This window comes from Pseudomonas sp. B21-054, assembly GCF_026016345.1.
GTDB lineage: Bacteria > Pseudomonadota > Gammaproteobacteria > Pseudomonadales > Pseudomonadaceae > Aquipseudomonas.
Genome location: NZ_CP087204.1, coordinates 3,207,766 through 3,264,745, shown reverse-complemented (window position 1 = coordinate 3,264,745; position 56,980 = coordinate 3,207,766). Strand labels below are relative to the sequence as shown.

The 56,980-nt window shown below is 61.0% G+C and carries 53 protein-coding genes (2 of these 53 running past the window's edge); 23 read left to right on the top strand and 30 right to left on the bottom strand.

Annotated elements, in window-relative coordinates; translation table 11 throughout:
- Positions 1-466 carry the end of a LysR family transcriptional regulator gene (locus LOY70_RS14680; RefSeq protein ID WP_265037753.1) on the top strand. It extends 500 nt beyond the left edge of the window, so the window shows 466 of its 966 coding nt (coding positions 501-966); its start codon lies off the left edge, out of view; the stop codon is at positions 464-466.
- A gap of 45 nt (positions 467-511) precedes the next feature.
- Here the strand turns inward: LOY70_RS14680 and LOY70_RS14675 are convergent, their stop codons facing one another.
- From LOY70_RS14675 to LOY70_RS14665, 3 genes are all read right to left on the bottom strand, one after another.
- On the bottom strand, positions 512-919 hold the full coding sequence (locus LOY70_RS14675; RefSeq protein WP_265037752.1) for a hypothetical protein: 408 nt from the start codon (positions 917-919) through the stop codon (positions 512-514).
- Between the two features lie 82 nt (positions 920-1,001).
- Positions 1,002-1,628, bottom strand: coding sequence for a hypothetical protein (locus LOY70_RS14670; RefSeq protein WP_265037750.1), 627 nt, complete (start codon positions 1,626-1,628; stop codon positions 1,002-1,004).
- A 94-nt stretch (positions 1,629-1,722) separates the two neighbouring features.
- A complete protein-coding gene (locus tag LOY70_RS14665) occupies positions 1,723-2,379 on the bottom strand; it encodes a hypothetical protein (protein WP_265037748.1) in 657 nt (218 codons plus the stop codon).
- A gap of 191 nt (positions 2,380-2,570) precedes the next feature.
- Here LOY70_RS14665 and cynR point away from each other — a divergent pair, with 191 nt between their 5' ends.
- A complete protein-coding gene (cynR, locus tag LOY70_RS14660; protein ID WP_265037746.1) occupies positions 2,571-3,518 on the top strand; it encodes a transcriptional regulator CynR in 948 nt (315 codons plus the stop codon).
- Here the strand turns inward: cynR and LOY70_RS14655 are convergent.
- The 3 genes from LOY70_RS14655 to cynS all read right to left on the bottom strand — a co-directional run bounded on the left by LOY70_RS14655 (position 3,463) and on the right by cynS (position 4,982).
- A complete protein-coding gene (locus tag LOY70_RS14655) occupies positions 3,463-4,125 on the bottom strand; it encodes a carbonic anhydrase (protein ID WP_265037744.1) in 663 nt (220 codons plus the stop codon). The two genes, cynR and LOY70_RS14655, sit on opposite strands and share 56 nt — an antisense overlap.
- A 40-nt stretch (positions 4,126-4,165) precedes the next feature.
- Positions 4,166-4,414, bottom strand: a complete 249-nt coding sequence (locus LOY70_RS14650) for a DUF2790 domain-containing protein (RefSeq protein WP_265037742.1) — start codon at positions 4,412-4,414, stop codon at positions 4,166-4,168.
- A gap of 103 nt (positions 4,415-4,517) precedes the next feature.
- Positions 4,518-4,982, bottom strand: a complete 465-nt coding sequence (gene cynS / locus LOY70_RS14645; protein WP_265037740.1) for a cyanase — start codon at positions 4,980-4,982, stop codon at positions 4,518-4,520.
- A gap of 304 nt (positions 4,983-5,286) precedes the next feature.
- Between cynS and LOY70_RS14640 the strand changes: the two genes are divergently transcribed.
- Positions 5,287-6,519, top strand: a complete 1,233-nt coding sequence (locus LOY70_RS14640; RefSeq protein ID WP_265037739.1) for an HNH endonuclease — start codon at positions 5,287-5,289, stop codon at positions 6,517-6,519.
- 369 nt (positions 6,520-6,888) lie between these two features.
- On the opposite strand, the gene LOY70_RS14635 is transcribed toward LOY70_RS14640, so the two are convergent.
- Positions 6,889-7,086 (bottom strand): hypothetical protein, encoded by a 198-nt coding sequence (locus LOY70_RS14635; protein ID WP_265037737.1) that lies wholly within the window; start codon positions 7,084-7,086, stop codon positions 6,889-6,891.
- 107 nt (positions 7,087-7,193) lie between these two features.
- Here LOY70_RS14635 and LOY70_RS14630 point away from each other — a divergent pair, with 107 nt between their 5' ends.
- Positions 7,194-7,823, top strand: coding sequence for a LysE family translocator (locus LOY70_RS14630; RefSeq protein WP_265037735.1), 630 nt, complete (start codon positions 7,194-7,196; stop codon positions 7,821-7,823).
- A gap of 66 nt (positions 7,824-7,889) precedes the next feature.
- Here the strand turns inward: LOY70_RS14630 and LOY70_RS14625 are convergent, their stop codons facing one another.
- Complete coding sequence (locus tag LOY70_RS14625) at positions 7,890-9,119, bottom strand: OprD family porin (RefSeq protein WP_265038065.1); 1,230 nt, start codon at positions 9,117-9,119, stop codon at positions 7,890-7,892.
- A 266-nt stretch (positions 9,120-9,385) separates the two neighbouring features.
- Between LOY70_RS14625 and LOY70_RS14620 the strand changes: the two genes are divergently transcribed.
- The 8 genes from LOY70_RS14620 to LOY70_RS14585 all read left to right on the top strand — a co-directional run bounded on the left by LOY70_RS14620 (position 9,386) and on the right by LOY70_RS14585 (position 18,021).
- The gene (locus LOY70_RS14620; RefSeq protein ID WP_265037734.1) at positions 9,386-10,333 is read left to right on the top strand and encodes a LysR family transcriptional regulator; all 948 of its coding nucleotides are present in this window, start codon (positions 9,386-9,388) and stop codon (positions 10,331-10,333) included.
- A 90-nt stretch (positions 10,334-10,423) separates the two neighbouring features.
- Positions 10,424-11,227 carry a putative hydro-lyase gene (locus LOY70_RS14615; RefSeq protein WP_265037733.1) on the top strand — a complete coding sequence of 268 codons (804 nt, stop codon included), beginning with the start codon at positions 10,424-10,426 and terminating at the stop codon, positions 11,225-11,227.
- Between the two features lie 39 nt (positions 11,228-11,266).
- The gene (locus LOY70_RS14610) at positions 11,267-11,815 is read left to right on the top strand and encodes a hypothetical protein (RefSeq protein ID WP_265037732.1); all 549 of its coding nucleotides are present in this window, start codon (positions 11,267-11,269) and stop codon (positions 11,813-11,815) included.
- An 84-nt stretch (positions 11,816-11,899) separates the two neighbouring features.
- Complete coding sequence (locus LOY70_RS14605) at positions 11,900-12,820, top strand: LysR family transcriptional regulator (RefSeq protein ID WP_265037731.1); 921 nt, start codon at positions 11,900-11,902, stop codon at positions 12,818-12,820.
- Positions 12,821-13,363: 543 nt separating this feature from the next.
- The gene (locus tag LOY70_RS14600) at positions 13,364-14,743 is read left to right on the top strand and encodes a UDP-glucose dehydrogenase family protein (RefSeq protein WP_265037730.1); all 1,380 of its coding nucleotides are present in this window, start codon (positions 13,364-13,366) and stop codon (positions 14,741-14,743) included.
- A gap of 174 nt (positions 14,744-14,917) precedes the next feature.
- On the top strand, positions 14,918-15,625 hold the full coding sequence (locus LOY70_RS14595) for an HPP family protein (RefSeq protein WP_265037729.1): 708 nt from the start codon (positions 14,918-14,920) through the stop codon (positions 15,623-15,625).
- A 134-nt stretch (positions 15,626-15,759) separates the two neighbouring features.
- The gene (locus LOY70_RS14590; protein ID WP_265037728.1) at positions 15,760-16,866 is read left to right on the top strand and encodes an enoyl-CoA hydratase/isomerase family protein; all 1,107 of its coding nucleotides are present in this window, start codon (positions 15,760-15,762) and stop codon (positions 16,864-16,866) included.
- Between the two features lie 3 nt (positions 16,867-16,869).
- Complete coding sequence (locus LOY70_RS14585) at positions 16,870-18,021, top strand: acyl-CoA dehydrogenase family protein (RefSeq protein ID WP_265037727.1); 1,152 nt, start codon at positions 16,870-16,872, stop codon at positions 18,019-18,021.
- Positions 18,022-18,413: 392 nt separating this feature from the next.
- Here LOY70_RS14585 and LOY70_RS14580 read toward each other — a convergent pair whose 3' ends face one another.
- The 11 genes from LOY70_RS14580 to pssA form a co-directional block, all read right to left on the bottom strand.
- Positions 18,414-19,187, bottom strand: coding sequence for an enoyl-CoA hydratase (locus tag LOY70_RS14580; protein ID WP_024617255.1), 774 nt, complete (start codon positions 19,185-19,187; stop codon positions 18,414-18,416).
- A gap of 13 nt (positions 19,188-19,200) precedes the next feature.
- On the bottom strand, positions 19,201-20,328 hold the full coding sequence (locus LOY70_RS14575) for an acyl-CoA dehydrogenase (RefSeq protein WP_265037726.1): 1,128 nt from the start codon (positions 20,326-20,328) through the stop codon (positions 19,201-19,203).
- 9 nt (positions 20,329-20,337) lie between these two features.
- Positions 20,338-21,525 carry an acetyl-CoA C-acyltransferase gene (locus LOY70_RS14570; RefSeq protein WP_265037725.1) on the bottom strand — a complete coding sequence of 396 codons (1,188 nt, stop codon included), beginning with the start codon at positions 21,523-21,525 and terminating at the stop codon, positions 20,338-20,340.
- 11 nt (positions 21,526-21,536) lie between these two features.
- Positions 21,537-22,298, bottom strand: coding sequence for an SDR family NAD(P)-dependent oxidoreductase (locus LOY70_RS14565; RefSeq protein ID WP_265037724.1), 762 nt, complete (start codon positions 22,296-22,298; stop codon positions 21,537-21,539).
- A 16-nt stretch (positions 22,299-22,314) separates the two neighbouring features.
- On the bottom strand, positions 22,315-23,979 hold the full coding sequence (locus tag LOY70_RS14560) for an AMP-binding protein (protein ID WP_265037723.1): 1,665 nt from the start codon (positions 23,977-23,979) through the stop codon (positions 22,315-22,317).
- 244 nt (positions 23,980-24,223) lie between these two features.
- A complete protein-coding gene (locus LOY70_RS14555) occupies positions 24,224-25,681 on the bottom strand; it encodes an ArnT family glycosyltransferase (protein ID WP_265038063.1) in 1,458 nt (485 codons plus the stop codon).
- 67 nt (positions 25,682-25,748) lie between these two features.
- Positions 25,749-26,042 carry a lipid-A-disaccharide synthase N-terminal domain-containing protein gene (locus LOY70_RS14550; protein ID WP_025213620.1) on the bottom strand — a complete coding sequence of 98 codons (294 nt, stop codon included), beginning with the start codon at positions 26,040-26,042 and terminating at the stop codon, positions 25,749-25,751.
- Position 26,043: 1 nt separating this feature from the next.
- On the bottom strand, positions 26,044-26,787 hold the full coding sequence (locus tag LOY70_RS14545; protein ID WP_265037722.1) for a glycosyltransferase family 2 protein: 744 nt from the start codon (positions 26,785-26,787) through the stop codon (positions 26,044-26,046).
- Positions 26,788-26,813: 26 nt separating this feature from the next.
- Positions 26,814-27,785, bottom strand: a complete 972-nt coding sequence (locus LOY70_RS14540) for an NAD-dependent epimerase (protein ID WP_265037721.1) — start codon at positions 27,783-27,785, stop codon at positions 26,814-26,816.
- A gap of 150 nt (positions 27,786-27,935) precedes the next feature.
- Entirely contained in the window at positions 27,936-28,952 is a 1,017-nt protein-coding gene (locus LOY70_RS14535) for an AraC family transcriptional regulator (protein WP_265037720.1), read from the bottom strand.
- 11 nt (positions 28,953-28,963) lie between these two features.
- Entirely contained in the window at positions 28,964-30,307 is a 1,344-nt protein-coding gene (pssA, locus tag LOY70_RS14530) for a CDP-diacylglycerol--serine O-phosphatidyltransferase (RefSeq protein ID WP_265037719.1), read from the bottom strand.
- A 121-nt stretch (positions 30,308-30,428) separates the two neighbouring features.
- Between pssA and LOY70_RS14525 the strand changes: the two genes are divergently transcribed.
- From LOY70_RS14525 to LOY70_RS14515, 3 genes are all read left to right on the top strand, one after another.
- Positions 30,429-31,013: a TetR/AcrR family transcriptional regulator gene (locus LOY70_RS14525; protein ID WP_265037718.1), complete on the top strand. Its 585-nt coding sequence runs from the start codon at positions 30,429-30,431 to the stop codon at positions 31,011-31,013.
- A gap of 40 nt (positions 31,014-31,053) precedes the next feature.
- Positions 31,054-31,533 (top strand): DUF1348 family protein, encoded by a 480-nt coding sequence (locus tag LOY70_RS14520; protein WP_123344151.1) that lies wholly within the window; start codon positions 31,054-31,056, stop codon positions 31,531-31,533.
- A 240-nt stretch (positions 31,534-31,773) separates the two neighbouring features.
- Positions 31,774-32,175 (top strand): hypothetical protein, encoded by a 402-nt coding sequence (locus LOY70_RS14515; RefSeq protein WP_265037717.1) that lies wholly within the window; start codon positions 31,774-31,776, stop codon positions 32,173-32,175.
- Positions 32,176-32,256: 81 nt separating this feature from the next.
- Here the strand turns inward: LOY70_RS14515 and LOY70_RS14510 are convergent, their stop codons facing one another.
- The 4 genes from LOY70_RS14510 to LOY70_RS14495 form a co-directional block, all read right to left on the bottom strand.
- Positions 32,257-34,680: a TonB-dependent receptor gene (locus tag LOY70_RS14510; protein WP_265037716.1), complete on the bottom strand. Its 2,424-nt coding sequence runs from the start codon at positions 34,678-34,680 to the stop codon at positions 32,257-32,259.
- Between the two features lie 67 nt (positions 34,681-34,747).
- The gene (locus LOY70_RS14505) at positions 34,748-35,692 is read right to left on the bottom strand and encodes a FecR domain-containing protein (protein WP_265038061.1); all 945 of its coding nucleotides are present in this window, start codon (positions 35,690-35,692) and stop codon (positions 34,748-34,750) included.
- Positions 35,692-36,201 carry a sigma-70 family RNA polymerase sigma factor gene (locus tag LOY70_RS14500; RefSeq protein WP_265037715.1) on the bottom strand — a complete coding sequence of 170 codons (510 nt, stop codon included), beginning with the start codon at positions 36,199-36,201 and terminating at the stop codon, positions 35,692-35,694. The genes LOY70_RS14505 and LOY70_RS14500 overlap by 1 nt, the downstream gene beginning before the upstream one ends.
- 162 nt (positions 36,202-36,363) lie before the next feature.
- A complete protein-coding gene (locus tag LOY70_RS14495; protein WP_265037714.1) occupies positions 36,364-36,885 on the bottom strand; it encodes an SgcJ/EcaC family oxidoreductase in 522 nt (173 codons plus the stop codon).
- 173 nt (positions 36,886-37,058) lie between these two features.
- Between LOY70_RS14495 and LOY70_RS14490 the strand changes: the two genes are divergently transcribed.
- Genes LOY70_RS14490 through LOY70_RS14470 form a run of 5 tightly spaced genes read left to right on the top strand, consistent with a single transcriptional unit; the run spans position 37,059 to position 42,607 of the window.
- A complete protein-coding gene (locus LOY70_RS14490) occupies positions 37,059-38,243 on the top strand; it encodes a sensor histidine kinase (RefSeq protein WP_265037713.1) in 1,185 nt (394 codons plus the stop codon).
- Positions 38,240-38,908, top strand: coding sequence for a response regulator (locus tag LOY70_RS14485; RefSeq protein WP_265037712.1), 669 nt, complete (start codon positions 38,240-38,242; stop codon positions 38,906-38,908). Before LOY70_RS14490 ends, LOY70_RS14485 begins: the two co-directional genes overlap by 4 nt.
- Positions 38,905-41,217, top strand: a complete 2,313-nt coding sequence (locus LOY70_RS14480) for an ATP-binding protein (protein WP_265037711.1) — start codon at positions 38,905-38,907, stop codon at positions 41,215-41,217. Before LOY70_RS14485 ends, LOY70_RS14480 begins: the two co-directional genes overlap by 4 nt.
- Positions 41,214-41,681, top strand: coding sequence for a response regulator (locus LOY70_RS14475; RefSeq protein ID WP_025213597.1), 468 nt, complete (start codon positions 41,214-41,216; stop codon positions 41,679-41,681). Before LOY70_RS14480 ends, LOY70_RS14475 begins: the two co-directional genes overlap by 4 nt.
- Positions 41,682-41,710: 29 nt before the next feature.
- On the top strand, positions 41,711-42,607 hold the full coding sequence (locus LOY70_RS14470; protein ID WP_265037710.1) for a helix-turn-helix domain-containing protein: 897 nt from the start codon (positions 41,711-41,713) through the stop codon (positions 42,605-42,607).
- A gap of 168 nt (positions 42,608-42,775) precedes the next feature.
- Here LOY70_RS14470 and LOY70_RS14465 read toward each other — a convergent pair whose 3' ends face one another.
- The 5 genes from LOY70_RS14465 to LOY70_RS14445 form a co-directional block, all read right to left on the bottom strand.
- Positions 42,776-43,540, bottom strand: a complete 765-nt coding sequence (locus LOY70_RS14465; RefSeq protein WP_265037709.1) for an SDR family NAD(P)-dependent oxidoreductase — start codon at positions 43,538-43,540, stop codon at positions 42,776-42,778.
- 184 nt (positions 43,541-43,724) lie between these two features.
- Entirely contained in the window at positions 43,725-44,165 is a 441-nt protein-coding gene (locus LOY70_RS14460; RefSeq protein ID WP_003202071.1) for a CBS domain-containing protein, read from the bottom strand.
- A gap of 119 nt (positions 44,166-44,284) precedes the next feature.
- On the bottom strand, positions 44,285-44,671 hold the full coding sequence (gene nirD, locus LOY70_RS14455; protein WP_265037708.1) for a nitrite reductase small subunit NirD: 387 nt from the start codon (positions 44,669-44,671) through the stop codon (positions 44,285-44,287).
- Complete coding sequence (gene nirB, locus LOY70_RS14450) at positions 44,671-47,232, bottom strand: nitrite reductase large subunit NirB (protein WP_265037707.1); 2,562 nt, start codon at positions 47,230-47,232, stop codon at positions 44,671-44,673. Before nirB ends, nirD begins: the two co-directional genes overlap by 1 nt.
- Positions 47,233-47,768: 536 nt before the next feature.
- A complete protein-coding gene (locus tag LOY70_RS14445) occupies positions 47,769-48,392 on the bottom strand; it encodes a TetR/AcrR family transcriptional regulator (RefSeq protein ID WP_265037706.1) in 624 nt (207 codons plus the stop codon).
- 82 nt (positions 48,393-48,474) lie between these two features.
- On the opposite strand from LOY70_RS14445, the gene LOY70_RS14440 reads away from it, so the two are divergent.
- Positions 48,475-49,107 carry an NAD(P)H-dependent oxidoreductase gene (locus tag LOY70_RS14440; RefSeq protein ID WP_265037705.1) on the top strand — a complete coding sequence of 211 codons (633 nt, stop codon included), beginning with the start codon at positions 48,475-48,477 and terminating at the stop codon, positions 49,105-49,107.
- Between the two features lie 2 nt (positions 49,108-49,109).
- On the opposite strand, the gene LOY70_RS14435 is transcribed toward LOY70_RS14440, so the two are convergent.
- Positions 49,110-50,672: a L,D-transpeptidase family protein gene (locus LOY70_RS14435; protein WP_265037704.1), complete on the bottom strand. Its 1,563-nt coding sequence runs from the start codon at positions 50,670-50,672 to the stop codon at positions 49,110-49,112.
- Between the two features lie 162 nt (positions 50,673-50,834).
- On the opposite strand from LOY70_RS14435, the gene LOY70_RS14430 reads away from it, so the two are divergent.
- Complete coding sequence (locus tag LOY70_RS14430) at positions 50,835-51,515, top strand: murein L,D-transpeptidase catalytic domain family protein (RefSeq protein WP_413776649.1); 681 nt, start codon at positions 50,835-50,837, stop codon at positions 51,513-51,515.
- A 68-nt stretch (positions 51,516-51,583) separates the two neighbouring features.
- Positions 51,584-52,546: a class I SAM-dependent methyltransferase gene (locus LOY70_RS14425; protein WP_265037703.1), complete on the top strand. Its 963-nt coding sequence runs from the start codon at positions 51,584-51,586 to the stop codon at positions 52,544-52,546.
- Here the strand turns inward: LOY70_RS14425 and LOY70_RS14420 are convergent.
- Positions 52,540-56,980, bottom strand: the 3' portion of a protein-coding gene (locus LOY70_RS14420) for a leucine-rich repeat domain-containing protein (protein WP_265037702.1). 656 nt of this gene lie beyond the right edge of the window; 4,441 of the gene's 5,097 nt are visible here — the last part of the coding sequence; its start codon lies off the right edge, out of view; its stop codon occupies positions 52,540-52,542. The genes LOY70_RS14425 and LOY70_RS14420 overlap by 7 nt on opposite strands.

Below are 56,980 nucleotides of genomic sequence, written 5' to 3'. Positions count from 1 at the left end.
TCGTTTAATTGCCGGCATCGTGCCGGTTTATCAGCAGCGCGAAGAGTTCGACTACTATGCCTTGTACGAAGAGCGCTCACTGGTTTATTGCGCGCTGGGACACCCGTTATTTGCGGTGCCCGACGTACAGATCAATAGCCAGGTACTCAAGGAACATGAGTGCGTCAACCACCGCTACGCAATCCACCGTGACAAATTGAATTTTGCCCGTTACGACGGTTTTTCCGCCTCGGCGACCCAAGTGGAGGCCGTCGCATTATTGGTCAAGACTGGCCGTTTCGTGGGCTTTCTCCCGCAACATTACGCAGCTGGCCTGGTCGAGCAAGGGCAATTGCGAGCGATACGTCCGGACCTGTTCAATATCATTACGCCTTTCAGCCTGATCCTGCGGCATAACACCGTCCGCAGTCCCCTGGTCAAGGCGTTTGCCCAGGCACTGGGTGTAGATCTGAAGGCGCCGCGGTGATGTTTGTCGTGTTCGATGTATAACGGGTTTACGCCGCCGTAATCATTACGGGGCCTCAAAATTCTCATAAGCCAGGGCGATCGAATCGTTCTTCGGGTAGCTGACATACACCATCTCCCCGTAGTTGCTGGCGACCAACACGTAGGGCCACTTACCGTTTGCCTTTCGCAGTTGCTCATACAAGGGTAGGAAGAAGTCTTTAGTCTGACCCTGAGGGTCGTAGGGAACTTCGCCCTGGAAGATTGGATAGCGTCCCTGATTACAAAGCTGCACGCGCTCCAGCTTGATGCCGTTTTTCTCCAATACGGTGCGGGCCGGGTGCTGCCAGGTGGCGAGATCGACATCCTGGCAGTCGGTAGTTTTTTGGGTGTAGAGCTCGGTGTCCTGGAGGGCAGGGTACGCCATGGCCTGGCTGGCCAGGAGCGATAAAGCCAGGGACAGAAGACGCAACATGGTGGTGATCCGAATAAGGGGGAGGTGGATTGTAAGAGGTTTCGTCGAATCAGAAAAAGACAACTGGCTGTTGCCGGGGTTATCAATCACCCCCCCAGTCCAAGGCCTGCACCCGCTCGCCGATTAAACCCTTCAACCATGTCGCGTGGAATTCCATCTCCTCGACCGGCATTTCAAAGCCCAGAAAACACCGTAAGGGTTCATCTGTCGGTCCCCTGAAACCCACCCGATAATGCCCGTAGCGGCCGTAAAAGGAGGTCACGAAGGGGGTTATCCAAAGGATATCGCTGAATGGCACCTGCACTTCGACAGGTTCCTTGTTACGACGCGTCTGGGTAAAGGTGAGTTGCTGCCGGGACTCGTCGAAGTTGAAGGTCATCACCGGTACCTCGCCAACCGGCAAGCCGATTATGACGCCACTCAACAAAATAACGACGAACAACACCGCCAGATAAGGTGTTTCAGTAACGCTTTGCAGGTAGTTCGCCATGAACCCCCCGGTTGTCTCACTCAGGACCCCCGGCAGCGCCCCGATTGCCCAGACCGCCAAAATAAAAAGGGACGTAAAGAGAAAAACCAAGGCCAGGTTTTCCGCTGGTGGCGGTTCTTTATCGTAGTGCCAGTACGGTGGATGCGCGGGTGTCGCGCTGCCACTGGCGGGTGGAGCGGCTACGCCTGGTTGCACTTGAGTTTCCTGTTCAGGGCTCATGCGCCATGCTCTGAGAAAGACGTTGCAGAGAGTATCCGGCTTCGAATACGCGAATACAGGTTCATGCTTGAATCAACGTCTTCATACATCGCCATCACGTATCCAGCCAGCAAATATCGCTCATCCGCTCGCCGATCAACCCCTTCAACCAAGCAATGTGAAACTCCATTTCCGCGACCGGGAAATCCCGGCCCAAGTGGCACTTCAAAAACTTACCCTTGGGTCCGACAAAGCCGATCTGAAAATGTCCGGAACGACCGTAACTGGACAGGACGTAAGCCGATATCCAAAGGATATCGCTGAAAGGTACCTGCCTTTCGATGGCTTTTCCCAGTCGGCGTGTCTGGGTAAAAGTAAGTTGCTGCCTGGCTTCGTCGAAACTGAAGGCGGTCACTGCAGAACTGGAAATGCCAAAGCTCAGCATGCCCGCCGCCATCAATGCCGTACCGATCAGAGGAACGAAAAAGGTAGGTTCTGTGAAGGTTTGTGCGTAAGTAAGCGGTAACCCCTTGACTGCCTCTACCAGGGTAATCAGCAGTAGTGCAATCCCATAAAAAGGCAGGGTGAACAGCAGCACGACGAGAAAGCCAAAGCTACCGGCGAGAAAAGCGAAGGTGCCCCGCGGGTAAACACCCGAACTGTGCAGCTCATCGACGTGATGCCAGAACGGCGGATGCGCGAGCGTGGCGCTGGCCATTGCGGTAGGGGGGGACTCGATCAGGCGTACCGGATGTTTTTGTTTGCGCTTCATGCGTCAGGGTCTGGCGGAGGTGTGCGGAAGTTTTCCGCGATCGTGTGCGCGACTATATAGGATCACGCGGGATTGCGGGCGAGTACCAAGTGGTATTGCTGGGGTATGAAGTCATCTTGTGCGGTTGCTCGATAGCATCCAATACCGATATACATTGCATCGCATAAGCAGGGCCTATAGAGAGAGACTCCATGCTGCTACGACACTTGCGCTATTTGTTGGCCGTTGCCGACCACAGCGGTTTCACCCGCGCCGCCGAGGCGCTGCACGTTTCGCAACCGACCTTGTCGCAACAGATCCGGCAGTTGGAAGAGATGCTCGGCATTGTGTTGTTCGACCGGACCTCGCGCACGGTAAAACCTACCGATGCGGGTCAGGCCTACATTGAGTGTGCTCGTCGCGTGTTGGTGGAGCTGGAGGCTGGCAAGCGGGCGATACACGATGTAAAGGACTTGTCCCGCGGCACCCTGCGCCTGGCGATGACTCCGACGTTCATGGCGTACCTGGTCGGACCGTTGATGCGTGACTACAGGGCGCTTTATCCCAACATTCATCTGGAGATATTTGAACTCTCCATGGGTGATATCGAAACCGGCCTGGCGGAAGATTCATTGGATATCGCCATTGCATTTGACGATGTAAGAAATGCCGACATCGAAACGATCCCGGCTTTCATTGAAACCCTTGGATTGGTCGTGGGGCGCAATCATCCGTTATACGAATGCAAGGAACCGTTGACCGCCGAGCAGCTCGCTCAACTAGACTTCGCGTTGCTGACTCCCGACTTCGCCACCCGTATTTGTATTGGTGAGTACTTCAAAAAGGCAAAAATCACACCCAAGGTGGTGGTCGAGGTTAATTCGGTCAACACCTTACTGGAAGTCATAGGGCACACGGCAATCGCCACTATTCTTCCGGAAGCCATCGCTACCCAGGACCGGGCACTGCGCAAGGTCGCCCTGGTAGACAAGGGGCCTCGCCGCGGAGCCACCTTGTTGCGTCGTAAAAACAACTATCACAGTGCGGCGTCAGTTGCCTTCATGGACTTGATGCTGGGAGTGAGTTCTCCTGAACAGGGGGTGATCATGCAACGGCCTCTGCCGGGCGGGCATGAACGGCGACGGTGTTCGGATGCTTGACCAGTGACTTGAAGGTCTTGTTGTCGGCGTCCAAGGCGTCGATCGAACCGGTGCCGATGTCGTAGATCCAACCATGCAGATTCACCCGGCCTTTTTCCTGAGCCAGGCGCACGCTCGGGTGGGTCTGAAGGTTAGCCAGCTGGGCGATGACATTTTCACGCACCATGGAACTGACTTTGGCGGTTTCACTGGCGTGAGAGCGCGATTCGTTGATGACTTTCGCCGACTCGGAATGTTGCAACCAACCGGCGACCGCGGGTAGGTGATCCATGCACGTACACTTGGCGACCGCAGTCATGGCGCCACAGTCCGAATGACCGCAAATCACGATATCGGTCACGCCCAAGACGGCGACGGCATATTCGACAGTGGCCGAGACGCCGCCGGGATGCGGGCTGTAGGAGGGCACGATGTTGCCGGCATTACGAATCACGAACAGTTCGCCAGGCTCTTGCTGAGTCAACAGTTCCGGTACAACTCGGCTGTCGGAACAGGTGATGAACAACGTGCCTGGATTTTGCGTCGTTGCCAGGTGTTTGAACAGGTCAGTCCGTTGTGGGAACGTTTCTTTTTGAAACCTCAGTAAACCTTCAATGAGCGCTTTCATAGTGCATACCTTAATTGCTTATCAGTTGATCGAGTATTGATCAGTTGGTGCAACCGCTACCGATTACGCTGTATTCGAGAACATGCGTGCTCCCGTGAGAATCGCGATACGTCATTTGTATTGGAGTCGGACCGCAGACATCCGCCGCCGGGCTGATGTTAACGACCTTGGCGATATCCAAGTGCATGCCGTAGGTATAAGGAACGGCCTCGGGTACAACTACCGTTTCCTGGGCATACGCTGACAGCGAAGCGGTCAAAGACAGGGCGAGGAACAGAATTTTTTTCATGACGATGCTTCCATTTGAATTAGGTGATTAAGAGAAACGGTTTTAAATTTTTTGAATCAGGCCCGGTAGAACAGTGGGCCGAATGACCTGTGCAATTGCATCCCTAGAAAGGACGCAGCGGCAGGAATTTACCGTCGAGGGTAATCACTGCACGGTGGCCACCTTCAGGGTCTTCAACTTTCTTCATGTCCAGCTTGAAGTTGATCGCGCTGATGATGCCGTCGCCGAACTGTTCGTGAACCAGTGCCTTCAGGGTGGTGCCGTAGATCTGGATCATTTCGTAGAAGCGGTAGATGGTCGGATCAGTCGGGACGCCCGAGAGGCTGCCGCGCAGCGGGATAATTTGCAGGCGAGCTACCGAATCAGCATCCAGGTCGAGTTTTTCGCCGATTACCTTGGCCGCCGCTTCAGGCAGTGGATGCTGACCAAGCAGGGCTGCGGTGACGTAGGCCAGGCCCAGGCCGGTGCCTTGAGCCATGTCTTCGAAAGACAGGTTTTTGCGGGCTTTGGCATCGAGGATCTTGGCGGTCAGTTCTAGGCTGGTGTCGTTGTAAGCGTGGGACTGCATGATGTGTTCTCCTATCGGGTTTGCCGGGTTGGTATTGCTTGGGTGTTAAGCAATCTTCTGCCGATTGATCGATAGCGTCCAAGACCGATATGCAATCCGTTGTATAAGCCCTGCCTATAGATGTATGTGGAGGAGGGGCCATGAATGGCGATTACTCGGAAGCGCTGCTGCTGTGTGCGACAAGCCGCCGGGGAGAAGGAGATGTTCAGAATTTGATGGCGATATGGGCCGCATTGTAATAGCTTCGCCCGGCTGATTTTTGAGCATTGATGGCATCAGTTGACGGCATATGGAGCAGTAGCCAATGGATTACCACATCTTTAACATCGGCTCCCCTTACATCAATGAGTGGTGGAGCGAGCTGCGGCAGCGGGGAGTTATCACCGCTGGTTATTTCGGTGATCCCGGAGATCGAGGTGACGTCATCCTGCATGACATGGCAGAAGGGGATTGGCTTATCGCCTACTGCAACAAGCGCGGTTACGTCGGCGCAGGAATTGTTTCAGACATCGGCAGTTACGTCTTGTACGACGAGGATGTGCCTGGGTCTCTGTCGGATCATCGTCATGAGCGGGGCGTTTCATGGCTCTATACCGTAGAGAACATCGCAAACGCTGTAACGCTCGATGAAGTTAGCCAATCGGCCCCAAGACAAACAAAGGAACGCGAGCGGAACGTTGGCGTTGCTGAGAAAATCATTGAGCTACTGAAGCGCCGTAGCACCGCAACCAAGCCAGCAAAATATTGGCGCGTACTGTCCGCGGTTCAGGCTGTTGGCCGACCGTGCTCCATCCGGGAAATTCAGACCTGGTTGTCGCAGCATCATCCGGATGAGTTCAACGGTGATGCCCGTGAGAATGCGACGTTGTTGACCGTCAATGACGTCAACCGGCGCCATTATGATCGATACCGTAAAAGCTTCAGAACCGATGGCGGCCATGCGATGGACGCGCTCTTTCGAGAAGGCTCCAGGCGCAACGTAACCTATCAGCTGTATCGACCCATTGTGCATGGGATCTGGGATATCGAGCGCGAGGTGGGCGGACGTTTCAGGGTGGTGCAAATCGAATCAACTGACTTCGAGCAGGCGCTTGCTGAAGCGCACAAGCAGTTGACAGACGAAGCGCTCAATCCCATAGAATCTGAGGAGGATGGGCGACGTCGCCAGCAAGGGGCGATAGTGATCCGTGAGGGGCAGGGCGTATTTAAAGCAGCGCTCCTTTCTGCCTATGACCGACGCTGTGCAATGACCGGCTGCGCCGTCGTCGAGATACTTGAGGCAGCCCATATCAAACCTTATCTGGGCGCCCACACCAACCGCACCGATAACGGCCTGCTGTTGCGTGCAGACATCCATACGCTGTTCGACAAAGGCCTCATATGGATCGATGAGCAACTGCATATTCAGACGTCAGAGCGATTGCAAAGTAGCGAGTACGCCTTCCTCAAAGGAAAGCCACTACGTGTTCCCACTGATGCATCAGAGCGGCCTCACCCTGATCATTTGGCTGCTCACCGCAAAGTATCTGGACGCTGAAATCGTAACTGAATCGCGCCCCTTGTCAGAGATCACTAACCTGGACGTCTTGCATTTATCCAGGACATTCAGGCTTCACGTCCGTATTGAAGTGACGGGTATCAGTCAAACCGAACAAGCCTGAAGAGTAGCTGTGGACCTGCTGGCCGACGGATATAGCACCCGAGGGTAGGCAGTGCAAAGACGAGATAAATCCATTCACCGGGCTCCAAACCGACCGGGGGTTAGTGGTAGTGGACAACAAGCATGGAGACAGTCGATAAACATCTTGTTTAACATAATATACATTACACGTAACAATATATTGCGACGCATGCCTGGTCACCCACCAGATTTGGAGCCAGGAACTGGCGCATGCAGCTCCAGCCTTCAACATCCCCAGCGCTTTTGCACCGAGCCAGTTTCACTCAAGGCTGCTTTCGGTATATCCCCGTCAACATGTCCAGGAAATCCCGACGCTGTGTTGTAGTCGATGACCGCGAAGTCTTTCGCCAGCCGTATGTGATACGGGCCATTTTTCTCGGATGCTTGCGGCGCACGTACGATGATCAGGTTTTCGGTTTCCATCGGCACGATGTGTAGAGATGACTGTTGCTATCAGATTGATTCGGACTGTACCTGACGCCCGCTCAACAGTTCGCTTACCGTCGTGGCTCATCTCTTGGAGTGCCTCCATGCCGGATACAGCCAATCTCTATCTATTCGTGGTTGCCGTCGTACTGTTGTTGATCGTTCCTGGCCCCAACATGGCTTTTGTAACCAGCCATGCGTTAGCCCACGGCTGGCGTGGAGGGCTTGCGGCGGCCCTCGGCATTTCTTTCTCGGATTTGTTGATGACGATCATGGTCAGTGCAGGCATTGGTGCGCTGGTGATGAGTTGGACACCGGCATTCGAGGTGCTTCGTCTGGCCGGCGCCTGTTATCTCCTGTGGCTCGCCTGGCAAGCGCTGAGAACACCGACAGTGACTCAGAACGCTCAGCCCCAGGTCACTTCCTTTTGGAGAATCTTCGTCCGAGGCACCCTCAACAGTCTCCTGAATCCCAAGGCACTGTTGTTCTTTATGGTATTCCTGCCGCAGTTCGTCACCGTGACGGCCGGGGACGTCGGCCTGCAGCTCATCTCCCTGGGAACGCTGCTGGCATTGATTGCGCTCCTTTTTCATACCCTGCTTGGCATATTTGCCGGACAGCTAAGGGCAAAACTGTTCAGCGGCAGGATTTCAAGGCGTCTAGGGACGTATGGTTTCGCCGGGGTCATGACTGCATTGGCAGCACGCTTGTTGTTTCTTGAGCGTCCGCTTTAACCACAAGTCCCTCCGTGCGATGGATCTGCAATAACGCCACTCACCGAGTGGCGTTATTGAAAAACCTCACCAAAGCGCAACCGTATAACTGACGATCAACCGATTCTCATCCAGATCATTCCCAAAGTTCGACCGCACCGACGCATTGCGCCATTTGACACCCACCCCCTTCAACTTTCCGTCCTGCACCACATAGGCAATGTCAGTGTTGCGCTCCCACTCCTTGCCCGCTCCCGGCGCGGCGCGTTGCACGTTATCGCCAGAAATGTAGCGGGTCATGAAGGTCAACCCCGGCACGCCCAATGCCGCAAAGTTGTAGTCATAGCGCGCTTGCCAGGAACGTTCGTCGATGTTGGCGAAGTCGCCAATCTGCACGAAGTTGACCAGGTATGGATCGCTGCGACTGATATAGGGAAACGGATCGTCGCCACTCATGCGTTGATAACCCAGGCCTAGCGCATGCCCACCGAGGCTGTAGGTAAACAGCGCGCCGAAGGCCTGGTTGTCGATATTGCGGAAGTTACCGTCTTCGGTACTGCGCGAATAGCGTACGTCGCTCTTGAGCGCTTGCCCTGCCCCCAGGGTCAGGGTGTGGACGAAGCCAAGGTAGTTTTGCTGGTAGATGTTTTCCAACGTGCCATATCGGTATTGCGCCGTGAGGTTCTGCAGGAACTGGTAGTCCGCGCCGGCGAACTGGAACTTGTCGCTGGTTCCGCCGATGCGGTTGGCCGTCATGTCCTGATAGTCGGTGGAGTCGACAAAGTTGATCTGGGTGAGTTGCCCGGCGGTCAGCTTCAAACGATCGATTTCCTGCACACTCAGCAACCCACCCTTGAAGGTTCCTGGAAGCAGGCGCGTGTCGTTGGAGCTCACCGCCGGGTCTTTGATTTGCAGCGTTCCCCACTTCAGGACGCTATTGGAGATGCGTGCCTTGGCGGTCAGGCCCAGTTCGCCATAGCGGTCTTGAGAGCCTCCGGACAAATCCGCGGGCAACAGATTGGTACCCGCCGTGCCGCCACCGGAGTCCAGCTTGAAACCGGCCATGCCCAAGGCATCCAGGCCAAAGCCCACGGTCCCGGCGGTGTATCCCGACTCTATTCGCAACAGAAAACCCTGTGCCCATTCTTCGGCCTTGTCCCGTGCTCCTTCCTGACGGAAGTCACGGTTGAAATAGAAATTGCGGGCTTCCAGGCTGCCTTTGCTGTCGGCGATGAAATCAGCCTGGGCGCTTGGCACGCCGATGAGGCTCAAGCCGAGCAAGGTACCGACCGGCGTGTAGAGCCATTGGAATGGCATGAGATGTCGCATGGCGTGCTCCTTTTATGGGCGCGAGCGACCCCACCAGGGGCGTGGCGCACGCCTTGTTATTTTTGTGTGAAGGCATTGTCGTTGGGGATACGAACGCAGTGGCCTGCGTCGTGGAGCGGATTCTTTGCGGCGAATCCGGGCAGCGTCAAACGGGAAAAAAGCGCGATCGGACATAAGAAAATTTGATGCGTCCTGTGGTCCGATCTGGAGTAACAATTGCAAACATAAGAACCACACGCGCCAAGAGAGCCGCCATGAATCTCAAATTCCTCGAAACCTTCGTCTGGGTCGCCCGGCTGCAAAGCTTCAGCCTCACCGCCGAAAAAATGTTCAGCACCCAGGCCGCGATCTCCAGCCGGATCGCTTCGTTGGAAGAGGAATTGGGCCTGCGCTTGTTTGTGCGGGATTCACGCGGGGTTTCGCTGACGCCTGAAGGCCTCAAGGTGCTCGACTACGCCGAACAGATGCTCGAAGTCCAGCGTGCGTTGAAGCAGTCACTGGACACCACCAGCCCGCAGCAAGGCCTGGTGCGTATCGGTGTGATGGACACGGTGATTCACACCTGGCTCAGTCCATTGATGTCGATGTTGATGCAGGCTTTCCCCAGCGTGGAAATCGAAATAACCGCCGACGCTGCACGCAATCTCTGCGAGCAACTGCAAAAAGGTTACCTGGATATCGTGTTCCAAACTGATCTGATCCGCCACGAAAGCGTGCGTAACCTCGAGCTCGGGCACTATCCCATGCACTGGATCGCCGCCAGCCACTCGATCTATGCCCGACCCTATGCGTCGCTGGTCGAGATGGCCAGCGAGCGTATCATCACGTTCGTCAAACACTCGCGACCTCATCAGGACGTGCTCAACCTGTTGTACGCCCATGGCGTCGGCGCGCCGCGGGTCAGTTGCGTCAACTCGGTCTCGGCCATGACCCGGCTGATACGCGACGGCTTCGGTATTGGCGCCCTGCCCGCCGCGCTGGTGGCCAAGCCCCTGGCCAGCGGCGAGTTGATCCAGCTCGACCCCGGCACTGCCCTGCCCCAGCTGCATGTCGTCGCTTCGTGGCGCGCCGGCGTGGGCCTGGAGCTGATCGAGCGCATCGTCCAGATGAGTCGCCAGGTGGTGGGCCAATATGCCCTCGACGTCGGGCCGCAACGCATGGTGGCGGTCCCCGGCCTGAACAGCCAGCCGCCGTTGGAATAACTTTTAGTTGTGGGGGGTACCAATATTCCTTGTTGGACGGCATTGCCACGCTTCTCTAAAAAAGGCCTACGAACCTTTGGAGATGTCGTGATGAGTCAACCTGTCCTGTCCTTCGAGCACCTGCAGCAGTGCGCCCCGCTCGCCCTGCGCCAACACATTGCTGCCGGCCAGTATCAGGGGCATACCAGTGGTCTGGGCCAAGGTCGGGTGCAAGCCAATATCGTGATTCTGCCCAGCGACTGGGCCAACGAATTCCTGCGCTATTGCACCCTCAACCGCCAGGCGTGCCCGTTGCTGGACGTGACCGAGCCTGGGGATCCGTTTTTCCGTAACTTGGGCTCCCCTATCGATATCCGTCATGAGGTGCCTCAATACCGGGTCTATCGTCACGGTGAGTTGAGCGAGGAGCCGCAGGACATCGAACACTTGTGGCAAGACGACCTGGTGGCTTTCGCCCTTGGCTGCTCGTTCTCCTTTGAACAACCCCTTCTGGAAGCCGGCATTCGGCTCAGGCACATTGACCTGGGGCGCAACGTTGCGATGTTCCGAACCAACATCGACACACGCCCCACCGCTCGGCTGTCTGGCAAAATGGTGGTGACCATGCGGCCAATGAAAGCTGCCGCCGCAATCCAGGCGATCCAGATCACCGGCCGCATGCCCAACGTCCATGGCGCCCCGGTCCATATCGGCGATCCGTCGCTGATTGGCATCCAGTCCCTGGACAAGCCGGATTACGGCGACGCCGTGCCCGTCGAAGCGGACGAAATCCCGGTGTTCTGGGCCTGCGGAGTGACGCCTCAATCGGTGGTCCAGGCCTCGCGCCCACCGCTGTGCATCACCCACGCCCCGGGTTGCATGCTGGTGACGGATTTATGGAACAGTGATTTGTAAGCCTCGGACGAGGCGCGCTCAACTTGATAGGGATACCCGATGAATACACCCCAGCGGTCGATTCAGCAGTACATAAACGCCAAGGACGGCAATCGCCCTCACCTGCTGGACCAGGCCTTGGCGCCGGAGGCCATTCTGGACATGATCGTGCGCACGGGTTCTATCTCGTTCCCCGGCCACGTTGAAGGCCGCGCCGCCATTGGCGATGTGCTGGTCAGACGTTTTGGCCAGACCTTCGAAAACGTCTACACGTTTTGCCTGGGAGCCCCACCGGCAACGGACGCCAACGTGTTCCAGTGCAAATGGCTGGTGGCGATGTCGGACAAGAACGGCGGTGAGGCTCGTGTCGGGTGTGGCATGTATGACTGGCACTTCGATCCGACGTCGAGACTGGCCAAGCGACTGACCATTACCATCGAACACATGAAAACCCTGCCAGCAACCGATCTGCCGGCGATCATGACGTGGGTATCAAGGTTGGATTATCCATGGTGCCATCCTGAAGCCGCGGTTGATAACGCGCCGGATTCAGGCGCGCTTCAGGACGTGATCCAATTCGTGATCAATCCAGTCAGCGCCCAACCCTGATCCCTGATCCCTGATCCCTGATCCCTGATCCCTGATCATTGTGCCCGGCTTGAGCCGCCATGACCCTTTCGAGGAACCACCCAAATGAACATCAAGTTTCTCGAAACCTTCGTCTGGGTCGCCCGCCTGAAGAGTTTTCGGCTCACCGCGGAAAAGCTATTCACCACTCAAGCCTCCATTTCCAGCCGAATCGCGGCTCTGGAAGACGAAATGGGCGTGCGGCTGTTCGTACGTGACTCCAAAGGTGTGTCGCTGACCTCCGAAGGCCAGCGAGTGCTGGAATACGCCGAGCGCATCATGGACACCGTGCAAAGTATGAAGGCGGTGATCAAGGATCCTCGCCAGGTGCGCGGCCGGATCCGCATTGGCGCTATGGATACGGTGATCCACACCTGGCTCAGTCCTTTGGTTACCCGCCTGATGGCGTGTTATCCGGCGTTGGAAATCGAGCTGTCGGCCGACACCGCGAGCAACCTGTGTTCACAACTGGAGAAAGGTTACCAGGACATCATTTTCCAGACCGACATCCTGCGCCTCGACAGCGTGCGCAACGCCCTTCTGACCCGCTACCCGATGCACTGGGTGGTGCGCACCGGTTCCGTGTATGACCGGCATTATGCTTCGCTGGAGGACCTGTCCCAGGAGCGCATCGTGACCTTCTCGCGCAACTCGCGGCCCCATCAGGACATCCTCAACCTGCTGCACTCGGCCAACATCGTCTCGCCGCGCATCAACTGTGTGAACTCGGCATCGGCCATCACCCGCCTGGTTCGCGACGGCTTTGGCATTGGCGCCATGCCCGCGGCGTTGGTGCTGGGCGAGCTGGCCCAGGGCACGCTGACCCTGGTAGACGGCGTGCCGCTGCCATCGGTGATGGACATCGTTGCCAGTTGGCGGACTGGCGCGGGAATGGAACGCGTGGAAGACATCGTCAGCCTGACCCGGGAGGTGGTCGACGAGTTCGTCGCAGAATTGCCCGCTGCGTACCGGTTGGATGCGAGTTGAATATCAAATGGCCGGAGGCACGTATAGATTTCGGTAATCCGGTCTACTCGGGCATCGATGGGAACAAGTGAGATTTTTCGTCGACTGGCAGCACCGTCGTACGCAGGTTGGTTCTGCCTGGCCACCGCGCCGATGGCCTGGGGGGCCGCCGATGCCAAAGCCAGGGTGGCACCCACTCCCTGGAAAAAAGAACGTCTTTTCATGGGTTCGCTATCTCTTGGGAAAGCACTTCAGAGCCACGCCGTCCGAGTGCGTGGAGTTGCCCTGATTGTGTTCAACCAGACCAAAGAAGAAGGAATGAGCAGCTTCCGATAGGTGCGTGAGACATTTCTCTAAAGAAGTGACCGAAGCAAAAGCCTTCACATCCCGTGCAATCCGAGGCTGTTGGCCGCCGAGTGGAGGACCCGCTTTCTCCAATTGAAAGCCGCTGCGGCCACGGACTGTAAGTGAACTGCAACATCCCCGACTTATTCTCGATCCAGCGCACTGCGGCGAACCGCTGGTTGTGCCTGTCTGCCCACTCGCGAATCCAGGGAGCCCGTCATGAAAATCAGTGTATTCGGAAGTGGTTACGTCGGCTTGGTGCAAGCCGCCGTGTTGGCCGAGGTGGGCCATGACGTGGTGTGCATGGACATTGACGAGCAGAAGGTCGAAAGCCTGCGCCAGGGCCAAGTGAGTATTTACGAGCCCGGCCTGGCAGCCCTGGTGCGTGAAGGACTGGAAGCCGGACGATTGCACTTCACCAGTGACCCACAGCTTGCCGTGCAACATGGCCAAGTGCTGTTTATCGCGGTGGGCACGCCTTCCAGGGAGGATGGGGCGGCCGATCTGTGCCAGGTCCTGGCGGTCGGTGAAGCAGTCGCCCGCTATCGCGAGCAACCGGTCCTCGTGGTGGAGAAATCCACCGTACCGGTCGGCACTGGCGACGTCCTTCGGGCGCACATCGACAAATGCCTGCTCAAGACCGGTCGCCTGTTGCAGTTCGATATCGTTTCCAACCCGGAATTTCTCAAGGAAGGCTCGGCGGTCGCCGATTGCCGTCGCCCGGATCGCATTGTGATCGGCTGCGAGCGCGATGAGGTCCGTGAAACCATGCGCGATCTGTACGCACCGTTCAATCGTAACCACGACCGGGTGCTATTCATGGACCTGCGCAGCGCCGAACTGACCAAATACGCCGCCAACGGCATGCTGGCGACGAAGATCAGCTTCATCAACCAGATCGCCGAATTGGCCGAACACTTGGGGGCCGACATCGAATCCGTGCGCCTGGGCATCGGCGCCGACTCGCGCATTGGCTATCACTTCATTTACCCGGGGTGCGGCTACGGCGGCTCGTGTTTTCCCAAGGACATGCGCGCCCTGATCCACACCGCCGAGCAGGCCCACTGTTCCAGCGACCTGCTGCAAGCGGTGGAAACCATCAACCAACGACAGAAGCACAAGCTGTTCGAACGCATCAACGCCTTCTACAAGGGCGATCTGCGGGGCAAAACCTTTGCGCTCTGGGGCCTGGCCTTCAAACCCAACACCGATGACATGCGCGATGCACCGAGCCGCACGCTGCTGGAGTCATTGTGGGCCGCCGGCGCCAGCGTGCGTGCCTTTGACCCGGAGGCGATGCAGCAGACCCAACTGCTCTATCCCAATGAGTCGAAGCTCATGCTGATGGGCACGCCGGAATCGGCCTTGCCGGGCGCCGATGCGCTGGTCATTTGCACCGAATGGCAACCGTTCAAGGCGCCGGACTTTGGCCTGATCCAGCAACGGCTCAAGGCGCCGGTGATTTTCGATGGACGCAACCTGTATGACCCGGAACGCATGGCCGACAAAGGGTTTAGCTATTTCCCGATGGGACGCGGGCAATCGCGCGACCTGCCCATCGCCGCGCAAACCTGGTTCAAAGCGTCCAAAAGCGCGTGAAACCACCTTACCTCAAAATAAATGCACTCAAGCAGCATTAATATGAATTTGTAAGCAGGGGTCGCGATCGTCACACTGTGCCTCGTTCCTCCCCCAATTGTTGGAACACTTAAAGGGCTTTCAGGGATCTTCCCGTAAGCCCCTTTTTTTGTTCGTTTTTTGGATCTTCGCTTAATGCTTGCTCGCTGGTTCCCCGCTGCTATCAATACCCGTCCTGCCGAATGGAGTCGCGCCGCCATCGGCATGGCCCTGGGAACGATGTTCAGTGTCTGGCTCTGCAGCCAGGTGTATGGCCTTGAGGTGGCGCAACATCTGATTGGCCCTCTCGGCGCTTCCGCGGTGCTGTTGTTTGCCGTGTCTTCGGGCGCCCTCGCCCAACCCTGGTCGATTGTTGGCGGCTATCTGTGTGCATCGGTCGTGGCGCTGCTGGTGGCCCATGTGCTGGGCCGCACGCTGGGCAGTGCGTGCCTGGCCGCCGGCATGGCGCTGGTGTTGATGTGCTGGCTGCGTTGCGTGCACCCTCCGGCGGGCGCCGTAGCGGCAACGCTGGTGCTGGCGGATTCCTCCATTATTGCCCTGGACTGGCAGGCCGTCGGTGCCGCCATGCTGGCCGGTTCCGCGCTGCTTGTCAGCGCACTGGCCTATAACAACCTGACGCGGGTGCGTTATCCGAAACGGGCGGCTGAACCGGTGGCCGTCATCCCTGCTGACCATCCCCCTGTCGACCGCCAGGCAATCACCCCCGAGGATTTGAAACTGGCTTTGGCGGAGATGGAGGCTTTCTTCGACGTAACCCCTGAAGATCTCGAGCGATTGATCCATATCAGCGAGCGCAATGCCAAGCGCCGGAGCATCACGGAGGTGCTGTCGGGTCGCGGTTGATTCTGTGGCTGCTATAAATATGCAGACAGGACCTGCACGTATCCCGGTTGTGCAATGCAAATTTGCGCTGTTACGATCCCGGCCCTATACGCGCAATGCAATTTATAAAGAACAGTAAAAGCAGGGAGTTAGCGATGACTGCTCAGGTTTCATCCCAAGCCGCAGGGAGCGTCGAAACCATGGACCGTGAGGTCTTGGTCGACGTCCGCAACCATATCGGCCACTTGACCCTGAACCGCCCCGCCGGCCTCAATGCCCTGACCTTGGGCATGGTGCGCAGCTTGCAACAACAACTCGATACCTGGGCCCTCGACCCACGGATCCACGCGGTGGTATTGCGCGGCGCCGGCGACAAGGCGTTTTGCGCGGGCGGCGATATCCGCTCGCTGTACGACAGCCACAAGCAGGGCGATACGCTGCATGAAGACTTTTTCGTCGAGGAGTACGCCCTCGACCTGACGATCCATCACTACCGCAAACCGGTTCTCGCCCTGCTGGACGGCTTCGTCCTGGGCGGTGGCATGGGACTGGCGCAAGGCGCCGACCTGCGGGTGGTGACCGAACGCAGCCGCCTGGGCATGCCGGAGGTCGGCATCGGTTACTTCCCGGACGTGGGTGGCAGTTACTTCCTGCCACGTATTCCTGGCGAACTGGGTATCTACCTGGGCGTCAGCGGCGTGCAAATCCGAGCGGCCGACGCGTTGTATTGCGGGTTGGCCGACTGGTACCTGGACAGCCACAAACTCGAACAGCTCGACGCGCGCCTCGATCGGTTGGAGTGGCACGACACACCGCTCAAGGACCTGCAAAGCCTGCTGGCGAAACTCGGCATGCAGCAACTGCCCGCCCCGCCCCTGGCCGACCTGCGTCCGGTCATCGATCACTTTTTTGCCCTCCCCGACGTGCCGAGCATGGTCGAGCAGTTGCGGCAGGTCACGGTCGCCGACAGTCATGAGTGGGCCGTAAAAACCGCCGACCTGCTGGAAACCCGTTCGCCCCTGGCGATGGCCGTGACCCTGGAAATGCTGCGGCGCGGGCGGCACCTGAGCCTGGAAGACTGTTTTGCCCTGGAGCTGCACCTGGACCGGCAATGGTTCGAACGCGGCGACCTGATCGAAGGCGTGCGCGCGTTGCTGATCGACAAAGACAAGAACCCGCGCTGGAACCCGCCTACCCTGGAGGCACTGGATACCCGCCACGTGGCGAGTTTCTTCGACGGCTTCGACTACCACGGGAACTGAGCCATGCACGATCTCGAACTGACCGAAGAACAAGTGATGATCCGCGACATGGCCCGGGATTTCGCCCGGGGCGAAATCGCGCCCCATGCCCAGGCCTGGGAAAAGGCCGGCTGGATCGACGATGGCCTGGTGTCGAAGATGGGCGAATTGGGCCTGTTGGGCATGGTGGTCCCCGAAGAATGGGGCGGCACCTACGTCGACTACGTGGCCTACGCCCTGGCGGTGGAAGAAATCTCCGCGGGCGACGGCGCCACGGGGGCGCTGATGAGCATCCACAACTCGGTGGGTTGCGGGCCCGTCCTCAACTACGGCACCGACGAGCAGAAACAGACGTGGCTGGCCGATCTCGCCAGCGGCCAGGCCATTGGTTGCTTCTGCCTGACCGAACCCCAGGCTGGCTCCGAGGCCCATAACCTGCGCACCCGCGCCGAACTGCGCGACGGCCATTGGGTCATCAACGGCGCCAAACAGTTCGTCAGTAACGGCAAGCGCGCGAAACTGGCGATTGTCTTTGCCGTGACGGACCCTGAGCTGGGCAAGAAAGGCATCTCGGCGTTCCTGGTGCCCACCGATACGCCGGGGTTCATCGTCGATCGCACCGAACACAAAATGGGCATTCGTGCCTCGGACACCTGCGCCGTCACCTTGAGCAACTGCACCATCCCCGAGGCCAACCTGTTGGGGGCTCGAGGCAAAGGCCTGGCCATCGCCCTGTCCAACCTCGAAGGCGGTCGCATCGGTATCGCGGCGCAGGCCTTGGGTATCGCTCGTGCAGCGTTCGAGGCCGCACTGGCTTACTCGCGGGATCGGGTGCAGTTCGACAAGCCGATCATCGAGCACCAGAGCATCGCCAACCTGTTGGCCGACATGCACACCCGCCTGAACGCCACCCGCCTGCTGATCCTGCATGCCGCCCGGTTACGCAGCGCCGGCAAACCGTGCCTGTCGGAGGCGTCCCAGGCCAAGCTGTTCGCCTCGGAAATGGCCGAGAAGGTCTGTTCCTCGGCGATACAGATTCATGGTGGGTACGGCTATCTCGAGGATTATCCGGTAGAGCGCTACTACCGCGATGCGCGGATTACCCAGATCTATGAAGGGTCGAGCGAGATCCAGCGAATGGTCATTGCCCGGGAGTTGAAACACTACCTGGTGTGATGGCTGGAAAAAGCATCGCGAGCAAGCTCGCTCCCACAGGGTCCAGTGGTATACGCAAATACTGCGTACACCCGAGATCCAGTGTGGGAGCGGGCTTGCTCGCGAAAGCGGTGGGTCAGTCACTTCTATGCTGGATATACCGGCATCTTCGCGGGCAAGCCCGCTCCCACAGGGTTTGGTGGTGTACGCAAATGCTGCGGACACCTGAGATCCAGTGTGGGAGCGAGCTTGCTCGCGAAAGCGGTGGGTCAGTCACTTCTATGCTGGATATACCGGCATCTTCGCGGGCAAGCCCGCTCCCACAGGGGGCGGTGGCGTGTGCAAATGCTGCGTACACCTCCGGCCCCTGTGGGAGCGAGCTTGCTCGCGATGGCGTCAATGAAGACGCCGCATTACTTGTCCTGGAACTCCGCCGCGCGCTTGGCCACGAAGGCCGCCATGCCTTCCTTCTGATCCTGCGTTGCAAACGCCGCGTGGAAGACCCGACGTTCGAACCGCACGCCTTCGGACAGGCTGACTTCAAAGGCGCGATTGACGCTTTCCTTGACCATCATGCTGATGGGCACTGACTTGGAGGCGATCAACGCAGCGGTTTTCAGTGCATCGTCCAGCAGTTCATCGGCCGGTACGATCCGCGCCACGATACCGCAGCGTTCGGCCTCCACCGCGTCGATGAAGCGCCCAGTCAGGCACATTTCCATGGCCTTGGCCTTGCCCACCGCCCGGGTCAGGCGCTGGGTGCCGCCCATGCCCGGCAGCACGCCGAGGTTGATTTCCGGCTGGCCGAACTTGGCATTGTCGCCCGCCAGGATGAAGTCGCACATCAACGCCAGCTCGCAGCCACCGCCCAAGGCAAAACCGTTTACCGCCGCGATGATCGGCTTGCGACGGTTGGCCACGCGGTCGCTGTCGCTGAACAGATCATCCAGGTAGATCTGCGGGTAGGTCAGCTCAGCCATTTCCTTGATGTCAGCACCGGCGGCAAAGGCCTTTTTCGAGCCCGTCAGCACGATGCAGCCGATCTTCGGATCCGCCTCCAGGCTGTCCAGCGCCTGGTTCAGCTCGCTGACGATCTGCGCATTCAAGGCGTTCAAGGCCTGGGGGCGGTTGAGGGTGATCAGGCCGACGCGGTCCTTGATCTCCAATAAAATCGTTTCGTAGCTCATGCAGGACTCCTGTTCAAAGATTGCGCGAAATGACCATGCGCTGAATGTCGCTGGTGCCTTCGTAGATCTGGCACACCCGCACATCGCGGTAGATGCGCTCCAGCGGGAAGTCGTTCAGGTAACCGTAACCGCCCAGGGTTTGCAACGCCATGGAACAGACTTTTTCGGCCATTTCCGAGGCGAACAGCTTGGCCATGGACGCTTCCACCAACGCCGGTTGACCGTCGTCCCGCAGGGCGGCGGCGTAATGCACCATTTGCCGGGCCACCGCGATCTGGGTGGCCATGTCCGCCAGACGGAACGCCACGGCCTGGTGCTCGATGATCGGCTTGCCGAAACTCTGCCGTTCCCGGGCATAGTCGCGGGCGGCCTCGAACGCCGCGCGGGCCATGCCCACCGACTGCGCCGCGATGCCCACGCGCCCGCCTTCCAGGTTCGCCAGGGCGATCCTGTAGCCCTCGCCCTCCTCCCCCAGGCGATTGCCCACCGGCACCTTCACATCCTCGAAGAGAATCTGACAGGTGTCGGATGCATGCTGACCGAGCTTGTCTTCGACCCGCGCCACGGTATAACCCGGCGAATCGGTCGGCACGATGAACGCACTGATGCCGCGTTTGCCGGCGCTCGGATCGGTTACCGCGAACACGATCACCACGCCAGCGTTCTGCCCCGATGTGATGAACTGTTTGCAGCCATTGAGCACGTAGTGATCGCCATTCAGCTTGGCGCGGGTCTTCAGGCCACTGGCATCGGAACCAGCCTGGGGCTCGGTCAAGGCAAAGGCGCCGAGCATCGCGCCGCTGGCCAGCGGCTTGAGGAAACGCTCTTTCTGCTCGTCGTTGCCGTACTTGAGGATCGGCACGCAGCCCACCGAATTGTGCACGCTCATGATCGTCGAGCACGCACCGTCGCCAGCGGCGATTTCTTCCAGGGTCATGGCATAGGCCAGGTAACCAGTGTCGCAGCCGCCCCACTGTTCCGGCACGAGCATGCCGAAGAACCCCAGCTCGGCCATCTCGCCGATGGCTTCTTTGGGGAAGCGGTGCTCACGGTCCCACTCGGCGGCGAACGGTTTCAAGCGTTCCTGGGCGAAGTCTCGGGCCATGTCGCGGATTTGCGTCTGTTCTTCAGTTGGAAGCATGGTGGTTCCTTAATACAGGCATTCGACGGCCATGGCCGTGGCTTCGCCGCCGCCGATGCAAATTGCCGCAACGCCGCGCTTGAGGCCTTTCTGGCGCAAGGCCGAGAGCAGCGTCACCAGGATCCGCGCGCCGGATGCCCCGATTGGGTGGCCCAGGGCGCAAGCGCCACCGTGAACGTTGACCTTTTCATGGGGAATGTCCAATTGCTGCATGGCGACCAATCCCACCACGGCAAAGGCTTCGTTGACTTCGAACAGATCGACTTCATCCAGCGACCACCCGGTTTTGTGCAGCAGTTTTTTCACCGCGCCAATCGGCGCCGTCGGAAACAGGCTTGGGGTGTCGGCAAACGCCGCGTGCCCATGAATCACCGCCAAGGGCTTCAAGCCCCGCTGCTGCGCCTGGCTCTGGCGCATCAGCACCAGGGCTGCCGCACCATCGGAGATGGAACTGGCGTTGGCCGCTGTCACGGTGCCGCCCTCACGGAACGCCGGCTTGAGCGAAGGGATCTTGTCGATTCGCGCCTTGGGCGGTTGCTCGTCGTGGCGAATAGTCACCTGTTCCTTGCCGACCATGACCTGCAGCGGCACGATCTCGGCCTCGAAACTGCCATCCTTGATCGCCTGTTGGGCGCGGGTGGTGGAGGCAATGGCAAAGGCATCCTGGGCTTCACGGCTCAAACCGTTGGCTTCGGCGCAATCCTCGGCGAAGGTGCCCATCAGGCGGCCCTTGTCGTAGGCGTCTTCGAGGCCGTCGAGGAACATGTGGTCCAGCACCTTGCCGTGGCCCATGCGGTAGCCACTACGGGCGCGATCGAGCAGATACGGGGCGTTGGACATGCTTTCCATGCCGCCGGCCACCACTACATCGGCACTGCCGGCCATGAGCATGTCATGGGCGAGGATCGCCGCTTCCATGCCCGAACCGCACATCTTGTTGAGCGTGGTGCAACGGGTCGACTTGTCGAGCCCGGCCCCCAGCGCCGCCTGCCGGGCCGGGGCCTGGCCCAGGCCGGCCGCGAGCACGCAACCGAACAGCACTTCCTCAACCGCAGCGGGTGCAATGCCGGCTCGCTCCACGGCGGCCTTGATGGCGGCAGCTCCCAGTTGAGGGGCGCTGAGGCTTTTCAGTTCACCTTGAAAGCCGCCCATGGGGGTGCGGACGGCACTGACGATGACAATCGGATCGTTGGACATGACTATTCCTCCTACTTGGCCGCCATGCGCAAGGCACCGTCGAGACGGATCACCTCGCCGTTGAGCATGCTGTTTTCAATGATATGCCTGACCAGCGCCGCGTACTCGGCGGGTTTCCCAAGGCGCGGCGGAAACGGCACCCCGGCGGCCAGGGAGTCGCGTACCTCGGGCGTCATGCCGGCCATCATCGGGGTCTCGAAAATGCCCGGGGCGATGGTCATCACCCGGATGCCGAAGCGCGCCAGTTCCCGGGCGGCCGGCAGGGTCAGGGCGGCAATGGCGCCCTTGGACGCCGCATAGGCCGCCTGGCCGATCTGGCCGTCGAAGGCCGCCACGGACGCGGTGTTGATAATCACACCACGTTCGCCGTCGGCATTGGCCTCGGTTTCGGCGATGGCTGCCGCTGCCAGACGCAACAGGTTGAAGCTGCCGATCAGGTTGACGTTGATCACCTGGCTGAAACTGGCCAAGGCATGCGGGCCGTTCTTGCCGAGGATTTTCTCGCCGCGCACGATGCCCGCGCAGTTCACCAGGCCATTGAGGCCACCGAAGGCCGTGACCGTGGCCTTGACCGCCGCTTCAGCCGCGGCCTCGCTGCTGATGTCGGCCACCACACTCTGGCAGCCAAGCTTCTGCGCCTGGGCCGCCACGGCTTCGGCATTGAGGTCCACCAGCATCACCTTGGCACCGGCCTTGACCAGCATCTCGCCAGTGGCCGCACCGAGGCCGGACGCGCCGCCGCTGACGAGGAAAATCTTGTTGTCGATCTGCATCATGGTTTCCTTGGGTTCAAGCTGAAACGTTCTGCGCCGCGGACTCTTGAGCTTTGGCGATTTCCTGGTTGCGCAAGATAAAGCGCTGCAATTTGCCGCTTGGGGTCTTCGGCAAGTCGCTGACAAATTCGATTTCACGGGGGTACGCATGGGCCGCCAGGCGTTTACGCACGTGCTGGCGCAGCTCTTCGGCCAGTTCCGGCGCGGCGCGGTATTGGCCGCTGAGCACTACGAAGGCCTTCACCAGTTCGGTGCGCTCCGGATCGGGTTTGCCGATCACCGCCGCCTCGATCACGGCCGGGTGTTCGATCAGGGCGCTTTCGACGTCGAACGGGCCGACACGGTAGCCGGAGGTGGTGATCACGTCGTCGCTGCGCCCCACGAAGCTGATACTGCCGTCCGGGTTCAGCTCCACGGTGTCGCCGCTCAAGTAATAGTCGCCGACGAAGGCTTTGGTCGGCCCGCCCTCATAACCGGCAAACCAGCACATGGGCGACTGGCTGCGATCCACCGCGAGGATGCCGGGCTGGCCCACGCCCAGCTCCTGATGGTTTTCGTCCAGCACCACGATCCGGTGGCCCGGCGAAGCGAACCCGGCCGCGCCCAGGTGCACCGGATGCTCCAGGCCATGGTGGTTGCACAGCACCATGCCCAGTTCGGTCTGGCCGTAATGGTCGTGGATGACCACGTTGAGGTTGTCGGCAAACCAGCGGATCACCTCCGGATTCAGCGGCTCGCCGGCGCTGCTGACGACGCGCAGCCTGCCCTTGATTGACCGGGCGAACTGCTCGCCCCCGGCAATCAGCAGCCGATAGGCCGTGGGCGAGCCCGTGAGGTTGGTGATGCCGTATTTATTGATGATCCGGCAGGTGCTTTCCAGGGTGAACGGGCCATCGTAGAACGTGATGGGATGCCCCATGGCCAACGGCCCGGTCACGCCGAAATAGATACCGTAGGCCCAACCCGGGTCGGCGACGTTCCAGAAAGCGTCTTCGGGACGCAGGTCTACCGCATCACGGGTGTAGTTCTGAAACGCGACAATGGCCTTGAGCGGCACCGACAGCGCCTTGGCGGGTCCCGTGGTACCGGAGGTGAACATCAGCAGGAACGGGTCTTCGCCAGTGAGCATCACCGGTTCGCACTGGCTGGAATGGTTGGCCACTTCGGCCCAGAAGCTGTAGTCGCCGCGAACGATGCCCCGACCCTTCTCGCCGCCGACCGTGACGACGGTGGGACAAGCAGCTACGTCGTTGAGCTTGGGGCGATTAACCCCGTCGGTGACGACCAGCCGTGCGCCGGAGCTGGCAAGGCGGTGCTCGATGGCCTTGGGGCCGAACGCGGTGAACAGCGGCTGATACACCGCCCCGATGCGCCAGGTGGCGAGCACCACGATCAGCAGCTCGGCGGTGCGCGGCAGCAGGCCCGCCACTTTGTCGCCCTTGCCGACGCCTTGGGCGAGCAGGAAATTGGCGAAACGCGCAGCGTTGTCCAGCAAGTCCCGGTAAGTCCAGGTGGCGTCCGTGCCGTCGTGGCCCTCCCAGAACAGGGCTATGCGCCCCGGCAAGGCGTGCCGGTCGCAACATTCGACGCACGCATTGAGTGCCTCGAGTGAGCCGTGCAGTGCGGCGTCGACGCTTTGCAGGTAATCGAACTGCGCCGTGGCGCTGGAGTAATCGCGCATGACCAGAATCCCTCTGTATTTGTTATTGGCTGGGGAACCGTAAATAGCAGGGAAATACTCGCGCCGAAGGGCTCCGGCGGCAATGGTCAAAGCTATCAAGTTGCTTGACTGGTTTGGCCAATGGTCTGGGGATGTGTTGTCTGTGCGGGCCCTATCGCGAGCAAGCTCGCTCCCACAGGTTTTTTTAGATCACCACAAATCCCTTGTGGGAGCGAGCTTGCTCGCGATAGCGGAACGCCAGACGCTACAAAGGATGCACCCATGTGAATGAATAAACTTTCTCTGGCGCTGGCGACTGGCAATCCCGGTTATCCGCATCAGCCCCCACCAGGAACCATTCGGCCCTTGAGGTATTACCGACACGGCGAGCCTTTTGCGGGTCGTAGCAGCGCTCCAAGCCTCGGGCAGGCACCAGGGCATAGGCCTGCGGATGACTGCGAAGCCAGACGGCGGATCGTTCCAGCGAGTGTGGGGTATGGAAGCCAAAATGCACGATGGGTTGCCGGGCGAACAACCAATGCCCTTCACGCCACCCCACCAGGACCAACTCAGCATTGCCCGTCAGCCGCGCCACGTCGTCCATGAGGGTTTCATGGGGGTTGATGCCTTCCTTATGGGGCTCGACAAAGCCGCGAACAAACCAGGCGCACAACCACATCGCCGTCAATACGGCGAACACCGTCCTGCCCCTCGGACATTGGCTGAACCAACGGCGCAGCAACCACGGAACCAGCGGCGCCACCAGCAGAACCAAGGCCGGCAACGCCGGAAAGATATACAGCTTGCGCTTGCCGCTGCTCAAGCTGAAGAACAGCAGCACCAGTACAACCCAACCGAGCAGCACCAACACTCGACCGTCGCGCTTGAGCAACTGCTTGCGCCAGGCCGGTACCAGCCAGGGCAGCATGAAAACAATCGGCAGCCAGTACTTGGGAATCACCTCGACGAAGAAATACCAGAAAGGTTCGCGGTGCTCCCAGGCATTGGCATAACGCCCCGCGGTCTGCTTCAGCAGGATTTCCTGGGCGTACGCCAAGCTGTCGGGACTGCCCTGCCACACGATCATCAGCAAAGGCCCCAGCCATGACGCAATGGCTGCCAGCGCCACGGCCAGTCCCAGCCACCAATGCCCTGCCTTGCCAGGCATCGACACCACCCCTTTCCAACCGTGGCGCACGGCATAGGCGTAGGGAATCAGCATCAACACCGGCAGAAACCCCACGCCTTTGCTGATGACGCCAAAGCCCATCGCCGCACAGGCCAGGTAATACCAGCGCCACGCCGGGCCGAGCAACAGATGCCGGCACAAGCCATAGATCCCCAGGATGGTCCAGAGCGCGAGGAAGCCATCGATCTGCCCGGTCCGCAGAATGCTGTAGGTCTGGTAGGTCGCCAGGAATAACAGCGCCGCAATGACACCGACACGCCGTCCCCACAAGCGACGGCCCAGGTCATACAGGCAGGCCGTGGTCACGGCGCTTGCCAGCAGCGCAGGCAAATACAGGGCAACTTTCGGTAAGTGGGTCAGTTGCACGAACAGCGCCACCGCCCACAGGAACAGTGGCGGCTTGTCGGCGTAGATTTCACCGGCGCGATGGGGAATGAACCACGAGCCGTTTTGCAGCATTTCCAGGGCCACGCCGAGGAAACGCTCTTCATCGACATTCATCGGTTGGCGCCAACCGAGACCGGCGCCCACCATGACTAACGTCAACAACACAAAAGCCAATAGTTCTAAGCGTGAGGAGGACAGTCGTATCCGCACTATTTCAGCCCTTTTCCGCTTGTTCGCGGCTTTGCTGCTCGTGATGCTTGGCGATCAACTGCAAATTACGCAGGTACACAATGAAACCGAAGGACTGGCCGACAATAAAAACCGGGTCTTCGCGGTAAATCGCGTAGGCCAGCAACAGCGCACTGCCGACGATACTCAGGTACCAGAACCCAACGGGGATCACGCTGCGCTTCTTGTATTCGCTGTAGAGCCATTGCAGGACAAATCGTCCGGTAAAGGCAAACTGGCCGGCGAAACCAACGGCCAGCCACACAGATTCTCTGCCCATATCAGACCTCGGTTTCTTGTGCGTTGAATTCCAGGCGAGTGCGCTTGATCAGCCACCACACCCCGAACAGATCAACAATGCCCACCAACGCCCGGTCCAGGTTGCCGTAGTTGGACACCCCTGCTCCGCGTTCACGGTGGTTCACCGGTTGGATCAACATACGGCCGTTATGGCGGCGGATCAGCGCAGGAATGTAGCGATGCATGTGATCGAAATACGGCAGGCGTAGAAATGCCTGGCGCTCGATCAATTTGATACCGCAGCCGGTATCAGGCGTCTGGTCCTTGAGCAAACGGGCGCGCAGCCTGTTCGCAAATCGCGAGGCCCAGCGCTTACTGGCCGTGTCCCGGCGGTTCACACGGTGGCCTGCGACCAGTTTTACGCCCCCGGGCTTACCCTCTGAACCCCGGACCAAGTCCAGCATCTTCGGCAAATCCGCGGGATCGTTCTGCCCATCACCATCGAGCGTTGCCAACCAGTGCCCGCGCGCCACCTGGGCAGCCTGGTAAATCGACGTGCTCTGCCCGAGGGAGCGGGCATGACTGAGCACGCGCAATTGACGATAGCCATCACCTTGCAGTGTGCGTAATTCAGCGGCGGTGGCATCGGTGCTGCCATCGTCGACCACAATCACTTCAAATGTTTCATTGGTCAGCGCTGAACGCACTTCCTCCAACAATGGAATGAGGTTGCCGGCTTCGTTTTTTGCCGGAATCAGGACCGACACATAAGGGCTTTCGTGCATGGGATTTCCGTATAAAAGCTCAGGGGCTAAACGCCGTAATAGCTGCGGTACCAGTCGACAAATGACTGCACGCCTATGGGGACCGGGGTCTGCGGACGAAAGCCGATGTGGTCCGCCAGTTCGCGGGTGTCGGCCCAGGTATTGACCACCTCGCCTGACTGCAGCGGCATGAAGTTCTTTATCGCGCGAATGCCCATGGCCTCTTCGAGGCATTCGATAAACTGCACAAGCTTCACGGGAGCGCCAAAGCCGATGTTGTAGACCTTGTTTCGTGCGCCGCCGTCCTCGGCAGGCGGCCGTGGTATCAAGCGCACCAGGCCCTCGACGATGTCGTCGATATAGGTGAAGTCGCGTGACATCTCGCCGTCGTTGTACACATCGATGGGTTGGCCTTTGACGATGGCGTCGGTGAACTTGAACAGTGCCATGTCAGGGCGGCCCCAAGGCCCATAGACGGTAAAAAACCGCAAACCAGTCGTGGGAATGCCATAGAGATGGGCATAGGCGTGGGCCATCAGTTCATTGGCGCGTTTGGTCGCGGCATAGAACGACACCGGACGATCGACAGCGTCGGTGGTGGCATAGGGCAAGTGCTCGTTCAGTCCGTACACGGAACTGCTGGACGCGTAAATCAAATGCGCCGGTCGATGGGCACGACAGGCTTCCAGCACGTTGAGGAATCCCACCAGGTTGCTTTGCGCATAGGTGTCCGGATTGTCGATGGAATAACGCACCCCGGCTTGGGCCGCCAGGTGGACGACATGCTCGAATGACTGTTGGGCAAACAGATCCAGCAGGGCTGGTTTGTCTGTCACATCCAGCCGCAGGAACTGGAAATTACCGAATGCCTGGAGTTGCGAAAGTCGAGCCTGCTTCAGCTCAACGCTGTAGTAACTGTTGAGGTTGTCAATGCCAATGACCTGGTGGCCATCGCTGCACAGTCGCTTGGCGGTATGGAACCCGATAAACCCGGCGACGCCGGTCACCAGTATTTTCATGCCCCGCTCCGTGCTGGCGTGCCTTCCTCAACTGCGTAATAGGTCACTTGCATAAATCACTCTGTTGGATGGCGTTCTTATATCCACAGAGGCATATATCAAAAAAACATGACGGTTTTATGAGTGAGCCATGACAGCGACGGAAGGGGTTCAGGCGGAATCGTTGAGAATCAGGCTGCGATAATGTCCCGGGTTGGACCCGGACCATTTGCGAAACGCCTTGTAGAAGGAGCTGGCATCGGCGAAGCCCAGGCGCGAGGCGATCTCGGAGAAGCTGATGGAAGGTTCGGCGAGCCAGGTGATCGCCAGCTCTTTGCGCACGTTGTCCTTGAGGCCTTGATAGGTCTGCCCCTCCTCCGCCAGGCGCCGGCGCAGAGTCGATGCGGAAACGCACAGCTGCTGGGCCAGGGCCTCGGTTTCCGGCCACTGCTCGGCCGGCAGTTGGCGCAAGTCGTGCCTGATGCGGCTGGCGAGGCTTTGCGGGTCGCGGTATTTGACCAGGATGTTGGCCGGCGCCTGGGCCAGGAAGCGCTTGAGTTCCTCGGCGCTGCGCCTGATGGGCAGGTCCAGGCATTCGGCGGCGAAGATCATCCGGGTCCGGGGCCGGTCGAAGCGCAGGTTCTGGGAGAACATCACCCGATAGTCGTCGCAGAAATCCGGCGCCGGACAGCGCAACTCAACGGCAAGAATGGGAATGCGTCGCCCGGCCAGCCAGCAGGCTACACCATGGACGATCATCCAATAGGTGAAATAAGTGAAGGCCCGACGCGGATCCTGATGGTCTTCCAACAGGACGATTTCCGCCAGGCTCTGCTGGCGAACCCATTGGGCCGGCAGGTGTTCGAGCATCAGCGACAGAAACCCCAGCCCCGCCGTCAACCCCGCCGCCAGCGTGGGCTGGGCCATGGCGCACTGGCAGAGAAACGCCAGGCTGCCCGACTTGAGTTTGCGCGGGTCCATGCCGAAAAACTCGTCGTCCAGGCGCCGCGCCAGCAAACGCCAGAGCCGCGCATAGGCATGGGCCGGCACCCGCGCCTGGGGATCATCGAGTAACCCCGGGGCGATGCCGACCTTGCTCAGCACCTCCTCAGTGCTGGCTCCAGGGACGCAGCTTTGCAGCAGTGCCTCTCGCACCAACTGGATGGAGATGGTGTCTTTTTCCGACATGGCGCGGGTTTTCACAGGATCCGGTAAAGCAGCCGTTCTATCCGCACCCGACTGACTCGCTTGAGGAACTTGCCCACTGCTGAGGGGTAATCCGGCAGGGTCTCAAGGTCCAGGTAGCGTTCGATCCGGCGGGTGTGCCGGTAGATCTGTTCAAGCTCGGCCTGACGCGGCCCCAGCAACTCGCCCTTGGGGTCGTCCAGCAACAGGGCGTTTTCCAGGTCCAGGCGAAAGGCCCGCGGGTTGAGGTTGTTGCCGGTAAGCAAGGTGTAGCGCTCGTCGACCCACATGCCCTTGAGGTGATAGGTGTTGTCACCGTCACGCCACAGGTGCAGGTTCAATTGCCCGCTGTCGATGTAGCGTTGGTGCCGTTTGGCGAAACGCCGCAGGCTGATCTCGTAGAGATAAGGCAGCGCGGCGATAATCTTGAACGGCTCGCTGGGCGGAATGTAGAAATCGTTGGCGGTCTTGTCGCCAACGATGATGTCGATCTTGACCCCACGGGCCAGGGCGCGATTGATCTCCCGGGTCACGGCCAAGGGCAGATTGAAGTATGGCGTGCAGATGGTCAGTTGCTGGCGGCTGCTGGCGATCAGTTCACCGATGACCCGGCTCAGCGGGTTGTTCTTGCCCACGCCGAGCAACGGGCTGACCGACAGGCCGCTCTTGTCGACACTGCCGGCGCTGGTGTCATACGCCGCGTGCTTGAGACGGCTGCGCAGGTCGCCGATGTCATTGCGCAGGCTGCGGGTGCTGGGCAGGTTCGGCAGGTCCAGGCGATGCACCGCCTTGGAGGTGATCAAGCCGTGCTGCACCAGGTGCTGCATCGAATCGGCCAGTGCCGCGTTCTGCAACAGGTGGTAGCGGTCGTAACGATACTTGTCGAACTTGTGCAGGTAGACGTTATTCAGGCTCGCGCCGCTGTAGAGCACACAGTCGTCGATCACGAAGCCTTTCAAATGCAGCACGCCGAACAGCTCGCGGGTCTGCACCGGTACGCCGTAGACCGGCACTTCGCTGGCATGGGTGCGCGTCTGTTCCTGATACCAGGCCGAATTGCCCGGCTGCTTCTTGGCGCCGATCAGCCCGCGCTGGGCCCGCAACCAATCCACCACCACCACGACATCCAGTTCGGGACGCGCGGCCTTGGCGGCATGCAGGGCATCGAGGATTTCCTGGCCGGCCTCGTCCTGTTGCAAGTATAGGGCGACGATGTAGATGCGCTGGGTGGCCTGGGCGATTTTCTCCAACAGGCTACGGCGGAACTCGGCGGCGCCATCGAGGATGGTCACGGCATCGGTGGTCAGTGCAAAGCTGCGCAACTTGGGCAGCAGGGAGCGTTTGAAAAGCGACGGCATAGGGCTCGCAAAAGGTCGATTCCGAAGAACGCAAGAGCTTACACCATGGACGGGGTTGGGTCTTCACGTCGTCATGAAAAAAGATTTGACTAAGGAGAACGATCGTTCTACTGTAAAAACCATGAACGAAATCACTAGCACTCAAACACGAGACATCATCCTCGATGTCGCCGAAAAGTTGATCTATAAAAGTGGCATCGCGGCCACCGGCATGGACCTCCTGGTGAAAACCGCTGGCGTCTCCAGGAAAAGCATCTACCGCTACTTTGCCAACAAGGACGATCTGATCGTCGCCGCCCTCCAGCGGCGGGATGAACGCTGGATGCATTGGTTCAGCAGCGAGGTCGACAAGGCACCGACACCCGCCGCACGGCTGCTCAACCTGTTCACCGTGCTCAAGGATTGGTTCGACAGCGAAGGCTTTCGCGGCTGTGCGTTCATCAACACCAGCGGTGAAACCGGCGACCCACAAGACCCGGTCCGCCAGGTGGCGAAGCTGCACAAACAGAAGTTGCTCGACTATGTCACCCGGCTGTGCGTTGACCAAGGTGTCGAAAATCCGGACGCCCTGGCCCGACAGTTACTGATCCTGATCGACGGCGCCATCACTGTCGCGCTGGTCATGGGCGATCACAGCGCCGCTGATGATGCCCGGAACGTGCTCAACACTTTGTTGGCTGAATCAACTGACTCACGCATTTCGTAAACCGCTGTACACATCGTTAATCGCTGCCTGGAGAGTTGCCATGTCGTCCCCTGCTGAAGTTCGTCCACCTTTGCCACCCTTCACCCGTGAATCGGCTATCGAGAAAGTTCGACTGGCCGAGGACGGCTGGAACTCCCGGGACCCACAACGGGTGTCCCTGGCCTATACGCTGGATACGCAATGGCGTAACCGCGCCGAGTTCGCCCATAACCGCGAAGAAGCCAAGGCGTTTCTGACCCGCAAATGGGCCAAGGAACTGGATTACCGGTTGATCAAGGAACTGTGGGCCTTCACCGACAATCGCATCGCCGTACGCTACGCCTATGAATGGCACGACGATTCGGGCAACTGGTTCCGCTCCTACGGTAATGAAAACTGGGAGTTTGACGAGCAGGGCCTGATGTCCAACCGCTACGCCTGCATCAACGACATGCCGATCAAGGAGAGCGAGCGTAAGTTCCATTGGCCACTGGGCCGCCGGCCGGATGATCATCCGGGGCTGTCCGAGTTGGGGCTGTAGGCACTCTGGCCCACGACAATCCCTGTGGGAGCGAGCTTGCTCGCGATGACGACGGCAGCTCCAACAGGGATGCCAGCTGACCCGCCGCTATCGCGAGCAAGCTCGCTCCCGCAGGAGAGCGCTCGCGGCAGACAAATGGCCGCCCGACAGGGTTGACCCATGAGACGCCAGGCATCACATTGCCTGGGCCAGCCCATTGCTCAGAGGCGGCTTCGTTGTGTTGCAGACCTTGTGGAGCCCATGACCGCGTCGATCCCGATTCGCCCCCCCTGCCCGCCCGGCGTCTGTGATTGCGGGCGTGATGCGTTGCTGCAAACGCCTGGCAGCGACCTGCGCATCCTTTGCTTCAATCGCCAGGAAGAAAAGCGCCTGCTCGAACGGTTGGAAAATATCCAGAGCCTGGACGAGCTCGAACGCCTACAGCGGCGTTTGTACGAGAACCTGGGCATTCGCCTGACCGTCGAACCCGGCTACAACGAAGTCCGGACCATGCGAGGCATCGCCATCGAATTCCAGGACCAGCCCGGCCTGTGTCGCAAGATTCGGCAGACGATCCCGGCCGCCATCCGCCGTGGCCTGGAAAAACGTCCCGAGATCGCCTGGCGGCTGCTGGACGCCCACGACTTGTTCCGCGATACCTGACGCTCAGTGCGTCATCAGTTGATATCGAAACAACAGTAGTTAATTGAGCAATAAGCTCCTTCCATGGAGCTGATGATCGGCTTAGAAATCCACAGTGGCCGAAAGCAGGTAGGTACGCGGGGTTGCCAGCGTCAAGCCAGGTTCGCTGTCATCCGAGGCCCCGGCCGAACTCCAGTAGCGCTTGTCCGCCACGTTCTCGATATTGGCACGCAGGGTGATGTTTTTCTCGTCGACCTTGAACGCGTAGCGTGCGCCCACGTCGAAACGCTCCCAGGCGTCGATTTCCTTCTCGTTGGACTGGTCCAGGTATTGCGAGCTGGAATAGATGCCGCGACTGGTCAGAGTCAACCCCTGCACGGTCGGTACATCCCATTCGGCGCCCAGGTTGACGTTGTATTTCGGCGTGGCGGGTGCCCGGTTGCCATCGAAGGTGCCATTGGTGGTGTTGGTCAGCTCGCTGTCGATGTACATGACGCCGCCGAGCAAGCGGAAGCCTTTGAGCGGCTCGCCAAATACGCTCAGTTCCACGCCTGTGTTCTCGCGCTTGCCGTTCGGGCCGAAAACCCGTGTCGTGGCGTCGGTGGCGTACGCAGGCTGTTTGATGCGGAACACGGCGGCAGTGACGGCGAGCGCACCTGCGTCGTATTTGGCACCGACCTCGACCTGACGACTGATGAACGGCGGGAAAATCTCATCCTCGTTTATCGACGTCGACGGCGCGATCTTGCCCTGGCTCAGGCCTTCCATGTAGTTGGCATACAGCGACAACTTATCGGTGGCCTTGAACAGGATGCCGCCCGATGGCGAAATCTTTTCCTCATCATAGGCGGTAGCGCCTTTGACGTTATTCGTCCAGTCGTCAACCTTCACCCGCTGCCAACGGGCACCGAGGGTCAACAGCAACCGATCATCAAAAAAGCCCAATGTGTCGGACAACGCGACGCCGCTGAAGCGGTTCTCGGTGTAGACCTTGTCATCCTGCCGCGTGGGTGTGCCAGGGGTTGGTGTGACTACCGGGTCATACAGGTTACTGGGGGACGAAGCGTAGCGAGCGCCGCCATTTTCGAAGTCCATATAAAAGTAACTGGCGGCCAGGTTGACCTCATGGCTCACCGGGCCGGTATGGAACCAGTTACGTACCCCGGCATTGGCCGTCCGCACATTTTCGTCCCGGGTGAAGTCGCGGGGCTGGACACTGAAGTCCCCAGCGTTGTTGCTGATCGAAACGTTGTGCCTGAGGAAATCATGGTTGCTCTTGCGTGCCCCCACGCCGCCGTACAGCATGACCGAATCGTTGACATCGAATTCGGCGTTCACCGCGCCGAAGGTATCCACGGTACGTGCCTTGCTCCAGCGCTGCGCATAGTTGCGGCTGACATCACTGGCATGGGGAACCTGTGCGTTGGCGCTCACCTGCACACGCTCTTGCGGTGCATCGGTTTCACGCTCGGTGTGGCCGATGTCCGTCGAGAGGCGCAAGCGTTCACCGCGAAAATCCAGGCCCAACACCGCCATCTCACGGTCCACGCTCTGGTGATCCCATTCAGTATCGCCAGATTGTTTTACGCCGTTGAAGCGAATCCCGAACTTGTTATCCTCGCCAAAGCGCCGGCCCACATCCACGGCGCCGCCCACTTGGCTATCGGATGCATAGCTGCCGGTGAACGAGGTGATGGGCTTGTCGGTCGCGCGCTTGGGCACCACGTTGATGCCGCCCCCCACGCTGCCCCGCGGCGAAATGCCGTTGATGAGCTGGCTCGGCCCCTTGAGGATGTCGACGCGTTCGGCCATCTCCATGTCGATCGTGTAGGTGGGCAGGACGCCGTAGAGACCGTTGTAGGCGACATCACTGTTGAACAGGCTCAATCCACGAATGGTGAACTGCTCGTAACGCCCGCCCGCCGGGTTGGTGGCGCGGACGGACGGGTCGCTGGCGATCAGGTCGCCCAAGGTGCGGGCCTGTTGGTTCTTGACCGTCTCGCTGGTGTAGGTGGTCATGCTGAACGGCGTTTCCATGAAGTCCCGCGAGCCCAGCAGACCTTGGGAGCCGCGGCGTGCGACCTGGCCGCCGGCAAACGCATCGACGTCTGTCGAGGCGGTGGCGCCGAGGATCGAGGTCGGGGCCAGTTGCAGGCTGCCGCCTTCCGGCGCGGGGGTCAGGATGTACGCCTGTTCGCCCACCGGCTGCAGCTGCAGGCCAGAACCCTGCAACAGCCGGGAAAAACCCTCCTCCACCCCATACTCCCCCGACAGTCCGGCGCTGTTGCGCCCGCTGACCAGGGCCGGATCTACCGACAGGTTGACGCCCGCCAGCCCGGCGAACCGGGTCAGTGCCGCACTCAGGCTGCCGGCCGGGACCTGATAGCTGCGTCGGGCAGCGTCTTCGGCCTGGCTGGCGGAGATGAAGAATGGACTGGCGCTCAGGCTCAGCATGAGACTCAGGTGCAACAGCGGACGCCAGCCGGCGATGGCCGGGCGAAAACGCAAAGGTACTACTGCGGACATTAGAAGGCGCTCTCATTTTTGTTCAGTTGCCTTGAATGACAAGCGACAAAAAAAAAGGGGACACGCTTCACGCGATATTTTTGCGAGGCGATAACGTGACCCAATAGCGGGTGCGTGTCTGCACGTCCAGCGGCAGGCTGGCCGCGAGCAACGCAAGGATTCGATCGGTGTTTTCCAGGCGAAAGCTGCCGGTGACACGAAGGGATTCCAGGGCTGCGTCCCAGCGCAACACGCCTGGGCGATAGCGCTCCAGCTCGCGGAGAAAATCCCCCAATGGCTGGTTCTGCGCCACCAGCACCCCGTCACGCCAACCCAGTTGCGCCACGTCAAAGGCGTCCACGGGGCCAGCCCCCGCCGCCTGGAGGCTGACTTGCTGGCCTTGCTCCAGCCTCAGCAGCGGCCCATGCAGCGGCTGCAACTGCACCGAGCCACTGACCACCGACACCCGGCAGTTGCCCTCACTCAAGCGCACGCAGACTTCACCCCGGTTGACCGTGATCAGCCCATAGGGCGCCTGGATGGCCAATGGCGTGGTTCCTGCGAGCTTGAGGGCCAGCTCGCCTTGCAGCAGGACCAGTCGCCGCGCGTTGAGGTCCAGGTCCACGGCGCTGTCGGTGTTCAACTGTAGCGTGCTGCCATCGACCAGCGACCATCGCCGCTGTTCGCCGGTGCCGGTGTGCAGGTCGGCGCGCCAGACGTCCAGTGGCAGTTCTCGCCCCAACAGCCAAGCGGCCGGCACTACCGCGGCAACGCCCAATGCGCGCTTGAGTACGGCGCGGCGGGCCATGGCCGGGCGGTCCAGCGTTGCCATTCCCAGCGCTGGCGGCACCCCGGCAAAGCGCTGGCGCAGTCGCTGGGCTTTTTGCCAGGCAGCCTCATGGTGGACGCTGCTGTCGCGCCACCGCTGCAAGGCGGCGGAGTCGAATTCGTCGCCGTTGAATTCCATCAAGGCCAGCCAACGGGCAGCCGCCCGGGCGACTTCACGGGCTTCTGGCGAAGAAGCCGTGCGAATCAAAAGTCCACCAATAGGCAATGCTCATAGGCCTGGGCCATGTAGCGCTTGATGGTGCGCTCGGACACCTGCAGGCGCTCGGCAATTTCACGGTAGCCCAGGCCTTCCAGCTGGCTCCACAAAAAAGCCCGCCGCACCAGGGGCGGCAGGCCATCAAGCAGTTCATCCAGGGCTTGCAGGGTTTCCAGCAATAACCAGCGTTCCTCGGGAGACGGCACGCTGTCTTCGGGCAGGCTCGCCAGGGCGTCGAGATACGCCTGCTCCAGGTTGCGGCGGGTGTAGAAATTGCTCAGCAGCCGTTTGCCGACCGTCAGCAGATAGGCACGGGGCTCATGCAAATCGCTCAACGGCTGGGAGCTGGACAGCACTCGTAGAAAAGTATCCTGGCGCAAATCCGCAGCATCCCAGGCATTGCCCAGGCGCCGTCTCAACCAGCCTTCCAGCCAACCGCCGTGGTCACGGTACAACGCGTGTAAGGAGTGCTCCGTCGGCGTAGCTGCATCAAACATGTCAAGAGGCCCTGCGCGTGGAATGTCTCAAATGAGACTGATTCTAATTAATGTTCGCAGGCTAATCCAAGCTATTTATGCAGGAATATGTAAATACGGTGGTGGCCTTATGGCTTTGGGCGCGGTCTTAGGGGCTGCCGTACAGCCCCTCGAGGTTCGATATCAATGACTGGCGTGCAGTGTCTTTGGCACTTCAGGCATGGCCGATGAGTGATGATTGATGATCTTCCACTGTCCGTCGAGGCGCTCATAAAGGAAGGTATAGCGTGCCTGGACGTCCCGTTTGGAACCGTCGGCATTGGTCAGCGTGAAGGTGTAGACCCCACTGTCCATCGCCGCGTCGGGCCCCAGGTGACGGATCTCCCGGTAGTTGATTTGTCCGACTGGCTTCGCCGCCAGGAAATGCTGGAAATAATCCTGGATCTGCTCCGGCGTACTGCGCACCTTGTTGGAAACGGTCGGTTGCAAAATTGCATCCGGTGCGTACAGGCTTGTCACCGCACTGGCACTGCCGGTTTGCAGCGCGGCGTTCCAGCGGTCGAACAGCGCAGCGACCTCGCGGTCATTCACATTCGTTGGCTGCTCGGCCACGGTGCGATACACGTATGGTGTGGCCTCGACTGCATGGACAAGCGGTGCAGCCAGCAGGAAAAAAGCAGCAATAGCACAGGTTTTCATTTTCATCGAAGCGTTCCTTTGGGTTTCAATGAGGCCACTTTGCCGGCTCGCGCAGCCTTCGCCATCGGCCAACCGGTGCCGATCGCCTATGCCATTCGGCAGATAGGCCCGGTGTCGATGACACGTTCTAATGACGCCACCCGAACCAGACCGGTCCCCTCTCACGCTGGAGCCTCCCCATGCAAAGCCCTCCCCACGACCCCGGCAGCGCCCTGGCCATCCGTACCCAGTATCGCCAGTCGCAAAGCCGTGCCGCGCGACTGCGCTTGCTGTTGGGCACGGGCCATGAACTGACGCAGTTGCCACTGCCGGCGATGCGTCAGCGCGCGGTGCAACGGGCGTGCGAATTCATGGCCATGGACCATGGCTTGCTGCTGGAGTGGGCGGCGGACACAACCCTGCGCACCATTGCCAGCCACGGCAACCGCGAACGGCTCGATCTGCTCACCAACCTGGCCCAGCCGTCGGCGCCCGAACCGCAATGGCTGGAGTATCCCCACAGCGCCCTGCCCCAGGTCTTGCGCGTGCCATTGCGTGGCTCCGACGGCGTGGTGTTCGGGGCTTTACTGCTGGGCAACAGCGTGGCCCTGGGCGCGCCGGACAACGAGGACATCGAGTCGCTGCAACTGCTGGCGACCCTGCTGGCGGCGCATCTGGAGAACAGTCGCCTGCTCGAAGCGTTGCAGGCCCGTGAACGCACCATGTCCGAGCTGGTCCACCGACTGTTCAGTGCCCAGGAAGACGAACGCAAGCGCGTGGCCTATGACTTGCACGACGGCCTGGCACAGAACCTGGCCGGCCTGCATCAGCGCCTGCAGGGTTTCGCCGGCCGCTGCCCGCCTCTGCCACCTGAATTGGCGAACGAGTTGCAGACCATTCTCGCCCTTGCCCGAGGCTGTGTCGGCGAAGGCCGGCAACTGATCGGCGGCCTGCGTCCCCATGCGTTGGATGATTTCGGCCTGTACAAAGCCGTCGACAAGGAAGCCGATCGCCTGCGTGACGCGGGCCTGACGGTGGACTGGGCCGAGCACAGCGCCGCGCGGCTTTCGGGCAATGTGGAAATTGCCCTGTTCCGCATTGCCCAGGAAGGCATCAACAACATCCTCAAACACGCCCGCGCCAGCCATGTGCGCCTCGGACTGGCAGTCAGCGACGAGCACGTCTCGCTGCGAGTGGAAGACGACGGTCGTGGCTTTGCCTTGGAACAACCCATCGAGACCAATGGCAGCTGTCATCTGGGGTTGGCCGCCATGCAGGAACGTGCCAGCCTGCTGGGTGGCCACCTGGCCTGTTCCAGCCAGCTCGAGGGCGGCACCCGCTTGCTGGCCAGCGTGCCCCTGCCCACCCACGGAGCACACCTATGACACCTTCCTTGCGCCTACTGCTGGCGGATGATCACGAAGTCACCCGCACTGGCTTTATCAGCATGCTGGCCGGCAGCCCGGGGTTCGAAGTCGTCGGCCAGGCCCGCGATGGCCAGGAAGCCCTCGATCTCTGCGAGCGGCTGAAGCCGGACATCGCGATTCTCGACATTCGCATGCCGGTGCTCAACGGCCTGGGGGCAGCGCGGATCCTGCAACAGCGCCATCCTGGGATCAAAGTGGTGATCTTCACCATGGATGACAGCCCCGACCACCTGGAAGCCGCCATCGGCGCGGGTGCTGTCGGTTATCTGCTCAAGGATGCCAGCCGTGATGAGGTGCTGGATGCGCTCAAACGGGTCGCCCGAGGCGAAGAGGCGTTGAACAGTTCAGTCAGCGCACGCCTGTTGCGGCGTATGGCCGAGCGCGGCGCCAGTGGCGAAAGCCCGGTCCAGGCCCTGACAGCGCGAGAGCGCCAGGTCCTGGGGCTGGTGGCCGGCGGTTTCAGCAACCGTGAAATCGGCGAAAAACTCGGCATTGCCCCCGGCACCGCCAAGGCCCACGTGGAGCGGGTCATCGGCAAGCTGGGCGCCGCGGACCGGACCCAGGCGGCCGTGCGTGGCGTGGCCCTGGGGTTGGTGGCGCAACCCAGCGGGCAATGGCCATGAGGTTCCTCGCCGCTCGCCGCTGGGCCGACCTGCCGTTGCGGGGCAAGGCCCTGGTGGTGATTTCCCTGCCGCTGGTGGTCCTGCTGCTGTCGCTGGTGCTTATCTATATCACCGAACGCCAGACCGCCCGGGCCGAGGAAGACGTGCGCCGGGTGCTGCTGGTCCAGGGCGATATCCAGACCGTCCATACCCTATTGGCCGAAGCCGCGGCCAGTGTGCGCGGTTACCTGCTGACCCGTCGCGAAGACTTCCTGCCCAGCTACGAACAGGCCACGCCGCTGATCCAGGCCGCGCTGCAGCGGCTGGACCACAACATCCGCGACGCGCGGATGCGCGAGTACCTCCAGACCATCACCCCATTGATCGCCGACAAACTCGACGGGCTGATCGCCTTGCGCAGCGCCAAGGGTGATGACACCGAGGCCATCACCGCGATCCTGATCGAAAACAAACAGGTGCTGGATGTACTGCGCGAGCAGATCAGCGCCATGCGCGTTCGCGAGGATGCCTTGCTCGCCGACCGCAGCGCCGCCGCCTCGGCCACCCGTATGCGCTTGCTGTTCGCCACCCTGCTGGCGGCGGTCTGCGGACTGTTCGGGGCCATTGTCGCGGTGCTGTTCCTGTCCAAGGGCATTGTCGCCCGGGTCCAGCAGGTGCAGGGCAACGCCCAGCGCCTGGCATTGGGCCAACCCTTGTTGCCGCAACCGCCGGAGCAGGACGAAATTGGCCAACTGGGCACTCGCCTGGTGGAGGCCGGGCAACTGCTGGCCGAACGTGAGCGGGCCCTGCGCGATAACGAAGAGCGTCTGCGGCTGATCATCGATGGCGTGAAGGACTACGGGATTTTCGCGCTGGATGCCCAAGGCTACGTGACCACCTGGAACGCCGGCGCCGAGCGGATCAAGGGCTACACCGAGCAGGAGATCCTCGGGCGGCATTTTTCGTTGTTCTACCTGGCCGAAGAATGCCCCGCGCACCCGGACATGGCCCTGCGCGAGGCCACCCGCGACGGTCACTACATGGAAGAAGGCTGGCGCTGTCGCAAGGACGGCAGCCGCTTCTGGGCCAGCGTAGTCATCACCGCCCAATATGACAGTACCGGTGTCCTGCGCGGCTTTTCCAAGATCACCCGCGACATCACCGACCGCCGCGCCGCCGAGATCGCCCTGCGCACCGCCCGTGAAGAAGCCGAAAGCGCCAGTCGGGCCAAGAGTGAGTTTCTCTCGCGCATGAGTCACGAACTGCGCACGCCGCTGAATGCCATCCTCGGTTTCGCGCAACTGTTGGACATGGACTCCACGGCCGGCCAACGTCCCCAGGTCGGCCACATCCTGCGCGCCGGCCAGCATTTGCTGGCGTTGATCAACGAGGTGTTGGACATCGCCCGGATCGAGGCCGGGCGCCTGCCGCTGAACATCGAGCCAATCGCCCTGGCGACGGTGTTGCACGAAGCCCTGACCCTGGTTTCGCCCATGGCGGCCGATGCCGGGATTCATCTGGCCGAGCTGCCGCCGCTACCCGATGGCAGCGGTGTGCTCGCCGATCGCCAGCGCCTGGTACAGGTGCTGCTCAACCTGTTGTCCAACGCCATCAAGTACAACCGCCCGGGCGGTGAAGTGCGCATTGCCGTCACCGTCCAGGCCCGTCAAGTGAGTATTGCCGTCAGCGATACCGGGCATGGCATTGCCCTGGAACAGCTGGATCAACTGTTCAAGCCCTTCGAACGCCTGGGCGCCGATCCCCAGGTCGAAGGCACCGGACTGGGGCTGTCGTTGAGCAAGAGCCTGCTGGAGATGATGCAGGGCCACCTCGAGGTCCACAGTGAACCGGGACAGGGTTGCCGCTTCACCCTGCAATTACCGGGCGCCCAGGTGTCCAGCAATCATTTGCCGGCCGTTGCGACCCTGGCGGTGGCGCGCCCTCCGGTGGAGTATCACGGCAAAGTGCTGTGCATCGAAGACAACCTGTCGAGCCTCGCATTGATCGAGACGCTGATGCAGCGTCGCCCCGGCATTCAGCTGTTGTCGAGCATGCAGGGCCAGATGGGCCTGGACCTGGCTCGCCAGCACGCGCCGCAACTGATCCTGCTGGACGTGACTCTGCCGGACCTGGACGGCCTGGAGGTGCTGCGGCGCCTGCGCCATTCACCCGCCACCGCGTCGACGCCGGTGCTGATGATCACCGCCGATGCCAGCGACCTGACCCACCGCACCCTGCATGACGCCGGCGCCACGGCAATCCTGACCAAGCCTATCCATATCCAGGCCTTCCTCGGCCATCTCGAGCATTATTTACCGGAGCCCGCATGAATCGCGATTTGCGCATTCTGATCGTCGACGATCAGCGCCCCAACCTGGACCTGATGGAACAACTGTTGGCCCGCGAAGGGTTGCACAACGTGCTGAGCAGCACCGAGCCCTTGCGCACCCTCGATCTGTTCAACAGCTTCGAACCGGACCTGGTCATCCTCGACCTGCACATGCCCGCATTCGATGGTTTTGCCGTGCTGGAACAACTCAACCGGCGTATCCCGGCCAACGACTACCTGCCGATCCTGGTGCTCACCGCCGACGCTACGCGCGACACCCGCCTGCGTGCCCTGGCCCTCGGCGCCCGGGACTTCATCAGCAAGCCACTGGATGCGCTGGAAACCATGCTGCGGGTCTGGAACCTGCTGGAGACCCGGGCGCTCTATAAGGCGTTGCGTGAGTTGATTCCCCCCCAGCAGATCGAGCTGTTGCGTCAGCACCGGCCGGCGGTCGATCCGGTCTAGCCTGTCGGCAGGCATTGAGAGCGTCGAGTATGGACATCATCCAGCGAACATCGGCAACTGGCCTGCAGGCGCACATTCGCGGCGAGCGCCTGGCGACGTCCGACGGTGTCTCGTCGCAGGATGTCCTGGTCGAGATCTTTGTCCGCGAACGCAAGGAAGAACGCGTCATCGTGCCCGCCGTGGCCGAACCGTTGCTCGTCTGGGTGTTGTCTGGAGAAGCCGTTGTCGAAGAGCGCGACGAACATGAGGATTGGCTGTCGAGTTCGGTACGGCGCGGCGATTTTTTCCTGACCGCGTCGCCCGTGCCCTATGAAATGCGCTGGCAAGCCAGCGGTACCGAGCCGTTCGTGGTCATGCACGTTTACCTGGGGTTGCCGCTGCTGGAGCGCGCCATTGCCGAAACCGGCGGTAGCGCCGCGATCCGCTTGCGGGAAGTCTCGGGTGGACGGGATGACGTGCTTTCGGCCCTGCTCGAACAGATTCGGCTGGAACTGACCCGGCGCGGCGAAACCAGCGCGTTACTGATCCAGGGCGTGGCACAATGCCTGGCGGTGCACTTGGCGCGTCATTATCGGGATGCCGAGGCCGATGACATGTCCGGGCGCAATGCCCTGCCCGCCTTCAAGCTCAAGCGGGTCATCCAGTTAATGGAACAACGATTGGCCGATAACTTCAGCCTTGGCGACCTGGCGCAGGCCGTCGGCATGAGCGAATACCATTTCAGCCGGCTGTTCAAACGCGCCACGGGGCGTTCGCCGTCGCAGTATTTCATCCAGTTGCGAATGGCCCGGGCCCGGCAACTGCTGATCGAAACCGAGCGCAGCATCATCGATATCGGCCTGGAAGTCGGATATGGCAGTGCCAGCCATTTCTCCCAGATATTTCGCCGCGAGGTGGGGGTGGCGCCGAGTCATTACCGCAGGTGAGGTGCCGCCGGGCGTGAAGCAGCCCCAAAACAGTCGACTTAACTGATCGTTCCCACGCTCTGCGTGGGAATGCATCCCCTGACGCTCTGCGTCACCTTGCAGAAGCGGAACGCGGAGCGTCCCTGGAGGCGTTCCCACGCGGGAGCGTGGGAACGATCAATGAACGGGTCAACCGCCTACCGCAACACTCATCCCGCCATCAGCCATGACCACCGAGCCCACCATGAAACTGGCGCGTTCCGAGGCGAGGAACGCGACGATTTCGGCGATCTCCGTGGGTGACGCCGCCCGGCCGATGGGCGCGGACTTGCCGTGCTCGGCCAGGAAGCCCTGGCCATCCTCCATGAAGTGATCCAGCAGATGAGTGACCACATCACCGACGCCGATGGCATTGACCCGAATCCCGTGCTCGATAGCCTCCAGGGCCTGGGTCCGGGTCAACTGGGCCAGGGCCCCCTTGGAGGCGGTGTAGGCCGCGATGCCTGGGAAGGCGAAATAAGACGCATAGGAGGCGATGTTCACAATGGCGCCCGAACGTTGTTTCATCATCGCCTTCATGGCTTCGCGTGAATGCAGGAAGGCACCGGTCACGTTGGTTTCCATCTGCCAGTTCCAATCGTCGCGGGTCATTTCCACGAAGGGTTTGTAGAGGATGCGTCCGGCATTGTTCACCAGCACATCGAGCCGACCGAAGTGGTCTTGCGCCAGCGCAACGGCGGCTTCAGCGCTGCCGTCTTCAGTGATGTCGGCCACGAACGGCAACAGGCCAGGTTGCTCCAGCGCGTTCACCTGCGGGTTGATGTCCTCGGCAATGACCTTGGCGCCGCGGGCATGGAACAACTCGGCGATTGCCCGGCCGATGCCGCTGGCCGCACCGGTGACCAATACCACTTTACCGGCAATTTCGTTGGGGGTGGGTGTGAAGTCAGTCATGTCAGCTCTCCAAAAAAGCGGTTTGTTTTCGACGCGTCCACTGTCGTCGATCACGAGCACGCGCTCTTTGGGGGCCTTGCTTGAGCTGTCGGGATTTTGCGTTTTATTGGATTGTGCCGAACGGCTGTTGTGCGGGAGCAAGAGCCCTCGCCACAAGGGCCGTTCTGACTGGAACAATGCGGGCTCAGTGCCCGCGAATGTAGTGTTCCAACTGCCGGATCAGGTCCGCCTGCTCGACAATCGCCTCTTTCACCAGGTCGCCAATGGACAGCAGGCCGATCAACTGCCCGTTATCCAGCACCGGCAAGTGCCGCAAGTGGCTGTCGGTCATGACTTCCATGCAGCGGTCGATGCTCTGCTGGCTGTCGGCGGTGACCACCGGGGCGCTCATGATGGTACGCACCGTCGTACCCACCGACGACCGCCCCTTGAGCACCATCTTGCGCGCGTAGTCCCGCTCGCTGAACACACCCACCACCTGGCCGTCCTCGATCACCGGCAGCGCGCCGACATTTTTTTCGGCCATGATCTGCAGCGCTTCGAGCACCGTCTGCTCCGGCGCGATGCTGTGGACTTGCTGGTTCTGCACACTCTTGAGTCTCACCAGTTGGGCAGCGGTTTTCATTGTTCATCCCCACATTCAGCCAAAGGCATGTTCGAACATCATGCTGTCAGTTAAAACATCCCCTGTGGGAGTGTGCTTGCTCGCTCCCACAGGTTTTCATGCAGCGTTCAACTCATGGATCAGTCTTCGCCGATCTCAACCACATCCCCATTCAAGCGCACCGGCCACACCCGCAGGCTTTGTTCCGGGTATTCCAGGCAATGACCGTCTTCCAGGCGGAAATGCTGCTTGTACATCGGCGAGGCGATCACCAGGTCACCCTTGATGCTGCCCAGCAAGCCGCGGCCGATGACGTTCGCACCGGACTTGGGGTCGCGGTTGTCGATGGCGTAAAGCGGCCTGTCCTCATGTGCCGGCAGATAGAGCAACGCCACTTGGCTGCCGTCATGCCAGGCGACCACGCCTGAGTTGGGGACCAGGTCGTCACGGCTGCACAGGGCACGCCATTGCAGCGGTTCTTGAGCGACATCACGGACAGGAATACGAACGACGTTTGACTGGCTCATCAGAGCACCTCCTCGGTAACGGGAATCAGGTGGAGTTCATGGGCGTGAACCGGCCGACGCTGGCCGCGCTCGCGGACGAAGTGAACGTCCGGATCGCCGCGTTTGTCGTTGACGAAGGTGCGGAAACGCTTGAGTTTTTCCGGGTCCTTGAGGGCGTTGGCCCATTCGCATTCGTAGCGGTCGACCACCAGTTGCATCTGGGCTTCAAGCTCGGCGCCCAGGCCCAGGCTGTCGTGGATGATCACGTCCTTGAGGTAGTCCAGGCCACCTTCCAGGCTTTCGCGCCAGACCGAGGTCCGTTGCAGTTTGTCGGCGGTGCGGATGTAGAACATCAGGAAACGGTCGATGTAGCGGATCAGCGTGGCGTCATCCAGGTCGGTGGCGAACAGCTCGGCGTGACGCGGGCGCATGCCGCCGTTGCCGGCCACGTAGAGGTTCCAACCCTTCTCGGTGGCGATCACGCCGACGTCCTTGCTCTGGGCCTCGGCGCACTCGCGGGTGCAACCGGACACAGCGAACTTGAGCTTGTGGGGCGAGCGCAGGCCTTTGTAGCGATCCTCGATGGTCAGGGCCATTTGCACACTGTCCTGCACGCCGTAGCGGCACCAGGTGCTGCCCACGCAGGATTTCACCGTGCGGGTGGATTTGCCGTAGGCATGGCCGGTTTCGAAACCGGCTTCGATCAGCTCGGCCCAGATGTCCGGCAACTGATGCAACTGGGCGCCGAACAGGTCGATGCGTTGGCCGCCGGTGATCTTGGTGTAGAGGTCGTATTTCTTCGCTACCACGCCGATGGCGATCAGCTTGTCAGCAGTGATTTCGCCCCCGGCGATGCGCGGCACCACTGAATAGGTGCCGTTTTTCTGCATGTTCGCCATGAACGTGTCGTTGGTGTCCTGCAGCGACACCAGGGACGGGTCCATGATCGGCTGGTTCCAGCACGACGCCAGGATCGAGCCCACCGCCGGCTTGCACAGGTCGCAACCGGTGTGCCCGCGACCGTGCTTGGCCAACAGTTCTTCGAAGCTGATGATGCCTTCCACCCGCACCAGGGCGTACAACTCCTGGCGAGTGTAGGCGAAGTGTTCGCACAGACTCTTGTCGACACTGACGCCGCGAGCAATCAGTTCGTGCTCGAACACTTGCTTGACCAGGGCGGCGCAACCACCGCAACCGGTACCGGCCTTGGTGTCGCACTTGAGCTGGCCGAGATCGGTGCAGCCGCCATCGATGGCCGAGCAGATCGAGCCCTTGGTGACGTTGTGGCACGAGCAAATGGTCGCGGTTTCGGGCAACGCCGCCGGACCCAGGGTCGGGGCGCCTTCGGACGAAGGCAGGATCAGGCTGGCCGCGTCCTTAGGCAACGCGATACCGTTCTGCATGTACTGCAGCAAGGTGTCGTAGTAGCTGTTGTCGCCCACCAGCACCGCGCCGATCACACGCTTGCCGTCGGCGTCCACCACCAGTCGCCGGTAGCTGGCACTGGTGCCATCGATGAACTGAAAGCTGCGCGAACCCGGGGTGTTGCCGTGGGCGTCGCCGATGGAGCCGACGTCGACACCGAGCAACTTGAGCTTGGTGGACATGTCGGCGCCGGTGAAGGCTTCGCCGCGTTCACCGCACAAGCGGGCTGCCACGTTGCGGGCCATCTGGTAACCCGGGGCGACCAGGCCGAAAATGCTGCCGTTCCAGGCCGCGCATTCGCCGATGGCGTAGATGTCCGGGTCACTGGACAGGCAATGGTCATCGATCACCACACCGCCGCGCGGGCCGATCTGCAGGTCACTCTGGCGAGCCAAGGCATCCTGGGCGCGGATACCGGCGGAAAACACGATGAGGTCGGTTTCCAGGAAATCGTCGTTGCCGAAGTTCATCCGATAGCGGTACTGCTCGCCGGCGCTGATGGACTGGGTGCCCTTGGACAGGTGCACGCCGACGCCCAGCTTCTCGATCCGGGCCTTGAGGGCCAGGCCGCCCTGCTCGTCCAGTTGCACCGGCATCAGCCGTGGGGCGAATTCGACCACATGGGCTTCCAGGCCGAGGGTCTTGAGGGCGTTGGCCGCTTCCAGGCCTAGCAGGCCACCGCCGACCACCACGCCACGGCGGGCGTTATTGGCGGCGGCACGGATCGCGTCCAGGTCTTCAAGGGTACGATAAACCAGGCAGGAATCGCCCTCGGCTCCTTCGATCGGTGGCACGAACGGGTAGGAGCCGGTGGCGAGCACCAGTTTGTCGTAGTTGATGCGTTCCCCGGCGGTGACGACCTGACGGGCCTGGCGATCGATCTCCAGCACCGGCACGCCCAGGTGCAGTGTGACGCCTGGCGTCTGGTACAGCGACGCGTCGCCGAGGGCCAGGGATTCGGCATCGCGACCGGAGAAGTACTCGGACAAATGCACGCGGTCATAGGCGCGCATCGGTTCTTCGCTGAACACGTGCAGGTGGTAATGATTGAGGGCACCGCGCTCGATCAATTGCTCGACGCAGTGATGGCCGACCATGCCATTGCCGATCACGATCAGCGTTTGCAGCTTGTTCAGAGAAGCAACGTTGGAATTCATAAAAAGCACCCGACAAAAGCCCATCACGATTTTTGAAAGCAAAAAAAAGACGCCTGAAACCTTGCGGTTCCAGGCGTCTTTGCCTGTCCTGTGCGGTATCGATCCGGCGACTGCGCCCTGATCTACCGTTATCTCCCGGCCTGCTGGCGCTCGATCTTCGTTGACCGACGGGGCTGCCCACTCGATTACGTTCGTGGCGGGCCTGGTTAGCCTCTTGCAGCGAGCGTGCCAAGCCTCATGCGCAATGGATTCACAACCTCGAATTCGCCGACGATCCCCCGTGGGAGCGGGCCTGGCCGCGAAACCGCCGGCTCAGCCACCGCAAGCTGACCAGCCTCCTGCGCTGTTTCGCAGGCACCGCCAACTGCCTTGCGATGGTGCGATCACCCCGCCTTCGGCTTCATAAAAGTGCAGTCGTTCACCGTAGGACCGTCATCGCGAGCAAGCTCGCTCCCACAGGGGAGTTGCGGTGAATTCCGGACTTGAGTCCATCCAACAACCAATGTGGGAGCGAGCTTGCTCGCGATAGCGGTGGGTCAGCTTGAAGGGTTATCGACGGTCCTGGTCACCATCGCCACGATACTGGCCCACAACTCTTCCTTCGCTTCGTCAGCGCTGATTTCCCCAGTGGCGGCAGCATTGGACAATGCTTCCGCCGCCCCCAGCATCGCCCGCAAACCAGCCTGGGTGATGCCCTTCGGGCCGGCGAACGGCTCCAGCACCGCGCGGCACTTATCGAGAAAAATACCCTCGTATTCGCGCTTGATGCGCTCCAGCTCTGGCGAACTGGTCAACGCTGCAATCACCCCGGGAATCTCTCGCCCTTGCAACAACACGCATTCGACGTAGGAAGAAGCGATCACCGCTGCCCGGCTTTGCAAGGTGGCTTCGCTGGCATCCAGGGCCGCATCCATCAGAGCGGTCTGACGGGCATCGAAATCCTGGTAAAGCGCCGCCAGCAGCCCAGACCGGGTAACGAAGTGGTTGTAGACGATGGGTTTGGTCACCCCTGCCTGGTCCGCCAGCCGCGCCAGCGTCAAGGCGTCGCTGCCCTCCTCGCGCACCAACCTCCAGGCGACATCCAGTAATTGGCGCTGCCGGTCATGCCGGGATAAACGACGACGAGGTGAAGCCTGCGAATGTTCGTCAGTGCTTGACATGCTAACTTTACCAACCGTAACTTACTAAGCGTAACTTAAGCATACCTGTCATCAAGACCTCGTGACCAGAAGGAGTTTCGCCATGCATGCACTCATCGTTGTGGCCCACCACGATCCGCGCGCCCTCACCCACAGCCTGGCCGGGAAAATCGCCGAGGGCGTCACCCGCGCCAACCCTGCCGATACGTTCGAGATCGCCGACCTGGCTGCCGAAGGCTTCGAGCCGCGCTTCAGCTTTGCCGACCACGCCGTGCACCACCGCGAGGCCCTGCCGCCAGCGGATGTGCTGGCCGAGCAAGCCCGAATCGACCGCGCCGACGCGCTGGTGCTGGTCTATCCCATTTATTGGTGGTCGATGCCCGGATTGCTCAAGGGTTGGATCGACCGGGTATTTTCCAACGGCTGGGCGTTCGACTTCAGTCTCGATAAGCCGTTTATCCAGAAACTGCAGCGTTTGCAGGTGCATCTGGTGGCGGTCGGTGGTGCCGATGCCGACACATTCCTCCGTCACGGCTATGGCGAGGCAATGACCACGCAGATCGACCATGGCATCTTCGATTACTGCGGCGCCCGGGTAGTGAGTTCCCAACGTTTGCTCGACTCGGAAACCCTCGATCCCAGGCAGCACTTGGAGGCTGCTGGCGTAATCGGCCAGCGCCTGTTCGCGTCAGCCGACGAAGCGACTCAGGTGCACCGCACTGCCGCCTGGGCTTGACCTCAGAGCGCACGGCCTCGGGCAGCCGACAACGTCGGATCGCGCCCATAGATATCCGGGATGTACACCGGCTGCCCCTGGTTATCCGCCTGGACGGTCCAGTAGCCCAGCAGGATCGGCACGGGCTGGGCCAGCCTGAACTCATGGGTTAACTCGGTGGCCAGCAGCGTGTCGGTGCGGGTCCGTTCGGCCGGGCTCACCAGCAGGTCGCGCAAGTGCATCACTTGCTCGATCCGCACGCAGCCTGAACTGAACGCCCGCGGGCCTTTGCTGAACAGTGCCTGGCTGGGCGTGTCATGCAGGTACACGGAGAATGGGTTGGGGAAACGGATCGCCATCTTGCCCAGTGGGTTCTTCGGACCGGGGTCCTGGCGCAGCATGAGATTGCCCGGATGCTCCCAGTCGATATCCTCCGCCAGCAATGGCAGGCCATCGTGATCGAGAATCCTCAGGTTGTGTCGGCTGAGAAACTCCGGATCGCGGCGGATCTCGGGCAGTTTGTCCTCGCGCATGATGGTCGGCGGAATGGTCCATGTCGGATTGAGCGTCAAGCGGGTGACCCGGGACTTGATCAACGGCGTTTGCCGCTGCGCGCGGCCGACCTGGGTGCGGGTCTGCCAGACTGGCGCGCCGCCCTGGTAAACCGTCAGTTGGGCCGCCGCCACGTTGACCAATACGCTATCGGGCTCCAGATCCTGGGCCAGCCAACGCATGCGCTCCAGGTTGATGCGCAACTGCTCGCGGCGCATCGCCGGGCTGATGTTCAGCTCGGTAACGGTCCACGGCCCCACCACGCCATCGGCCTGCAGCGAATGCTGGAGCTGGAAGTTCTTCATCGCGTCCACCAGCGTCGAGCTGTAATGCTCGTCGCCGCTGAGCGGCGGCGCGCTCAGGTAACCTTCGTTGAACAGTCGCTGGGCCAGGGCGGGTACACGGGCATCCTGCTTGTCCGGTTGCAACAGCGGACCGCCGGACACTGCCTGCCAGTCGGACAATGGCTGTTGCCGTAGCCGGGCGTAGAGGCCGCGCAGGTTGCGATAAAGCGCCAGGCTCGGCCGCGCCTGTTCAAAAGCCCCGGCCAGGTTGTCCACCCCCGGCCCGGCGATGGCCAGCACCACGGCCTGGCGGTCTTGGGGTTGCGGGTTGGCCTTCCACACTGGCTCCAGACGGTCCTGGGGCAAATAGCCGAAACGCAGGTCATGCAACGCTTGCAGGTAGCGCTGGCTGATGGCGATGTCGACACAATGGGCGTTCTGGGCTGTGCCTTCGAGCGGCAGGCTGTAGCGCGTCGGATCCAGTCCGTCATCGGCCAATTGCTGCAACTGGACCTGCAAGCTTCTCAACCGCTCATCGTCCTCCCAGACCGCCTGGCCTGCGTTTTGCTGATAAAACGCCTGCAAGTTGAGCATCGTCGGAAAGTCGACGCCCGCTGCCACTTCCGGGCAGGCGACCGACAATTGTGCCAATGTGGTTTGCACGAGTGTCGGCTCACCGTCCTCGGCTGTTGCGACCAATGGCGCCGTTAGCAACAAAAGGCTCAGGTAACATGCGGACTTTTTGAACAACTGCTTTACTCCACTCCATGGCCGTCTCGTTGACGGTTAACTTTGCGACAGGTACGACCCGCCATCATGCAAACGAACAAAAACGGACGGGATGCCGCAACTCAACACCACCGTGGGCTTTTTTCATCCGTGCTCAGCGTATTGCGCCAATTTTGCCTGATCATGACGGGCCTTGGCGTGATGTGCAGCCCAGCGCTGGCCGAAAAGGCCAATTCTCAACTTCTTTACAACAGCCTCGCCCACGCAGCGCCGGAACTCAATCCCCAAGCACTCAAAAGTGCCTTGAGCGCCATGCAATGCGCGGTCGCCAATGGCGCCAACCAGGCCCGTCACCTGGCGGTGATCGATTACTCGCAGCCGTCCACGGCCCGTCGCCTGTGGATCTTCGACTTGCGCCAAAAGAAATTGGTATTACGCGACTTGGTGGCCCATGGGCAGAAATCCGGGGAAAACTTCGCCACGCAGTTTTCCAATCGCCTGGGCAGTTTCCAGTCCAGCCTGGGGTTGTTTCGCACCCAGGAAAGCTACCAGGGCGCCCACGGCTATTCGCTGCGCATGGACGGTCTGGAGCCGGGCTTCAATGACCAGGCCCGAGATCGCGCCATCGTGATCCACGCCGCCGACTACGTGAACCCGCTCTGGAGCGTTCGCCAGGGCCGCATCGGCCGCAGCCAGGGTTGCCCTGCCGTTCGCCCGCAGGTGGCGCGCCAGGTGATCGACAAGCTCAAGGGCGGGCAATTCATGTTTTCCTGGTACCCGGAGCCGAATTGGCTCAAGCGTTCGGCGTACCTCAACTGCCGGCCGCAACAGGTTGCCAGTATTCTTGCGACCAGTGGTGGCTAGGCAGCGCCCTCGCCACAGGCTCACATGGGTGGTTAGAATGCCGGCCCTTCGAATTGCTGGCCTTTGCGATGAACCCTGAAGCCCTTCAAACCCTGCAGACTCATTTACTGACGGCGCTGGCGTCTGCGCCCGAAGAAACCCGGCGCCTGTTCCATGGCCGTGGTCGCTGCTGGCCGGGGCTGGAGCAGATCACCGTCGACTGGCTGCAAGGGGTGGTGCTGGTCTCGTTGTTCAAGGCGCCGGAGCCGACGCAACTGGATGGCTTGACCTCGATGCTGCTGGCCCTGACCACCTCGCCGGCCTGGCAACACAGCGCCGCCCATACCCTGGCCGTGCAGCATCGCTACCTGCCGCAGAGCCTCACTCAATGGCTGGTGGGCGAACCGGTCGACGAATGGACCCTGACCGAAGGCGGCCTGCGTTACCGCATCGACCTGGGCAAGAAGCAGAACAACGGGCTGTTCCTCGACATGCGCTACGGCCGCGACTGGGTACGGGCCAATGCCAGCGGCAAGCGCGTGTTGAACCTGTTCGCCTACACCTGCGGTTTCTCGGTGGCAGCCATCGCCGGCGGCGCGCGGCATGTGGTGAACCTGGACATGTCCCGGGCCGCCCTGAGTCGTGGCCGCGACAATCATCGCCTGAACGGCCATGACCTGGGCCAGGTGAGTTTCCTCGGCCACGATTTGTTCAAGTCCTGGGGCAAAGTGATCAACAGCGGGCCGTACGACCTGGTGATCATCGACCCGCCCACCTTCCAGAAAGGCAGTTTCCTGCTGACCAAGGATTACCAGCGCGTCCTGCGCCGCCTGCCGGAACTGCTGACCGCCGACGGCACGGTCCTGGCCTGCAGCAACGACCCAGCCACCGGCCCGGACTTCCTCATCAATGGCGTCACCCGTGAAGCGCCGGGCCTGATGTTCGAACAGCGACTGGCGAATCCGCCGGAGTTTCCAGATGCCGACATGGCGTGTGGCCTGAAGGCGCTGGTGTTCAAAATGACGGTGCCTGGCGATGGTTCTGATCAGTAAGCGCGCAGCGCCCACCAAGGGCTGGCCAGGTCAGTCGTGATCCGCCTCACCAAGACTTCAATCTCCCGACTCTTGACCGAACGGTAGATGGCCATGGTGCGTCGCAACTGGTCTTCGCTGAGCATCACAGGCCGGCCGGCGGCCCAATCCACATCCGCCACCGCCTCGAGCCTCACACGGTGCCAGACGATTCCTCCAGGTAGGGTGACTGACTCCAGGGCACTGGGCAGGTCGGCGTCCGGCTGCGCCAGGTTATCCAGCAATACCTGGGGCCAATGGGAAGGGTCCACCGGCTCGCTGAAGGCATCCACCAGGTTGTCCTCCACCGAGTCCCAGATTGCCAGGCCGTCGGACCACTCGCGGGACATCAACCCCAGGTAGGGTCGCCAGGTCAGTTCGCCGACGCGGGGTACTTGATCATTGCCGTTGAAGGAGTCCTGGGCATCGCTGAGCCAGTTGATGAACCCTTCACGCGTCATGGCTGCCTGGCGCTGGGAGGCCTCGGGATATTGATTGGCCAGCACTCGGTCCCAATAGTCATGATGACGACCCAGGAAACCCGAAAAAGGCACCCCTTGGGGTTCGAGACGGGCGCGTTGAACCGCCTGGAACATCAGGAAATGCACCTCCAGTTCGCCGACGTCTGGCGTCTGCCTGTCCAGCACGCGTGCTTGCAAGCGTGTGCGCAATTGAGCCAGCTGCTGGTCGAAATCCGCGATCCGGGCCGAGAGTTCAGCGTAGACATCCGGGAAACCGGTGTAGTACTGCAGTATGCTCGTCGCCCGTTGGCGATCTCCGGAGGCCAGACCACCTGGCGCATCGGCATCGGCGTCACGAATGAGACCGGAGTACCAATCGATGAAACGCCGCCCGCCGGCATCGTCGCGGGCCACTTCCAACGCCCGCTGGAGCCCATCAGAGTTTTCCAGCCAGTCATCGACGGTGTAGCGAAAGGCCTGGGGGTCCACAGCGCGCAGGATTCGGATCTGGGCGCTGGGCAGTGGATTATCTTCGAGCCAAAGCCCAAGGGTATTCCCCGTTGGCATGTTGTCCAGTGCCGGAATCAGATCACCCTGAATGTCAGTGATGCGATTGCCCTTGAGGTCGAGAAAGAGCGCCTCGGACGAAGACCTGGATAACAGTCGCAGTGCCAGCGCCGGTACGCGGTCAAGCCCTGCGTTGGCCAGTTCCAGTGCCTCCAGGGCCACAAGCTCGGGCAGATCGGGCAAATCGCGGCAGTTGTTACCGCTCAGGCGCAATTCCCTCAAGGTCGTGGCGGTCCGCAGGAACGCACTGCCCTCCTCATCCAGGCGCAGGCCGCAGCGAGCCAGGTCCAGGGTGCGCAATCCCGGTAAAGCGGTGATGGCCTGCAATTCCTCGGCGGTGAAATGCAAGTTGTCAGTCCATACCAGTTCCCGTAGCGAGGGCAGCTCCGCCAAGCGACCGATGGCCGCGACGCTGTCGGCACTGGCCGCGGCCCCGCCGCTCACCTCGGACAGGTTCAGTTCCTCCAGACGGGGAGCGCGGTCTGCGCCCATCAAGGGGGCGAAAGCATCCGCGTCCAGGTTGAGCGGATTCCCGCCCAATGACAACTCCACCAGATTGCGAAACTCGCCGGCCGCCGCTGGCACGGTGGTGAGATTATTGCCGTGCAGGCGCAGCGTCTCGATATTGGGAAACAGCCGCAGGAAATTCGAGGGGTCTTCACTCAAGCCCATGTGCGCCAACATCAGCTCTTCGATATGGTCGAAACGCGCGCTGAGGGGAGGAAGCCGGCCGATGTCCCACCCCGACAGACGCAACATCAGCTCGCTATCTTCCCGCCCCGGTTCGGGTTCACGTCGCCAGGCCCGGCGGACTTCCCTCGTCACCGCCCTGCGCACCGAAATCAGTTCATCACGGTTGTAACGGCTCTCGTTAGGGTGATGCAGGCCCTCCTCAACCTCCCACTGGCGCAGCCCTTCATCCAGGGTTGCCCATTCGTTGGTCAACCGGGTGACCAAGTCCTCGAGGCTGATGCCTTCGCGTCCGGCCTGGACGGTCAAGCTACGTTGCAGCCCCTCGAAGGCGTCCCCGGCATAGTGGGGATACAGCCGTTCAAGGCGCCCTTGCAGGCTGCCGAGCCAGCGCTGCAACGGGAGTCGTCCCCGTCCGCTCATGGGATAACCAAAGTAACCGTTCAGCCATTGCGGTCCCTCATTCATGTTGTCGAAGCGCTTGAGTCGCAGGTACCGGCGCAGGTCCTGTCGATCACCCAGGGCTTGTTCAAGAAGGGCCTCACGCAGCTTGGTTGCGTCCCAGATATTCAAGCCCAACGCGTTGCGTGCTTCGTCCGGCATCGCTCTGAGCAACGCGTCTTCCAGGCTCGAAGGCCCAGCCAGTTCGTTATCCGCTTCGTCAAAGGGAAGGTATTGGCCGTCCTCCTGGCGAATGAGTTTCAACGGCCCGACCTCTCCCACCGTGAGCGGGCCTCGCTGCTCGGGCGATGACAGGCGCAGGTGCAGCCGGCCGCGCAATCGCGCCGTGTTGCCAAGCAACCCCATGACAATGGCGTCTCGATCGGCGCTGCTTTCGCCGCGCTCCAGGGCGCGCAAGGCACGGGTCAGACGCAACTCGCTCAGGGCTTCTACACATTGCTTGCCCAGGCGCCCGGTAACCCGGCCGTTAAGCAGGCGCAACCGGTCCTGGCCCTGAGCCTGGTTGGCCAGCTCGTTGGCCATGGACTCCGGCAAACCTGAGAAGGCACGCGCCACGGGAACGGCCAGCGGATCGAGCCCTGCGGGCCGGACCATGGCAGCGCTCACTTGCGTCCCATGGTGTTCCAAGTAGTCGGACCAGCGCCTGGCCAGTAATCGACTGCGCTCCACCGGGCGCAGGCCAAGGGTGCTTTGCCCCAGCAGCGTGCGCTGTTCATCCATGCTCAGCCCAGCCAGGATGCGACCCGCCCAGGCGTCTTGCGCCAGGTCTGTGTCGTGCACGTCGAGCGCGCGCGTGGCGGCTGTGTCGCCTACGGAGTGAGTCTGTCCGCCGTCGTGGTAGCACAACATCAGGTCCTTTGGCCAACCCGGCAGATCCACGAGGGTTTGCGTGATTTGAACAGGCACATGCCCTGGCGCTTCATCGCGGCGCAGACGCCCGATGGTCTGCTGCACCTTTTGCCAATTGCGCGCTTCACTCAAGGCGTCGGCGAATAGCGCCGGCAGCGGCTGTCCTTCCACTTGCAGGTAACGCAGGTGCGCCTCGCTGATACCCACCTGCCGCTGCAGGGCAAGGATCGTTTTATCGTCCAGTTCGCCTGGGGTTTCGGCAAAGTCGCGCAACAGTTCCAGGTTGCCGCGCTGCAGCGGGTTACGGTGCGCCCAGCGCCAGCCACGGGCACGGCTCCATTCCAGCAAAGGCGTCACGCCTCGATGGCCGGCGGGCAGGCGCAAGCCCAAGGCATCGGCGCTCCCTTGCACTTCGAAGTAGCGGCCCTCAACCTGCACCCATGCCTGGTCCGCCGTGCGCCAGACGCCCCAGGCGTCCTGTTCGGCCTCCATGGGGGGCCGGCGCCGGGCCTGGAACGGCGTGATATCGCCGTTCCACAGACGCGTCGTACCGTCACGCACCGGCATGGGTTCAACGGCGCCGCCGATAAAACCGAGGTAGGCGCCTTGAGCGATGCCAAACAAGACGTTGAAGATATGGTCGATGCCTTCCTGGGCGTGGCCTTCGTTGAACGCCTGGATACCTTCGAAGAATTCATACACCAGGCGCACCCCGCCCACCGCCGCTGCGGCCATGCCAATCGGCGCACAAAACGGGATGAAGCTGACGGCCAGCATCAACGAGCGCTCGACGAGGCTTTCCCAATACTCGAGGCGAGCCAGAAGCGCCTGCCAGTCCTGATTCTTGGTGGGGACCATCAGCGTCGAGGCGTTGGCCAGGGTGTGGGTGCGCCATTCGTGATAGCGATCGTCCCAATGATTTTCGCGCACATCGCTGAGATTCCAGGGCACGTGGGGCGCTGGCACCCGAATGCGTCGGGGGTTGCCATCCTCACCCCGCTCGCCCTCTCGCCAGCCGGTAATGCGAGCGTGGATTTCCTGAAAGAGATTGAGGTTGTCCTTTACCTCCCACTCCACCTGATCATGCAGGGCTTCGCCTAGCCGGGCCTGCAAGCGCATCGGGAAGTAACGCATCAGGCTCTGGCGATAACTGCGTTTGCGCATCCGCTCGGTCAGCTGAGCGGCCATGGCCTGCAAGCTGGGAAATTGCTTGATGGGTGCCACCACGTCATGGGGCAGGTGCAAGACCACCGGGCGCACGCCTTTGGTATCTGCTGCCAGGCCCCAATACACCCGAGCGCCGAACAGCGGCGCCGACAGCACCTCCAGCGCCTTGACCTCACAAGCCAGAGGCGCCACGAGTCGATCTTCAAGCTGCACCCCGACA

Bases quoted from the DNA above. Each gene is read 5' to 3' on its own strand.
- LOY70_RS14675 (WP_265037752.1), bottom strand. From the start codon at position 919: ATGTTGCGTCTTCTGTCCCTGGCTTTATCGCTCCTGGCCAGCCAGGCC.
- LOY70_RS14670 (WP_265037750.1), bottom strand. From the start codon at position 1,628: ATGAGCCCTGAACAGGAAACTCAAGTGCAACCAGGCGTAGCCGCTCCA.
- LOY70_RS14665 (WP_265037748.1), bottom strand. From the start codon at position 2,379: ATGAAGCGCAAACAAAAACATCCGGTACGCCTGATCGAGTCCCCCCCT.
- cynR (WP_265037746.1), top strand. From the start codon at position 2,571: ATGCTGCTACGACACTTGCGCTATTTGTTGGCCGTTGCCGACCACAGC.
- LOY70_RS14655 (WP_265037744.1), bottom strand. From the start codon at position 4,125: ATGAAAGCGCTCATTGAAGGTTTACTGAGGTTTCAAAAAGAAACGTTC.
- LOY70_RS14650 (WP_265037742.1), bottom strand. From the start codon at position 4,414: ATGAAAAAAATTCTGTTCCTCGCCCTGTCTTTGACCGCTTCGCTGTCA.
- cynS (WP_265037740.1), bottom strand. From the start codon at position 4,982: ATGCAGTCCCACGCTTACAACGACACCAGCCTAGAACTGACCGCCAAG.
- LOY70_RS14640 (WP_265037739.1), top strand. From the start codon at position 5,287: ATGGATTACCACATCTTTAACATCGGCTCCCCTTACATCAATGAGTGG.
- LOY70_RS14635 (WP_265037737.1), bottom strand. From the start codon at position 7,086: ATGGAAACCGAAAACCTGATCATCGTACGTGCGCCGCAAGCATCCGAG.
- LOY70_RS14630 (WP_265037735.1), top strand. From the start codon at position 7,194: ATGCCGGATACAGCCAATCTCTATCTATTCGTGGTTGCCGTCGTACTG.
- LOY70_RS14625 (WP_265038065.1), bottom strand. From the start codon at position 9,119: ATGCCATTCCAATGGCTCTACACGCCGGTCGGTACCTTGCTCGGCTTG.
- LOY70_RS14620 (WP_265037734.1), top strand. From the start codon at position 9,386: ATGAATCTCAAATTCCTCGAAACCTTCGTCTGGGTCGCCCGGCTGCAA.
- LOY70_RS14615 (WP_265037733.1), top strand. From the start codon at position 10,424: ATGAGTCAACCTGTCCTGTCCTTCGAGCACCTGCAGCAGTGCGCCCCG.
- LOY70_RS14610 (WP_265037732.1), top strand. From the start codon at position 11,267: ATGAATACACCCCAGCGGTCGATTCAGCAGTACATAAACGCCAAGGAC.
- LOY70_RS14605 (WP_265037731.1), top strand. From the start codon at position 11,900: ATGAACATCAAGTTTCTCGAAACCTTCGTCTGGGTCGCCCGCCTGAAG.
- LOY70_RS14600 (WP_265037730.1), top strand. From the start codon at position 13,364: ATGAAAATCAGTGTATTCGGAAGTGGTTACGTCGGCTTGGTGCAAGCC.
- LOY70_RS14595 (WP_265037729.1), top strand. From the start codon at position 14,918: ATGCTTGCTCGCTGGTTCCCCGCTGCTATCAATACCCGTCCTGCCGAA.
- LOY70_RS14590 (WP_265037728.1), top strand. From the start codon at position 15,760: ATGACTGCTCAGGTTTCATCCCAAGCCGCAGGGAGCGTCGAAACCATG.
- LOY70_RS14585 (WP_265037727.1), top strand. From the start codon at position 16,870: ATGCACGATCTCGAACTGACCGAAGAACAAGTGATGATCCGCGACATG.
- LOY70_RS14580 (WP_024617255.1), bottom strand. From the start codon at position 19,187: ATGAGCTACGAAACGATTTTATTGGAGATCAAGGACCGCGTCGGCCTG.
- LOY70_RS14575 (WP_265037726.1), bottom strand. From the start codon at position 20,328: ATGCTTCCAACTGAAGAACAGACGCAAATCCGCGACATGGCCCGAGAC.
- LOY70_RS14570 (WP_265037725.1), bottom strand. From the start codon at position 21,525: ATGTCCAACGATCCGATTGTCATCGTCAGTGCCGTCCGCACCCCCATG.
- LOY70_RS14565 (WP_265037724.1), bottom strand. From the start codon at position 22,298: ATGCAGATCGACAACAAGATTTTCCTCGTCAGCGGCGGCGCGTCCGGC.
- LOY70_RS14560 (WP_265037723.1), bottom strand. From the start codon at position 23,979: ATGCGCGATTACTCCAGCGCCACGGCGCAGTTCGATTACCTGCAAAGC.
- LOY70_RS14555 (WP_265038063.1), bottom strand. From the start codon at position 25,681: ATGGTGGGCGCCGGTCTCGGTTGGCGCCAACCGATGAATGTCGATGAA.
- LOY70_RS14550 (WP_025213620.1), bottom strand. From the start codon at position 26,042: ATGGGCAGAGAATCTGTGTGGCTGGCCGTTGGTTTCGCCGGCCAGTTT.
- LOY70_RS14545 (WP_265037722.1), bottom strand. From the start codon at position 26,787: ATGCACGAAAGCCCTTATGTGTCGGTCCTGATTCCGGCAAAAAACGAA.
- LOY70_RS14540 (WP_265037721.1), bottom strand. From the start codon at position 27,785: ATGAAAATACTGGTGACCGGCGTCGCCGGGTTTATCGGGTTCCATACC.
- LOY70_RS14535 (WP_265037720.1), bottom strand. From the start codon at position 28,952: ATGTCGGAAAAAGACACCATCTCCATCCAGTTGGTGCGAGAGGCACTG.
- pssA (WP_265037719.1), bottom strand. From the start codon at position 30,307: ATGCCGTCGCTTTTCAAACGCTCCCTGCTGCCCAAGTTGCGCAGCTTT.
- LOY70_RS14525 (WP_265037718.1), top strand. From the start codon at position 30,429: ATGAACGAAATCACTAGCACTCAAACACGAGACATCATCCTCGATGTC.
- LOY70_RS14520 (WP_123344151.1), top strand. From the start codon at position 31,054: ATGTCGTCCCCTGCTGAAGTTCGTCCACCTTTGCCACCCTTCACCCGT.
- LOY70_RS14515 (WP_265037717.1), top strand. From the start codon at position 31,774: ATGACCGCGTCGATCCCGATTCGCCCCCCCTGCCCGCCCGGCGTCTGT.
- LOY70_RS14510 (WP_265037716.1), bottom strand. From the start codon at position 34,680: ATGTCCGCAGTAGTACCTTTGCGTTTTCGCCCGGCCATCGCCGGCTGG.
- LOY70_RS14500 (WP_265037715.1), bottom strand. From the start codon at position 36,201: ATGTTTGATGCAGCTACGCCGACGGAGCACTCCTTACACGCGTTGTAC.
- LOY70_RS14495 (WP_265037714.1), bottom strand. From the start codon at position 36,885: ATGAAAATGAAAACCTGTGCTATTGCTGCTTTTTTCCTGCTGGCTGCA.
- LOY70_RS14490 (WP_265037713.1), top strand. From the start codon at position 37,059: ATGCAAAGCCCTCCCCACGACCCCGGCAGCGCCCTGGCCATCCGTACC.
- LOY70_RS14485 (WP_265037712.1), top strand. From the start codon at position 38,240: ATGACACCTTCCTTGCGCCTACTGCTGGCGGATGATCACGAAGTCACC.
- LOY70_RS14480 (WP_265037711.1), top strand. From the start codon at position 38,905: ATGAGGTTCCTCGCCGCTCGCCGCTGGGCCGACCTGCCGTTGCGGGGC.
- LOY70_RS14475 (WP_025213597.1), top strand. From the start codon at position 41,214: ATGAATCGCGATTTGCGCATTCTGATCGTCGACGATCAGCGCCCCAAC.
- LOY70_RS14470 (WP_265037710.1), top strand. From the start codon at position 41,711: ATGGACATCATCCAGCGAACATCGGCAACTGGCCTGCAGGCGCACATT.
- LOY70_RS14465 (WP_265037709.1), bottom strand. From the start codon at position 43,540: ATGACTGACTTCACACCCACCCCCAACGAAATTGCCGGTAAAGTGGTA.
- LOY70_RS14460 (WP_003202071.1), bottom strand. From the start codon at position 44,165: ATGAAAACCGCTGCCCAACTGGTGAGACTCAAGAGTGTGCAGAACCAG.
- nirD (WP_265037708.1), bottom strand. From the start codon at position 44,671: ATGAGCCAGTCAAACGTCGTTCGTATTCCTGTCCGTGATGTCGCTCAA.
- nirB (WP_265037707.1), bottom strand. From the start codon at position 47,232: ATGAATTCCAACGTTGCTTCTCTGAACAAGCTGCAAACGCTGATCGTG.
- LOY70_RS14445 (WP_265037706.1), bottom strand. From the start codon at position 48,392: ATGTCAAGCACTGACGAACATTCGCAGGCTTCACCTCGTCGTCGTTTA.
- LOY70_RS14440 (WP_265037705.1), top strand. From the start codon at position 48,475: ATGCATGCACTCATCGTTGTGGCCCACCACGATCCGCGCGCCCTCACC.
- LOY70_RS14430 (WP_413776649.1), top strand. From the start codon at position 50,835: ATGACGGGCCTTGGCGTGATGTGCAGCCCAGCGCTGGCCGAAAAGGCC.
- LOY70_RS14425 (WP_265037703.1), top strand. From the start codon at position 51,584: ATGAACCCTGAAGCCCTTCAAACCCTGCAGACTCATTTACTGACGGCG.